The organism is Oceanibaculum pacificum, assembly GCF_001618175.1.
In the GTDB taxonomy this organism is placed as follows: domain Bacteria; phylum Pseudomonadota; class Alphaproteobacteria; order Oceanibaculales; family Oceanibaculaceae; genus Oceanibaculum; species Oceanibaculum pacificum.
Genome location: NZ_LPXN01000013.1, coordinates 1 through 54,560, shown reverse-complemented (window position 1 = coordinate 54,560; position 54,560 = coordinate 1). Strand labels below are relative to the sequence as shown.

The following is a 54,560-nucleotide window of genomic DNA, read 5'->3' as shown; positions in this document are numbered from 1 at the left end:
CGAAGCGGCGTCTCGAAGGGTATGGCGGGCTTAAGGAGAGCTACTCCACCGTGAAGCTGTAGCGCAGCTCCCGCTTGCCGGCGCCCAGCCCGTTCTTGCGCTCGACCGAGGCGACGCCGGTATATTCGCCCTTTTGCCACTCCAGGGTGCGCTTCTTGCCGATATAGAGGAACTGGCGGACCTTGGCGGCATCCATCGGCTGGTCCTTGGTCGCCATGACCTTGCCGTCCGGGCCGGTCAGCGTCATGTGCAGGATGTCGCCGGGGGCGAGGCCGTTGAACTCCGCCCACAGCACCACCGCCTCGGCGGCGCCGGGCAGGGTATCGCTTTCGAAAGCGCCTTTCTGCACGTCCGCGTATTTCGGCGGCCGCGCGGCCGCGCCGATATGATAGGGCGCGGGGCCATAGGCCAGCGCCTTGCGGGCCATCGTGTCCCAGACCGGCTTCTTGCCGATGCCGCAATCCGGGCCGCCCTGATCGCCGCGGAACGGATCGACCGTCTTGCCGTCCTTGCGGACAATGAATTCGAGATGCGGGAAGTCGGTCGAGCCGGACAGGCCGACCTCGCCCAGCTTTGCCCCCGCCTCGATCTGCTGCCCGGAGCGCACGGCGAGGGAGCCCTTGCGCATATGGCAATATTGCGTCTGCCAGCCATCGCCATGCTCGATCAGCACGCCATTGCCGCATTCGCGGTCCTTCACCGCTTCCTTGCCGATCTCAGAGACCAGTGCGTCCTGCATGCCATCGCGCACGCCCTTCACCGTGCCGGGCGCGGCCGCGAAGACCGGCACGCCGCGCTCAATCTCGGCCAGGCTGGCGAGGCCGATATCGGTGCCGTCATGGCCGTCATAGGCGAGCTTGCCGCAGGCGTAATCCTGGCGGTTCGGTCCGGGGTCGACATCGGGATATTGAAAAGCCCAGCAATCCTTGCCGGGCGTGCAGCCGATCGGCAGCCGGGCGGTGAAGTCCTGCGCCCAGGCCGGTGCGGCCAAGGCGAATAGGCTGGCGGCCAGTCCGGCCGCGAGGGATGTGCGCATCGTCATGACCCTGCTGATGTCGGGCGCTTAGGCAGGGGCGTCAACCTTATTTGCATCGGGAAGGACGGAGGGACATATTGGTTATGTCAATCTTTGCCATAGGGTTGCGATGAGCACCAATGTAAGCCTGACGCCCAAATTGGAGATGTTCGCGCGGGAATGCCTGGAAAGCGGGCGCTACACCAGCGTCAGCGAGGTTGTCCGGCATGCCTTGCGGCTGATGCAGGATGCGGAGCGCCGACGCGAGGGCTTCGAGGCCATGCTGGTCGAGGCGCGCACCGAGGCGGATGCCCAGGGCGTGCACCAGATCGATGACGTTCTCTCGGAACTGGATGAGATTATCGGGAAGGCGCTCTGATGCCCTCTGCGGTTTTGTCGCCGGGGACGCGCCGCGATCTGCTGGAGGCCGTCTTCTGGATTGCCAGGGAGAATAGGGCCGCCGCGCTGGGACTGCGCGACAGCATTAAGGGCGCGGCTCTGCGGATCGGCAGGCATCCCCATCTCGGCATCGAACGGTCGGCCCTGGCCGGCCTGCCGATCCGGTTCCTGGTCCTGACCGGCTATCCCTACGTGCTGGTCTATGATGCCGACCGGCAACCGGCCCTGATCCTGCGCATCCTGCATGGTGCGCGGGACCTGCCGGAAATCTTCGCGCGCTGACTACTCCGCCAATATCCGCAGCAGATATTCGCCATAGCCGCTCTTGGCCAGCGGCTTGGCGAGCGCTTCGAGTTGGCCGGCGTCGATGAAGCCGAGGCGATAGGCGATCTCCTCCGGGCAGGCGATCTTCAGGCTCTGGCGGGCCTCCACCGTGCGCACGAACTCGCCGGCCTGGATGAGGGAATCGTGGGTGCCTGTGTCGAGCCAGGCGAAGCCCCGGCCCATCTGCTCGACATTCAGGTCGCCGCGCTCCAGATAGGCGCGGTTCACATCGGTGATTTCCAGCTCGCCACGGGCCGACGGCTTGATCGACTTGGCGATCTGGACCACGTCATTATCGTAGAAATACAGGCCGGTCACCGCCCAGCGCGAGCGCGGCTGCTTCGGCTTTTCCTCTATGCTGAGCGCCTTGTTGTCGCGGTCGAACTCGACCACGCCATAGCGCTCCGGATCGCTGACCAGATAGGCGAAGACGGTGGCGCCGGTTTGGCGCGAGGCCGCCCGTTGCAGCCGCTCGGTCAGCCCGTCGCCGTAGAAGATGTTGTCGCCCAGCACCAGGGCGCAGGAATCGCCGCCGATAAATTCCTCGCCCAGGATGAAGGCCTGCGCCAGCCCGTCGGGCGAGGGCTGCACGACATAGGAAATCGCCAGCCCCCATTGCGCGCCGTCGCCCAGCAGGGCGCGGAAGATCGGCTGGTCCTGCGGCGTGGTGATGATCAGAATGTCGCGGATGCCCGCCAGCATCAGCACCGACAGCGGGTAATAGATCATCGGCTTGTCATAGACCGGCAGCAGCTGCTTGGAGACGACCTGGGTCAGCGGATATAGCCGCGTGCCGGACCCGCCGGCCAGAATAATGCCCTTCATGACGTACTCGTATCCTCCGCTGACGTAATATTCTTATGCCTGTCCATGGCGTAATGCAGGATGCGGATGATAGCCACTTCATCCTCCGATGCGCGGTAGAAGATAACATGCCGGCCCGCCGCCAGCGTCCGGCAGCCCGGCCGGATTTCTTCGCGCGCCGCACCAAGATCAGGCGCCCTGCGCAGCGCCGAGAGCCGGTCGCGCAACAGTTTCAGATAGCGCTGTTTGGCCAGTGTTCCCCAGCGCTTCTCAGTATAACGGGCAATCGCCTCCAGATCGCGCTCGGCTGCCTGCGAAAGGCGGAGAATTCTCATAGCTTGGCGAAAAACGCCTCCAGCGAATCATCGTCCGGCAAGACGGCATATCGGCCGGCGGCGAGATCCGTGTCGCCCTCGCCCAGCGCCTCATGCAGGCGGGCCAGTTTCAGCCGGCGCAGCGAATCATGCTCCTGCATCAGGCGCAACGCCTCGCGGACAACCTCGCTGGCATTGTTGTACAGGCCGCTCTCGACCTTCTCGCGCACCAGCTCTTCCAGCTTCGGCGTCAGGGATACATGCATGGCATCCTCCTGGTTCCTGAGGGAAGAATGGCGTGGACCTCAGGCTTTGTCAAAGATTGGTCACCTATAGCGCGATCACGGTGCGGATTTCGGCATAGTCGGCGTGTAGGCCGGCGTCGTCGCGGTCGATCAGGCCGGCGGCGGATAGAGATTCCACATCCTCATGGACGCGCTTGTAGTCACGCTTCAGGCTACGGGCGAGGGCGGCGACGCTGGCGGCGGGATGCCGGTGCAGGTGGCGCAGCAACTCCATGCGCTTGGTGGTCATCACCTTCGAAAGCGCATCCCAGGAAACGAAGGTCAGATTATCTTGGGCGGCAATCTTGCCTTCCTCCGCTGCGTGCCAGGCATCGGCAACGCGCTTGGCCATCGCATCGAAATTGCCGCCGACGTGAATATTCATTTTACGGCTCATATCGCCTCTCCTCTCAAGGCTTCGACATCGGCGCGGAAATCGGCAAGCAGCTTCTCGATGCTTTCGAAGCGATACGCTTCTTCCCGTGCCTCATAATGCCGATGATCGCCCTTGCCGCGCTCATTGTCGTAGCCGATCAGGCGTTTGCCGGGGCGACCATAGAATAGCGAGTATTTCAGCGCATGGTCGGACGGCGGCAGCGATGTGGGGAGCCGCCATATCCTGATCTCAAGAATGGCGCCATCCTCGAAGATCATGCGTTCTCGTATCACCAGCTCGGCAGACATATGGCATAATATGCCATATGTAATCTATGGCGCAATGCGCCATAGATTACTGCGCCCGAATCTCCGCCAGCACGTCTGCCAGGGCCGCGCGCCAGTCGCGGCGGGGTGGGGCGAAGGCGGCCATTGTGCTGCTGCAGTCCAGCGCGGAATTGAGCGGGCGGCGGGCCGGGGTGGGGTAGGCGCTGGTCGGGATCGGCTCGACGGCCGGGCGCTTGCCGAGATGCGTTTCGGACAGCTCGAAGATCGCCTCGGCCAGGCCGTGCCAGCTGGTGAGGCCGGCGGCGCTGTAATGGTAGGTGCCATAGTCGGTGGAGCCGACCAGCAGTTTTTCCGCGATGGCCAGGAGGGCGGCGGCGATGTCGCCCGCTGCCGTCGGCGCGCCGTGCTGGTCGGCGACCACGCGCAGGCTGTCGCGCTCCGCGCCCAGGCGCAGCATGGTCTTCACGAAATTCCTGCCATGCGCGGCATAGACCCAGCTGGTGCGCAGGATGATGTGCTGCGGCAGGGCGGCGCGCACCAGCCGCTCGCCTTCTTCCTTGCTGGCGCCATACACGCCCAGCGGAGCGACCGGATCGTCGGGCCGGTAGGCGCCTTTCCTACTGCCATCGAAGACATAATCGGTGGAGATATGGATCAGCGGGATGCCGCGCGCCGCACAGGCCCCGGCGAGCAGGCCGGGGGCAATGGCGTTGATGCGGTAGGCGGCCTCGCGCTCCTCCTCCGCCTTGTCGACGGCGGTATAGGCGGCGGCGTTCACCAGGATATCCGCACCCTCGACCAGCCGGGCGATGGCGGCGGGGTCGGCGATATCAGCCTCGGCGCGGGTGAAGCCCACTATCTCCCAGCCGGGCGGTGGCGTCAGGCGCGCCAGCTCCGTGCCGACCTGGCCGCCGGCCCCGGTGACGACGAGGCGCGGCATCAGCCGGCCCCCAAACGCTGGCCCTGATAGGAGCCGTCGAGGATCGGCCGCCACCAGGCTTCGTTGGCGATGTACCAGTCGACCGTCTTGGCCAGACCGCTCTCGAAATTCTCCTCTGCCTTCCAGCCGAGATCGCGCTCAATCTTGCTGGCGTCGATGGCGTAGCGCTTGTCGTGCCCCGGCCGGTCGGCGACGAAGCTCTTCAGCCCGGCATGCGGGCGGTGCGGCGAGGCGGGCAGGCGCTCGTCCAGCAGGGCGCAGAGCGCATCCACCACCTGCAGGTTGGTGCGCTCGTTGCGGCCGCCGATATTGTAGCTCTCGCCCACGGCGCCCTTCTCCAGCACCAGCCGCAGGGCGCGGGCATGGTCCTCGACATAGAGCCAGTCGCGGATATTGTCGCCCTTGCCATAGATCGGCAGCTTCTCCCCGCGCATGCCCTTCAGGATCATCAGGGGAATGAGCTTTTCCGGAAAATGATACGGCCCGTAATTATTCGAGCAATTGCTCATCACGATGGGCAGGCCATAGGTCTCGTGCCAGGCCCGGACCAGATGATCGGCCGAGGCCTTGCTGGCGGAATAGGGTGAGTTGGGCTGGTAGCGCGAGGTCTCGGTGAACAGCCCGTCCGCGCCAAGGCTGCCGAACACTTCGTCGGTCGAGACATGGTGGAAGCGGAAGGCCTGCTTGTCCGCATCCTCCAGCGCCCGCCAGTAGGACAGCGTCACGTCGAGCAGCGTGTAGGTGCCGACGATATTGGTTTCGATGAAGGCGGCCGGCCCGTCGATCGAGCGGTCGACATGGGATTCGGCGGCCAGATGCATGATCGCCGCCGGCCGGTGTTCGCGGAAGATCGCCTCCATTGCCGCGCGGTCGCAGATATCGGCCTGCACGAAGCGGTAATTCGGGGCGTTCGAGACCGGCGCGACCGAGGCGAGATTGGCGGCGTAGGTCAGCTTGTCGAGATTGACCACATTCCATTTGCCCTCGGCCACCGCCTGGCGCACCACGGCGGAGCCGATGAAGCCGGCCCCGCCGGTGACGATAAGGGTCGGCAGCTGGCTCATGGAATCAGACCTCGAAGTAAGCGGGAATGTCGGCCAGGCGCGGCAGCTTTTCGTCCTTGGCGGAGAGGACCGGCTCGCGCCCGTCCAGCGGCCAAACGACGGCGATCTCGGGATCGTTCCACAGCACGCCGCGATCATGCTCCGGCGCGTAGGGGGCGTCGACCTTGTATTGCACCTCGGTATCCGGCTCCAGCGTGACGAAGCCATGCGCGAAGCCCCTGGGAATGAACATCTGGTTCCATTCCTGGGCGCTCAGCACGGCGCCGACCCAGCGGCCATAGCTGGGCGAGCCGCGGCGGATATCGACGGCGACGTCGAACACCGCGCCCCGGCTGACGCGCACCAGCTTGGCCTGGGCGAAGGGCGGGATCTGGAAATGCAGGCCCCGCAACGTGCCGGGCGCAGCCGAGAGCGAGTGATTGTCCTGCAGGAAATCCGCGCCGATGCCGGCCTGCTCGAACGCCGCCCGATTCCAGGTTTCGGAAAAGAAACCGCGATGATCGCCGAAGCGCTTCATGCGGATCAGCTTCACCTCGGGAATGTCGAGCGGTGTGACGTCCATGCGCGCCTGTCCTGGCTGTGTGCGGGAAATCCGTGGGCGCTCTTAACATGCCGGCTTCATCGTTCGCAAGGCGGGGCCATGCGCACGCAGCCCGTTTATATGTTATTAACTGACTATTGATTATTGTCAGAAAATCACGCAACATAAAACTCAGACGGCAAGCGGCGACCCTGGGCGGCAAAGCCTCGCTCCTGCGGTGTTAGGCCCCCTCTCCCCGCATTTGTTGCCCCGTCGGCAGCCGGACCCCCACCTCCGACTGTCGCCCGCCGCTTCCGTCGCCCCATCCCTGCGGCCGCCCGGCAACGAGGCGGTCGGCGTCACGCCCGGACCGGCAGCCCGTTCCGGGCGTGACGTTATCGAGGGCGCGCTAGGGCCGCTTGGCGACGAGGTCGATCTCCACGCGGGCGTCGCGGGCCAGGCCGATCACGCCGATGCAGGTGCGGGCCGGGCGGGCGTCGGCCGGGAAATAACGGGCATAGACGGCGTTCATCGCCGCGTAGTCTTCCTTGAAATGCGTCAGAAACACGCGGGCCTGCACCACATGCTCGAAGCCGAGGCCAAGGCCTTGCAGCACGAAACGCAGATTCTCCATCGTCTTCACCGTTTCCGCCTCGATGCCCTCGGGCAGCGGCTCGGCGGAATCGACGCCGCTGGCGAGCTGCCCGGTTATGAACACCCAGCCCTCCGCCTCGACGGCATGGCTGTAGGGGGCGACCGGAACCGGCGCGCCGGCCAGCATATGAAAGATCGGACTGCTCATCAGGCGGCTCTCCAGTTGAGGAAAGCCGCAGCGTAGGGGAGGGTGGGGCGGAATGCCAAGGGACTGGGGTGAAGTTTCCCCTCACCCAGCACAAACAAAAAGCGCCGGCCCTGGGGGGCCGGCGCTCGAAGTCGTCGCTGGGGACCGATCAGGCGGCCTGGTCGGTCAGCGTCTCGGCATAGTCGGTGACGGTCTGCTTCAGGCGGTCCAGTACGTCGGCGATCTGCTCGCTGCCCTGGGCGGTGATCAGCATGCCGTCGGTCACGACCGGCTCGTCGCTCCACACCGCGCCCTTGGTGTCGGCGGCGGTCTTGGCGTCTTCCGAGCCGGTGACGGTGCGGCCGGCCAGCTCGTCGGCGGTGGCCAGCAGGCTGATGGCGTCGCCGAAGGCGGCCACGGGCTGGTTGCCCTTCAGGAAAGCCTTCACGATGCGCTTGGCATGCGGGTCGTCCAGCAGCTTGGAGACCGAACGCGCGCCGCCGGGAATCAGCAGCGCGTCGAAATCGACCGCCAGGGTCTGGGTCAGGTCGGCGTCGATCGGGAAGAAATGGCCCCAGCTATTCTCGTGCCAACCGTTGACCAAGCCGTTCTCGCGGGAGATCACCTTGGTCTGCGCGCCGGCGGCGATCAGGGTCTTCTGCGCATCGGTCATCTGCACTTCCTCGAAGCCGCTGGCGACGAGGATGGCGATTTTGCGTCCGGCGAGAATGGTATCGGTCATGTTGGACTCCTTCTGGTTGTTGCCCAACGCATCGGCCGTCGCTGACAAATCGGCCCGCCCGGATCATGACGTTCACGATCTGGCGGGACCCTGCTGACGGTCTGAACTCGCGCGTGCCGACGAAAATACAGTCGGCCCGAAAACGGGGCCGATGACGGCTGCGAGGTTGCGCGGGGATTAAACTCGGACTGTTACATAAAGTGAAACACGTCCGGTTTCAAGTTCGGTGCGACTAAATCCGTGCGGCGATCTGTCGCGTGGCCGGCGAATGCGACATACTAGGTATTGGGGTGCCAGCTCAGGAAAGCCCGTATATCACCTGTCCGGCCAGCGGCAAGGTGGCCTTCAGCACGCAGCCGCTATCGGATTCGACGATATAGAGCGTCTTGCCGTCCGGGCCGAAGGCGGCGTTGGTGGTCAACAGCCCCTCGCAGCTGCGGATGCGGTACATCGGCTCGCCCAGCCGGTTGAACACCCACACGCTGCCCATGCCGACATGGCAGACCAGAATCTCGTCCTCGCTGCCCATCGCCATGCCGTCCGGTCCGGTGCCGCCGGAAAGCTGGATGAACATGCCGACCTTGGAGGTGCCGCCGGTGGCGTGCAGCGGCAGCCGCCAGACCGCGTTGGCGCGGGTGACGCCGACGAAAAGCTGGGTGCCCGCCTTGTTCAGCGTGATGCCGTTGGGACTGGGCACGGTGTCGATCAGCAGATCCAGCCTGCCATTCACTGCCAGCCGGTAGACCCGGCCGGACGGATCCTGCAGGCCGGTCTGGCCCTGGTCGGTGAAATACAGATCGCCATTCTCGGCGAAGACCAGATCGTTGCAGCCCTTCAGCCCCTCGCTGTGCACATGGCCGACGATGGTGTCCATCATGCCGCTGCGCGGGTCGAGCCGCAGGATGCCGTTCTTGTAGTCGGCGATCCAGATGGAGCCGTCGCGATGCAGTTTCAGCCCGTTCGGCTGGCCGTCATATTCCGCGACCACGCTCCAGGCCCCCTTGGGCGTCACCTTGAAGATGCGGCCGAACGGCACGTCGACCAGATACAGATTGCCGTCGCGGTCGAAGGAGGGGCCTTCCAGGAAGCTGTCCACCTGCACGCCGCCCTTGTTGAAATCGGCCCAGTGGGTATGGCGCGGCTGGCGGAAATTATCCGGCAGGCGGAAGGCGATCTCGGTCTGCAGATCCTGCGGCGGCGGGTAAAGGCTCATGGCTGTGCTCCTGGTTTCGCCCCGATCATAAACGCTGGAGGGCGGTATTGCGCAACCTCGGCGCGCGCGCGTCTGGCGAATGGTTGGGGCGACACCATCTATGATCGACGATGAGCATTCATTCCGACGATAGCCCTGCCGCTGAACCCATCGTCAGCCCGAACCTGCCGCTCGCCTTCGACCGGGAGGGCGCGCACGCCATCGTGGATGCCGCCATCGCGCGCTATTGCGAGCAAAGGCGGGCGCGCGTGCCGGCCTTCGTGGATCGCAATTTCGGCCTGGGCGGGGCTTGGCGGCTGCATCGCCGGGCCTTCGGGTGGGATGTGCTGCGCGCGCCGGCCAACCTGGCGATGGGCCTGCCGGCCGCCGGCGTGAAGCTGGCCGCCACCGGCGCCAGGCGCTTCGGCCGCCAGCGCACCGCCGACTGGCTGGACAAGCGCCGGCTGTTCCTGGAAACCGACGTGGCGCGCGAGATTTCCTGGCTGCTCTACACCGACCTGCTGGAGCTGCCTTACGCCCAGACCGGGCGATTGAGCGAGAAGGACGCGCTGGCCGAGGCGATCCTGTCCGATCCGCGGGTGGTCTCCGCCTTTCGCGACCCGCTGATCGCGCTGGCGGGACGGTCCCAGGATCCCGCCTTCCGCGAGCGGCTGGAGCGCGCGATGGCGACCTATACCGGCAGCCGGGCGGCGGCGGCCGACATCACCACGGCGATGATCGCGGCGGGTGTCGGCGCTGCCGGCATGCAGAGCTTCACCCCCGGCGTGCTGTCGCTTGGTCCCGCCCTGGCCGGCGCGCTGGCGCAGAAGGCGGCCGTCGCCGGTTTCCCGATGGGGGCGGCGATGGGCGGGCTGTGGTACGGGCTGTTTCCGGCCGCCGCCTCGCCGCTGCTGCTGGCCGGCGTCACCGGCGGGCTGATCGGCATCGGCGCGGTGATCGCCGCCTTCGCCGGCCTGGTGATGGATCCGGTGCAGCGTCGATTGGGATTGCATCAGCGCCGCCTGCGCCGTTTTATCGACCATCTCGAAGTCACGTTGCGGGGCGATAACGACCGAGCCTACGAAGTGCGCGACCTCTATGTCGCGCGGCTGCTCGACCTGGTCGATCTGATCCGCGCCGCCCACCGCATGACCGGATAAATATAACCCGGAAGGGGAGGATAGATTGGCCGTCAGGGAATTGCCCGCCGACAGCGTGGGCCTGCCGCGCTTCGCGCCGAGCGGGGATGCGCACGCCACCGCCTTCGACTTCACCAGCCATCGCCGGGCGCGCGAGGCGCTGGGCTTCGCGCTGGGCATCGACGATCTGGGGTTCAACGTCTTCGTGCTGGGCGAGGATCGCAGCGGCCGGATGACGGCCACGCTGCAATATCTGGAGCAGGCGATGGCCGCCCGCCCGGCCCCGAACGACTGGGTGATCCTGAATAATTTCCGCCACCCGCACGAGCCGCTGTCGTTCCGCTTGCCGGCCGGCCAGGGCAAGGCGTTCCGCAGCCGGATGGGCGAGCTGATCCGGCAGATCGTGACGGCGTTGCAGAGCGCTTTTTCCGGCGAGGATTACCAGCGCCAAATCCAGCAGGGCGGCGAGCATATCCAGGGCGAGGTGAATGCCCGCCTGGCCGCCTTGCGCGAAAAGGCCCGCGCCGCCGGCCTCGACATCGTGCAGACCGAGCAGGGCATCACGGTGACCGCCCTGGCCTCGGAAGACACCAAGGAAGGGCAGGAATCGCCGCCGCTGCCCGAGGAGAAGCAGACCGCCGCCCGCGCCCTGCTGGAGGAACTGGGGCAGGTCAATCGCTGGGCCGGCGAACGCCAGCAGGAGATGGCGCGGCAGGTGCGCGATCTGAACCGCCGCCTCGCCGATGGCGCGCTGACCGGGCCGGTCGACGCGGTGATGGCCGAGTTCGGCATGATCGAGGGGCTGCGCCGCTGGCTGATCGAGATGCGCCAGGACATGCAGGATAATCTGGAGGCGTTCCGGGCACCTAAGGAAGGCGAGCGCCGGCCGGCCCTGATGTATGCCGAGCGCCGCTATGCGGTGAATCTGTTCGTCGACCATGCCGAGGCCGGCCATCCCGCCGTGGTGCTGGAGGCGAACCCGACCTACGAGAATCTGTTCGGCCGCATCGAATATCGCCAGGCCCCGGGCAGCATGGAGACCGATTTCACGCTGGTCCGCCCCGGGTCCCTGCACCGGGCCAATGGCGGCGGCGTGCTGGTGCTGCGCGCCGAGGCGCTGGCCGCCGATCCGAATGCCTGGAATTTCCTGAAGGGCGCGCTGCGCGACCGCTGCATCCGCATCGAGGAGCGCTACCGCGCCAATGCCGTGCCGGTTTCCGGCGCGCCGCATCCCCGGCCGATCCCGCTCGACCTGAAGGTCGTCATCGTCGGCGCGCCGCACTGGTACTACACCTTCTTCACCGCCGATCCGGCCTTCCAGGCCTATTTCAAAGTGAAGGCCGACATCGACGCCGACATGCCGGCGGTGCCGGAGAATATCGCCTGCTATAGCGCCCTGATCCGCGACATGGCGTCCAGCAACCATGTGTCGCTGGACGAGGCGGCCATCGCCCGGCTGCTGGGCGAGGCGTCGCGCCTGGCGGCCAACCGGGAGAAGCTGACGGCGCAGTTCGAGCGGATCGAGGATATCGTCACCGAGGCGGCGCACCTGCCCGGCGCCGCGCCGCAGGGCGGGCAGCCGCCGCTGCTGGGGCTGGCCGCCATCGAGGCCGCCATCGCCAACCGCCGGCACCGCAATGCCCGCGTCGAGGACAGGATGCAGGAATCCATCGCCCGCGGCACGCTGATGATCGACACCCAGGGCGCGGTGATCGGGCAGGTCAACGCGCTGGTGGTGCGCGATCTGGGCGACTATGCCTTCGGCGCGCCCAGCCGGGTGACCGCCAGCGCCTCGGTCGGGCGCAAGGGGGTGACGAATATCGAGCGCGACGTGGCACTGGGCGGGCCGATCCAGCAGAAAGGCGTGATGGTGCTGCAAGGCTTCCTGGCCGGCCATTTCGCGCAGAAGCACCCGCTGTCCTTCAATTGTTCGATCACCTTCGAGCAGAGCTATGGCGGGGTGGAGGGCGACAGCGCCTCGCTGGCCGAGCTGGTGGCGATCCTGTCCGACCTGTCCGAGTTGCCGGTGCGCCAGGACCGCGCCATCACCGGCTCGGTCAACCAGCATGGCCAGGCCCAGGCGATCGGCGGGGCGCATCACAAGATCGAAGGCTTCTTCCGCACCTGCCTGGAGCGCGGGCCGCTCACCGGCACCCAGGGCGTGGTGATCCCGCAGGCCAACGAGCCCAATCTGGTGCTCGATTCCGCCGTGGCGGACGCCGTCGCCGAGGGCAGGTTCCACATCTGGAGCGTCGGCCATATCGACGCGGTGCTGCCCTTGTTCCTCGACCGCCCGGCCGAGGAGGTCTACGCCCTGGCCCACGCCAAGCTGGAGACCTTCGACCGTCTGCTGCGCCAGCGCGAGGAACAGGCCGGGGATTGAGGGGGCTACCCCCTTACCCCAGCGCCTTGCGCATCATGGCGGCGACGGCGGCATTGTCCTCGCCCTCCAGGGCGGCGAGGGCGTCGGCGGCGCCGGCGATGTCGGCGGGCTTCTTGTTCTGCGACAGCTTCCATTTGCCCTGCAGCGACTGGATTTCCATTTCCAGCCCGACGATGCCCTTGCGCATGCCGCGATAGAAATCCTCCGGCAGCTTGTCGCTGGTCCAGGGCTGCTTCGGTCGCAGCTTCTCCTCGAACTGGGCCGACAGGTCGTCCAGCACGCCGATCACCGCCGCATCCTCCAGGATGCGCGGCTGGCCGGTGGCGTGGACGGCGGCGTAGTTCCAGGTTGGCACCTGCTGCTCGCTCTCGTACCAGTCGGGCGAGATATAGGCGTTCTGGCCGCCGAACACGATCAGCGCCGAGGCATTGCCGTCGCATGCCTTCCACACCGGATTGGCCTTGGCGACATGACAGCGCAACGTGCCGTGCGGCCCGCGCTCGCGATCCAGGATAACGGGCAGATGCGTCGCCTCCAGCCCGGACTCAAGCTGCATGATCATCAGCGCGAAGGGGCGGGCCTCGATCAGGCCGAACAGGGCGTCGCGATCCTCGACGGCGAAATGCCGGGGCACATACATGGGCCTAATCCCGAAAAAGTTACGGCTTGATCCAGCCGCCGCCCTCGTGACCGAAGGCGAAGCGGCCGGGGTGCAGGATCTCCGCCAGGATCTCCAGCGTCTCCACGATACGCGGACCGGGCCGGTTGAAGAACTGATGACCGTCGGTCACATAGACACGCCCGTCCCGCACGGCGCGCATATCCGGCCAGCCGGGCTGCTCAGTCAGGGTTGGCAGCTCCTTCAGGGTGCGCTCGATATCGAAGCCGCAGGCGGAGACCACGATCACGTCCGGATCGGCCGTGGCCAGCGCCTCGAAGGTCAGCCAGGGCGAATGCTTGCCGGCCTGGCCGAACAGGCTGACGCCGCCGGCGCGGGCGATCAGCTCCGGCACCCAATTGCCCGCCGCCATCAGCGGGTCGAGCCATTCGACGCAGGCGACGGTCGGCTTCGGCTCGATCAGCCGGCACTGGCTTTCGATGCCCTCGATGGCCAGGGTCAGGCGCTCGATCAGCCGATTGCCCTGGCGCACCGCCCCCAGCGCCTTGGCGACGCGGCGGATATCGGTCCAGATATCGGCCAGCTTGCTGGGCCGGCAGCTCACCAGATCGACCGGCGCGCCAGTCAGCGCGCACACCGCCTGCTCCACGTCGGACAGGCTGACGGCGCAGACCGCGCAGAGATCCTGGGTGACGATCACATCCGGGCGCAGCCTGGCCAGCAAGGCGGTGTCGACATCGTAGACCGACAGCGCGTTCTGTTCCGCCGCCTTCACCTGGCGGTCGATCTCCGCGCTGGAGGCGTCGACGTCGATGCGCGGGCGGCTGACGATGGGCAGGCCGGCGATATCGGCGGGGAAATCGCATTCATGGCTGCGGCCGACCAGCCGGTCGGCGCAGCCCAGGGCGGCGACGATCTCGGTCGCGCTGGGCAGCAGGCTGACGATGCGTTGGCTGTGCGGCTCGGTCATGGCGTCACAATAGCAGATCGACCAGCGCCAGCACCCCGAAGCTGAGGATCAGCCCGCCGGAAATGCGGTTCATCCATTTCAGATGCACCAGGCCCAGCTTGCCGCGCAGCAGGCCCGCCCCCATCGCGATGCCGAGCCACCAGATGCACGACCCCAGAAAGACGCCGAGGACGACCAGCAGCGGATCGACCAGCGAGCCCGAATCGTCGATGAACACGCCCAGCGCCACGAAGATGCCGGCGAAGGCCAGGATGGTGATGGGGTTGATCAGCGTCAGGAAGAAGGTGCTGAAGAAATCGCTGAGCAGCCCTTGCGCGCGCAAGGGCGGGGATTCGGTCGGCGGGGCCGCGTTCGGCCGCAGGAAGGTGCGCGCGCCGATGCCGATAAGGAACAGGCCGCCGATGAACTGCATCTCCGTCTTGTGGGCCAGCAATATGTCGGACAGGGCCGCCAGCCCGAAAGCGGCGATGCAGCCATAGAGCGCATCGGCCACCGCCGCCCCCAGGCCGGAGACGATGCCGTGGGTGCGTCGCTCCATCACCGTGCGGTGCACGCAGAGCACGCCCACCGGTCCCACCGGCGCCGCGATGGCGAGGCCCGCCAGCAGCGCCTTCAGGAACAGGATTTCATGCATGGCTCGAAAAGCATGGCGACGGTCGGTGAGTCTGGCGCAAGGGGCGGAGTTTCCTGTGATTGTTCTTTGCAGGCATCAATACACGATGAGGATGCGGGTGACCATCGCCCAGCCGTCTTTCCGGGCGGGCGGCCTCGCGAGAGCGTGATCGGCGTGAGCTCTTCGTTTTGCCGCGCCGACCGCCTATCTTATCGTCGAACCCTTCGATGGAGGCGGACATGCCGGACGACGGCGACATCTTCGGACAGATCAAGCAGAAGCTGGTCGACACCAAGCAGAAATGGGCGCGCGAGGGCCGGCTGCTGACCGGCGAGCAGGCGGAGCCGGTGAAGCGCAAGCTGCCGCCGGGCCAGCGCGAGGTGAAGAACTGGCCGGTGCTCGATCTCGGCGTCCAGCCGGTGGTGGTGCCCAAGGAATGGCAGCTCACCGTCGGCGGGCTGGTCGATAATCCGATCACCTGGGACTGGCGCACGCTGATGGATCAGCCGGTGTTCCACGATGTCTCCGACATGCATTGCGTCACCGCCTGGTCGCGCTACGAGAATCGCTGGGAGGGCGTGTCGGCCAAGCATCTGCTGTCGGTCGTGCAGCCGAAGCCGGAAGCCAAATTCGTCATTCTGAAGAGCTATGACGGCTACACCACGAACGTGCCGCTGGCAGCCTTCGACGATGACGATGTGCTGCTGGCCACCCAGTGGGAAGGCAAGCCGCTGACCCGCTCGCATGGCGGCCCGGTGCGGCTGATCCTGCCCAAGCTGTATCTCTGGAAGAGCGCGAAATGGCTGCGCAACATCTGGTTCACCGACAAGGATACGCCGGGCTTCTGGGAAGTGCGCGGCTATCACAATGTCGGCGATCCGTGGAAGGAACAGCGTTATGGCTGATAACGGCATCCTCAGCTTCGCCGGCATGCTGGTCGCCGCCGCCATCGCGGCGGTGACGCCGACCCCCACCGGCGCGGGCACGGCGAAGGGATTCGACTTCGCCTTCACCTCCATCGATGGCGACCCGCTGCCGCTGGCGCAATATCGCGGCCGGCCGGTGCTGGTGGTGAACACCGCCTCGCGCTGCGGTTTCACGAAGCAATATGACGGGCTGCAGGCGCTGTGGGAGAAATATCGCGACCGGGGGCTGGTCGTGCTGGGCGTGCCGTCGAACGATTTCGGCGGGCAGGAGCCGGGCAGCACCGAGCAGATCAAGGAATTCTGCGAGGTGAATTTCGCCATCGACTTCCCGATGACCGATAAATACGCGGTCACCGGGGAGGATGCGCACCCCTTCTACAAATGGGTCGTGGAGGAGCTTGGCGCCGGCAAGGCCCCGCGCTGGAACTTCTACAAATATCTGATCGCCCCGGACGGCACCCTGGCCGCATCCTGGCCCAGCACCACCAAGCCGGAATCGACGGATATCGCCGGTGCGGTCGAGGCGGCGCTGAAGGCCGGATCATAAGGGCAGGGTCATAAGGGCAGATCGGCGGCCCGGTCGACAAGCCGCACCGGCACCGCCGTCTGGCGGCCGCGCACCTCCAGCGCCTCGCCCGGATAGGCGGTCAGGTCGATGCCCGCCAGCCCGGCCACCCGGTCGGACAGCACCAGTTCCACATCGCGCTGCTTGGCCACGCTCTCCAGCCGGCTGGCGGTGTTCACCGCGTCGCCGATGGCGGTGGCCGACAGCGCCGCGCCATAGCCCATCATGCCCAGGATCACCGGCCCGCTATGCAGGCCGATGGCGATGCGCAGCGGCTCCGCCAGGTCATGGTCCAGCACCTGATTCAGATGCGCCAGCCGTCCGCCCATGCTGGCGGCGGCGGTCAGCGCCTGGCGGCAGGCGCGGGCGGGGTCGCCCTCGCCCTCGAACAGCGCCATCACCCCGTCGCCGATGAATTTGTCGATCCGTCCGCCCGCCTCCGTCACCGCCATGCCCATCTCGGCGAAATAGCGATTCAGCAGGAAGACGGTATCGAAGGGCAGCCGGTTCTCCGACAATTTGGTGAAGCCGCGCAGATCGGCGAACAGGATCGCCACCTCCTGCTCGCGCCCGCTGCGGGCATGCCCGCCGGCCAGCGCCTCGCGGACATCCACGTCGGGCGGCAGCAGCGGCGTGAAGGCGACATCGCCATGCGGGCGCGCCTGGCAGGCCAGCCGCACCCCGCCGGGGGCGGCCACGCGATGCAGCACGCGCTGTTCGGCCGCCTCCGCCGCCGGCAGATTGTCGAGGCCCGAATCGATCCGCACCCGGCAGGTCGAGCAGCGGCCGCGACCGCCGCAGACCGAGGCATGCGGCCGTCCGGCTAACCGGCTGGCCGCCAGCAGCGTCATGCCCGGCGACAGCCGCAGCCTTGTGCCGTCGGCAAAGCGCACCAGCGGCGCGCCGCCGGCCTCGCGGATCAGCCGCCGCGCGCCGCGCGCGGCCAGCGCCAGGATCACCAGGCCCAGAAAGATCGCCTCGCCAAGACGCGCCATCCGCTCCAGCCGGGCCAGCCCCTCGGCGTCCGGATAGGCGATCTGCTCCCGATAGCCGGCAAGCCAGTCCGGATCGGCGGCCAGCGCCAGCACCTGCAGCCCGCCTTGCAGGAAGCCCAGCAGGGCCAGCAGCGGCACGATGACGGCCAGCGTGTAGAGCGGCGTCACCGCCGCCGGATACCAGGATTTCAGGCGCAGCCAGTAATGCATGCCGATCATCGCATGCGTCCAGGCGACCAGCAGCAGCCCGGTCTGGGCCAGCGCGCCCCAGGGCCGGTCGCGCCATAATGTCAGCAGGAGATGGGCGTAAGTATCGTCCACCCCGGTGGCCAGGAAGGCGAGGTGGGTGTCGACCACATGGCCGACCAGCAGGAACGGGATGGTCAGGCCCAGCAGCAGCTGCGCCAGCTCCCAGCGCGGCACGCGCAGCAGCGGCCGGCGGCGATAGAGCGACCAGAGGCCGAGCGCCAGATGGATCAGCAGCGCCGCATACAGCGTGACCATCGCCAGCGGCTGACGCCAGACCGCCATGAAATACAGCCGCCCCTGCTCCATCGCCGCCAGCGAGATCAGCCCGGCGGCATGGTTGAGAAAATGGCTGATGATGAAGCCCAGCAGGATCAGCCCTGTGGTCAGCCGCAACCGGCGGACCAGGAGCCCCGCATCGAGGAGGGGGGCGAGGGGGGACGGGGCATGGCTCGTCGTTGTCATGAAAGCCATTTTCCCCCGAAGGCGCGGGTTTCGACGGTTTGTGACGGTTTGTCGCATAACCGAGGGTGAGAGTTAATCTTACCCGCCGCCTTTTTGCCATATCCTCTTGCAAAATCCGCGAACCTAAATACATCTGCCAACCGTAAAACGGCAGTGCCGTCGGCTAATCGTCGGCAAACGAAGAACGTTTGAACAAGGGGAGTTCGGTCCGTGACCGAGATGATCAGAATCCGCGACCTCGCCAAGCGATTCGGGTCGATCCACGCCGTTGACGGCATATCCTTCGCCGTCGCCAAGGGCGAAGTACTTGGTTTCCTGGGGCCGAACGGCGCCGGCAAATCCACCACCATGAAGATGATCACCGGCTTTTTGCAGCCCAGCGCGGGCAGCGCAGAGGTGTGCGGCTTCGATGTCGAGCGCCAGCCGCTGGAGGTGAAGCGCCGCATCGGCTATCTGCCCGAGGGCGCGCCGGCCTATGGCGACATGACGCCGCTGAGCTTCCTGGAATTCTGCGCCGATGTGCGCCGGCTCTCCGGCGCCGACCGCCGCGCCAAGATCGAGGCGGCGGTGGAGAAGACGACGCTGCAAGGCGTGCTCTACCAGCCGGTCGATACGCTCTCGAAGGGCTTCAAGCGCCGCGTCGGCCTGGCGCAGGCGCTGTTGCACGATCCGGAGGTGCTGATCCTGGACGAGCCGACCGACGGCCTCGACCCGAACCAGAAGCACGAGGTGCGCAGCCTGATCCACGGCATGGCGCGGGACAAGGCGATCATCATCTCCACCCATATCCTGGAGGAGGTGGACGCGCTGTGCAGCCGCGCGGTGGTCATAGCCTCTGGCCGCATCGTCGCCGACGGCACGCCGGGCCAGCTTGAGGCGCGCTCGCGCCTGCATAATGCGGTGACGGTGCGGCTGAAGAACCCGGCCGACGCCGCCGCCCTGCGCGCGGCGCTGGCCGGCCAGCCCGGCATCGCCGGCATCGAGGAGAACGGGGCGGAGGCGACCGTGCTGCCGGCCGGCGGCCAGCCGATCCTCGCCATCGTGGACGGCGCGCTGCGCGACAAGGCCATCGCCGTCGAGGAGATCAAGGTGGAGCGCGGGCGGCTGGACGAGGTGTTCCGCAGCGTCACCGCGAAACCCAAATCCAACGACACCGGGAAACGGGGCTGATCATGGGCATCTGGGCCATCTTCAAGCGCGAGCTGGCGAGCTATTTCCTGACGCCGCTCGCCTATATCTTCATCGTCATCTTCCTGGTGCTGACGGCCACCTTCACCTTCTTCGTCGGCGGCTTCTTCGACCGCGGCCAGGCCGACCTGCAGACCTTCTTCAGCTTCCATCCCTGGCTCTATCTGTTCCTCACACCGGCCATCGCCATGCGGCTCTGGGCGGAGGAACGCAAGAGCGGCACGCTGGAATTGCTGCTGACCCTGCCGGTCTCGGTGGCGTCCACGGTGCTGGGCAAGTTCCTGGCCGCCTGGGTGTTCGCCGGCATCGCGCTGGCGCTGACCTTCCCGATCTGGATCACGGTCAATTATCTCGGCAGCCCGGATAATGGCGTCATCCTGGCCAGCTATATCGGCAGCTTCCTGATGGCCGGGGCCTATCTGGCGCTGGGCTCGGCACTGTCGGCCACCACGCAGAACCAGGTCATCGCCTTCGTGCTGACGGCGGCGGTGGGGGTGCTGTTCGTCTCCTTCGGCTCCTCCATGGTGCAGTCCTTCTTCACCGGCTGGGCCCCGGCGGGCCTGCTGGAGGCGCTGCGCGGCTTCAGCTTCCTCACGCATTTCCAGGACATCACGCGCGGCGTCATCGACCTGCGCGATTTCGTGTTCTTCGTCACGGTGATCGCCGCCTTCCTGTGGGCCACCGTTCTGCTCGTCGACCTGAAGAAGGGGCGCTGAGCCATGGCCAACGCATCGACCAAGCGTATCCGTCCGGTCCAGGCCTGGATCGCCCTCGCCCTGATCGCGCTGCTGTTCGTCGCGGTCAATCTGATCGTCGGCAACGGCGTCAGCTCGGCCCGGCTCGACCTCACCGAGGACCGGCTCTACACGCTGGCGCCGGCGACCCGCGCAACGCTGAAGGAGATCGAGGAGCCGATCACCCTGCGCCTGTTCTATTCCGAGCGGCTGGGCCGCGAGGCCCCGGCCTACGCCACCTACAGCCAGCGGGTGCGCAATCTGCTGCAGGAATACGCCAACCTGTCGAACGGCAAGATCAAGCTGGAGATCTTCGATCCGGAGCCGTTCTCCCGCATTGAGGACCGGGCGGTCAGCTACGGCTTGCAGGGCGTGCCGCTCGACCAGTCCGGCGAGATGGTCTATTTCGGCCTGGTCGGCACCAACCTGACCGACGACGAGCAGACCATTGCCTTCTTCCAGCCGGAGCGCGAGCGCTTCCTGGAATATGATCTGACGCGCATCGTGCAGAATCTGGCGAAGCCGGAACGCAAGCTGATCGGCATGATCTCCGGCCTGCCGCTGGAAGGCCGCTTCGGGCCGGGCGGCCAGGCCAGTCCGCCCTGGACCATCCTGCAGCAGATGCGGCAGATTTTCAGCGTCCGCACCATGGGCAACGATGTGGCGCGCATCGACAGCGACGTCGATACGCTGTTCGTCGTGCATCCGCGCGCGCTGCCGGACACGGCGCTCTACGCCATCGACCAGTTCATGATGCGCGGCGGCCGGGCGCTGTTCTTCGTCGATCCGTTCTCCGAGGCGGACGCCGCGATCCCCGATCCGCGCGGCATGCCGAAGATCGACACCTCCTCCTCGCTGGCCAAGCTGTTCGACGCCTGGGGCGTTTCCGTCACCACCGACCAGATGGTCGGCGACCGAGTGGCGGCGCGGCGGGTGAATGTCGGCGGCGGCGGCCAGGTGATGCCGGTCGATTACGTGCTGTGGCTGAACCTCCAGGCGCGCAACCTGAACCATGACGATCCGGTCACCGGCGATTTGCAGCAGCTTTCCTTCGCCACCGCCGGCGCCGTGTCGCTGAAGGACGGCGCCAGCCTGGCGATGACGCCGCTGGTCAGTTCCAGCCCGCTGGCGCAGATGATCCCGGTCGCGCGCATCCGCCCGCGGCCCGATCCGATGCGCCTGCTGCGCGACTACAAGCCGGGTGACCAGCAGCGCGTGCTGGCGGCCCGCTTCACCGGCCCGTTGACCAGCGCCTTCCCCGAGGGCGCGCCGAAGCCGGCGGAAGGCCAGCGGCCGACGGGCGAGGAGCCGGCCGCCCCGCTGGCCAGGTCGGAGAAGGACGCCGCCTTCGTGGTGGTTGCCGACACCGATTTGCTGGATGACCGTTTCTGGGTGCAGGTGCAGGATTTCTTCGGCCAGCAGGTCGCCACGCCGTTCGCCGGCAATGGCGATTTCGTGATGAATGCGCTGGAGAGCCTGTCGGGCGATTCCCGCCTGCTCGATCTGCGCGGGCGCGGCATCGTCGCCCGGCCCTTCACCACGATCGACGATATCCGCCGCGAGGCCGACCAGCGCTACCGCGCGCAGGAACAGACGCTGAAGGACAATCTGCAGGAATCGCTGGCCAAGCTGGAGGAGCTGCGCTCCAAGGACGCGCCGGGCGGCGGCGCGATCCTGACGGCGGAGCAGCGCAGCCAGATCGCCGCCATCCAGCAGACCATCCTGGATACCCGCCAGCAACTGCGCGAGGTGCAGCGCTCGCTGCGCCAGGATATCGACCGGCTGGAATCGCGGCTGCTGTTCCTGAATATCGGCCTGGTACCGCTGCTGGTGGCGGCGCTGGCCATCCTGATCGGCCTCTATCGCATGGCGCGGCGGCGTCGCAAGACCGCAGCGGCGCAAGGAGCCTGAGCCATGACCCTTCGCGGATTCTACATCCTGATCCTGGCGACGATTCTGGCGGTGGGCGGGGCTGTCGGCGTGCTCTATCAGCGCAACGCCGCCGCCATTGGCGTGATCGACAGCGAGCCGGTTTTCCCCGGCCTGACCGACAGGCTGAACGACGTGGCCAAGGTCACGATCAGCGCCGAGGGCGAGACCAGCACCCTGGTGAAGCAGGGCGAGGGCTGGGTGGTCGCCGAATCGCACGATTATCCGGCCAAGGGCGAGGCGGTGCGCGCCCTGCTGCTGGCGCTGGCCGATCTGCGCACCATGGAGGCGAAGACCAGCCGGCCCGAAATGTTCGCCCGCCTGGGAGTGGACAGCGAGGTGGACGCGCCGGGGGCTGAGAAATCCACCGCCACGCTGATCTCCCTCGAAGCCGCCGGCGGCGGCAAGATCGCCGAGATACTGGTCGGCAAGAAGCGGTACGGGCGTGGCGGCCAGGCCGACGCGCATTATGTCCGCCTGCCCGACGCCAACCAGGTCTGGCTGGCGGAAAGCCGGCTGGATCCGCGCGCCGAGCCGATCGACTGGGTCGACCGGCTGATCGCCGATATCGACAGGGGCGCCGTGCGCCAGGTGACCATCGCTAGCGCCGAGGGCGCGCCGCTGGTCATCGGCAAGGACAGCGCGGAGGCGACCGACTTCGTCATCCGGGACATGCCGGATGGGGCCGAGATCGAGAACCAGTTCCAGCTCAACGCCACCGCCGGCACCATGGACCAGCTGGTGTTCGATGCCGTGCGGCCGGCCGAAGGCCTCGACTTCGGCGGCGCGGGCACGCGCTACGAGACGTTCGACGGCCTGGTGGTCGAGGTCGATTTCGCCGATGCCGACGGCAAGCCCTGGACGCGCTACCGCGCCAGCACGCTGCCCGATGCGTCCGAGGCGGCGAAGAGTGCGGCGGCGGCGATCAACCAGCGCACCCAGGGCTGGGCCTATGCGCTGACCGACTTCAAGATCGAGCAGTTGCGCCGCCGGCTCGATCAGCTACTGAAGCAGAAGAAGGACGCCTCGTAGAACAGCGCCCGATGATTTAACCCTGGAGGGCGTCGGGCAATGCTGGCACTCTGCCGGAGTGAATAAGAGGGTTGAGCAAAGGGGTTGCCGGGCGATGCCGCCGCATTCGACCGTCGTTATTCCGCTGATTGCGTTCTATGTCGGGGTGCTGGCCCTCGCCATCTGGAATCTGTTCATCCACATGCTGGCCAGCCCGGTCGGCTATGAGGCGTTTTTTAGCGCGCCAGATGTGCCGCGTCTGTTGCTGTTCGGCAGCTATCTCCGGCCGTTCGATTTGGAGGGCATGGCGATCCGCGACGCGGTGATCGCCACCACCGGCTTCGTCATCGCCGTCACGGCGCTGTTCGTCGTGGTCATCGTCATGATGATCCAGATCGCCGAGCGCCGCCGCCGGCTGATCATCATGGGCAGCCTGAATGTGCTGCGCATCCCCAAGCCGCTGATCGTGCCGCTGCCCGACGATGCGGGCGACCCGCGCATCTACCGGCTGGAGATCGACATCGAGGTGCCGCAGCGCGCCAATAACGGGTTGATCCACGATCTGATCCCCGATCTGAAGCCGGCGCTGGAAGCGGAATTGCAAGCCCTGGCGGAAGGAAGGCTGGTGCAACTCAGCCGCATGGCGATGGAGGATTATCTGACCGTCGCGGCGCACCATATATCGGATGGAATGATCAACCGCGTCCGGGTGCGGCGCGCAACCTTCGAGCAGGCCGCGGCCCCGCGTCCGGCCTTGTTGGACCAGGGCGAGGGCGAGGAGAGCGAGTTTTCCGACGCGCTCGACATTCCGGCGCCGGGCGACGGCGCGAGCGAACCGGCAGCCGCCGGAAATCCTCCTACCGGGGACGGGGAAAAGCAGGCCGCCTGAGCCTCCACCCGTCCATCGCAGACGGGTGAATGACATGTTGAAGACCATCCTCATCCTGCTTGCCTTCGCCCTGGCGCTGGCCGGCGCGATCTATGCCAGCGCCACGGTCTGGACCATGACCGGCGACGCCGACATGGGCGGCCACGGCATCGCCGCGCTGGTGCTGGGCGTGGTTTTCACCTTCCTGCTGGGCGCGGGGCTGATGGGGCTGGTGTTCTACAGCAGCCGCAAGGGCTACGACAGGCAGGCGACGCCGGAAAGCGATGCGCCGCTATCGCGCCTTGGGCTGCGCCAGGAAACGCAGGACGGCGTAGCCGGCGACCGCCGACAGGAATGAGCCGGTCAGCACGCCGATCCGCACATCGGCCAGATGCTCCGGGGTGGAGAAAGCCAGCGTGCCGATGAACAGGCTCATGGTGAAGCCGACGCCGGTCAGCAGCGCCACGCCGTAGAATTGCACCCAGCCGATGTCGGACGGCAGCCGGCTGATCCCCAGCTTCACCGCGCCATAGGCGAAGCCGAACACGCCGATCTGCTTGCCGACGAACAGGCCGGCGGCAATGCCCAGCGGCACCGGGGCAAGCATATCCGCAAGCGACAGGCCGGCCAGCGAGACCCCGGCATTGGCGAAGGCGAAGACCGGCATGATGCCGAACGTGACCCACGGATGCAGGCTGTGCTCCAGCTGTTCCAGCGGGGAGATATCCTGCCGGCCCTTCTGGCTGGCGCGCAGCGGAATGGCGAACGCGATGGCCACGCCGGCCAGCGTGGCGTGCACGCCGGATTTCAGCACGCAGACCCACAGGAACAGGCCGACCAGCAGATAGGGCGTCAGCCGCGTGACGCCGAGCCGGTTGAACAGCGCCAGCACCAGGATCGCCGCCGCCGCCAGGCCGAGCGACACCACCGAGAGATCCGAGGTGTAGAACAGCGCGATGATGATGATGGCGCCCAGATCGTCGATGATCGCCAACGCCAGCAGGAAGACCTTCAGCGAGGTTGGCGCGCGGGCGCCGACGAGCGCCAGGATGCCCAGCGCGAAGGCGATGTCGGTCGCCGCCGGGATCGCCCAGCCATTCAGCGTCGCCGGGTCGCCGGCATTGAAGGCGACATAGACCAGGGCCGGCGCCAGCATGCCGCCGGCCGCGCCGATCACCGGCAGCGAGGCTTCCGCCCAGCTCGACAAATTGCCATCCAGTATCTCGCGCTTGATCTCCAGCCCGACCAGCAGGAAGAAGATCGCCATCAGCCCGTCATTGATCCACAGCAGCAGCGGCTTGGCGATGACCAGCGCGCCGATGCGCACCTCCACCGGCGTGTCGAGCAGCATATTGTAGAGCCAGCCGAGCGGGGAATTGACCAGGATCAGCGCCAGCACGGCGGCGATCAGAAGAATGATGCCGCCTGCCGCCTCGGTCTTCAGGAAATCGCGGAGCGCCGTCGCCGCCATCTGTCGTCCTTAACTGAATGTCCCGGCGCGGAGGGCGCCCGCTAGCAATAAGGAGTCTATCGGGCGGGAAGACAATCGAAAAGCGTCAGACCTGGCGCAGGCGGCGCGCCTCATGCGCTTTCAGGAAATTGCCGACCGCATGGTCGATGGCGGCTTGAATCGCCGCTTCGTCCGGCAGTTCCTCGACCTGGAACAGCGCGCGGAGCTGGAAATGGCCGCGCAGCGCCCCCAGGAACTGTTCGGCCGACAATTCCGCGTCGGTGACCGTCAGCGTGCCCTTGTCCGCCTGCTCGGCCAGATAGCGGGCCAGCCGGTTCACCGCGCCCTGCGGTCCGATGGCGAAGATCATGCGCCCCAGCTCGGGAAAGCGCGGCGCTTCCGACACCAGCAGGCGATGCAGCGCGACCGAGGAGGGGCGCATCAATATCGCCATGAAGCGCGTCGCCAGCGCCGTCAGAACCTGGCGCGGCTGGCCGCCTTGCTGTGCGCTGGCGGCGATGGTGGACAGCAAATCCTCGCCGATTTCCTCGACAATGGCGTGGAAAAGCCCATCCTTGCTTTGAAAATGATTATATACTGTCTGCTTGGCGACGCCGGCTTCGGTGGCCACGATATCCATCGTGGCATTCTCATAGCCGAGACGCAGGAATACATTCGTCCCTGCTTCCACAATGGTTTGCCGCTTGCGGGCACTGCAGGACGTTTCGATGGGCGCCACCTTTGTTTGTGGCATTCTTGACTCCTCCCGGTGTGCCAGCATATTCCTAGACTGGACTGTCTAGTCTAACCCTAGAGTAGAAAGTATAGCAGGGCAATGGGAAGAGGCTGGAAGCTATTTCTGGGATTGGCGGCTGTCGGCGCCATCGGCGTCGGCGCTGTTATTTATCTGGAAGGGACCAACCGTCCGGCCGTTGCCCAATCGGCGCCGCAGCCGCAGGCCAGCGCGGCGCCGCCGGTCGAGGTCGCGAAGGTCACCATCGATACGGTGCGGCGCGAGATCAACGCGGTCGGCAGCCTGCTGCCCAATGAATCCGTCATCCTGCAGCCCGAAATCTCCGGACGTATCTCGCGCATCCTGTTCGAGGATGTGCAGAAGGTCGAGCGCGGCGCGGCGCTGGTGGAGCTGGATAAGGAAATCCTGCAGGCCGAGCTGGCGCAGGCCGAAGCCAATTTGGCGCTGGCCCGGGCGAATTTCGACCGCGCCGATACGCTGCTGAAGCAGGGCACGGGCACGGCGCGCACGCGCGACGAGGCGCTGGCCCGGCTGCGGTCCGACCAGGCCGGGCAGGAGCTGGCGAAGGCGCGGCTCGACAAGACGACGATCCGCGCCCCGTTCGCCGGGGTGCTGGGGCTGCGCAATCTCAGCGTCGGGCGCTATGTGACGCCGGCCGACACCATCGTAGCCCTGCAGCAGATCGACCCGCTGAAAGCGGAATTCCGAGTGCCGGAAGTCTATCTGACCTCGGTCAATGTCGGCCAGAAGATCGAGATGACGGCCGATGCGCTGGCCGGGCGCGATTTCGTCGGTGAAATCTACGCCATCGACCCGCAGATCGATATCGACGGCCGCTCGCTGCGCATCCGCGCGCTGGTGCCGAACAAGGACGGCGCGCTGTCGCCGGGCCTGTTCATCCGCCTGACCATCATCGCCAGCGTGCGCGAGAATGCCGTACTGGTCCCGGAATCGGCGATCACGCCGATTGGCCAGGAACGCTATGTATACAAGCTCCAGGACGACAAGGCCGTGCTCACCAAGGTCAATCTCGGCAGCCGCCGTCCCGGCATGGTCGAGGTGCTGAAAGGCCTTTCGCCGGAAGATGTGGTGATCATCGCCGGCCAGACGCGCCTGCGTGACGGGATCAAGGTGGAAGTCGTCGCAACCGTGCCTGGAACCTGACGGGGAGCAGAGGCTCGTGAATCTCTCGGAACTCTGCGTCCGCCGCCCGGTCTTCGCGACGGTGATGAGCCTGCTGATCGTGCTGGTCGGCCTGGTCTCCTACGACCGGTTGCCGGTCCGCGAATATCCCAATATCGACGAGCCCGTCGTCTCGGTGCAGACCGACTATCTGGGCGCCAGCGCCGAGATCATCGAGTCGCAGGTGACCCAGGTGCTGGAAACTTCCATCGCCGGCATCGAGGGCATCGAGACAATCATCTCGCAGAGCCGGCAGGAGCGCTCCAGCATCACGGTGCGCTTCCGCCTGTCGACCGATCCGGACGTGGCCGCCAGCGACGTGCGCGACCGGGTCAGCCGCGTGCGCGGCCGCCTGCCGGAAGAGATTGACGAGCCCGTCATCTCCAAGGTGGAGGCGGACGCCTCGCCGATTCTGTTCATCGGCTTCTCCGCGCCCGGCCGGTCGCAGATGGAGCTGTCCGACTATGCCGACCGCTTCTTCGTGGACCGGTTGCAGACGCTGCCGGGCCTGGCGGAGGTGCGCATCTACGGCGAACGGCGCTTCTCCATGCGCATCTGGATCGACCGGGCCAAGCTGGCCGCCTACAATCTGACGGTCCAGGATGTCGAGGCGGCGCTGGCGCAGCAGAATGTCGAGATTCCCTCGGGCCGCATCGAGAGCCTGAATCGCGAATTCACCGTTCTCTCGCGCACCAATTTGCTGACGCCGTCGCAGTTTGAGAACATCGTGCTGAAGGAGGCCAACGGCTTCCAGGTGAAGTTGCGCGATGTCGGCCGCGCCGAGCTGGGGCCGGAGGATACCCGCCGCCGCTCGCGCTATAACGGCTCCGATTCGGTCACCATGGGCGTGGTGAAGCAGGCGACGGCGAACCCGCTGGAAGTCTCGCGCGCCGTGCAGGCCGAATTGCCGAACATCCTGGCCGATCTGCCGAGCGACATGAAGGCGGAGCTGGCCTACGACACCTCGGTGTTCATCGAACGCTCGATCGACAATGTGTTCACCACCATCGCCGAAGCCATCGTGCTGGTGATCCTGGTGATCTTCTTCTTCCTGCGCAGCTTCCGCGCCACGGTGATCCCGCTGGTCACCATTCCGGTGTCGCTGATCGGCGCGTTCATCCTGATGTATATGATGGGGTTCAGCGTCAACACGCTGACCCTGCTGGCCATGGTGCTGGCCATCGGCCTGGTGGTCGACGACGCCATCGTGGTGCTGGAGAATGTTCACCGCCATCTGGAGGAGGGCAAGACCCCGTTCCAGGCGGCGATCATCGGCACCAAGGAGATCGCCTTCGCAGTCATCGCGATGACGCTGACCCTGGCCGCTGTGTACGCCCCGGTCGCCTTCTCCGAAGGACGGACCGGCCGGCTGTTCATCGAATTCGCGCTGGCGCTGGCGGGCGCGGTCATGGTGTCGGGCTTCGTGGCGCTGACGCTGACGCCGATGATGTGTTCCAAGCTGCTCAAGGGCCATGAATCGCACGGCCGCCTCTATAATCTGCTGGAATCCGCGTTCAACGGCATGGCCAACGGCTACCGGCGCCTTCTGCTGGGCTCGCTGAAGGTCCGTTTCCTGGTGGTGCTGATCGGCATTGGCGTCGGCGGGTGCAGCTATCTGCTGTTCACCAATCTGAAGTCGGAGCTGTCGCCGATCGAGGATCGCAGCACCATCAACGTGTTTTCCAGCGCGCCCGAGGGATCCACCCTCGATTTCACCGACCGGTACGCCACGCAGATCCAGGATATCCTGCTGGCGGTGCCGGAAGTGGGGGGCGTGATCATCACGACGGGCTGGCCGGATGTCACGCAGGCCTCCTCCTTCATCCGCCTGGAAAACTGGGAGGATCGCGAGCGCAGCCAGCAGAGCATCGTCGAGGAGCTGCAAAAGAAACTGTCGAAGATCGCCGGCGTGCGCGCCTTCGCGATCAACCGTCCGGCCTTCGGCCAGAGCCCGCGCGAGCGGCCGGTGCAGTTCGTGCTGCAGACCACCGCCAGCTATCAGGAGCTGGAAGGCTATCTCGGCCTGATGATGGAGGAGGCGCGGAAATATCCCGGCTTCGTCAATCTCGACGATGATCTGAAGCTGAACAAGCCGCAGCTCGACATCAATGTCGACCGCGAGAAGGCGGCCGACATGGGCATCCCGATTTCGGTCATCGGCCGCACGCTGGAGACGCTGCTGGGCGGCCGGCAGGTCACCCGCTTCAACATGAATGGCGAGCAGTATGACGTGCTGGTGCAGGTGGAGGATGCCGACCGCCGCACCCCGGGCGACCTGAACGGCATCTATATCCGCACGCCGAGCGGGCAGATGGTGCAGTTCTCCAACCTCGCCAGCGTGCGCGAGGTGGTGGCCCCGCGCGAGCTGAACCGCTTCAACCAGCTGCGCTCCGCCACCATCACGGCGAATATCGCGCCGGGCTATGCCCTGGGCGAGGCGCTGGAATTCCTGAACGAGGCCGCGGCGCGTGTGCTGCCGGCCAATGTGCAGACCGACCTGAACGGCCAGTCGCGCGAATATCAGCAATCCGGCCAGGCGCTCTATGTCATCTTCCTGCTGGCGCTGGCCTTCATCTATCTGGTGCTGGCGGCGCAGTTCGAAAGCTTCATCGATCCCTTCATCATCGTGCTGACGGTGCCGCTCTCGATGACCGGGGCGCTCGCCGCGCTCTATTTCACCGGCAATACGGTGAACATCTACAGCCAGATCGGCCTGATCACGCTGGTCGGGCTGATCACCAAGCACGGCATCCTGATCGTGGAATTCTCCAACCAATTGCAGGAGCGCGGCATGGGCCTGCGCGAAGCGGTGGTAGAGGCCGCGGTGCTGCGCCTGCGGCCGATCCTGATGACCACCGGCGCGATGGTGCTGGGCGCGGTGCCGCTGGCCGTCGCCTCGGGCGCTGGCGCCGAAAGCCGGCAGGCTATTGGCTGGGTGATCGTCGGCGGCATGACGCTGGGCACGCTGCTGACCCTGTTCGTGGTGCCGACCGCCTATACGCTGCTGGCCCGTCCGCACAAGAAGCAGGAAGAGCTGGAGCCGGTGGCACCACATCCAAGTCCCGCGGAATAGCGACCCCTTTCTCCCTCCCTCTGCCAGCGGGCCGGATCGTTTCTCGATCCGGCCCGCTTCGCATGAGGCAAAAGGAAAGGGACGAACGAATTGAAGGGGCGATCACGAAGTTTTGAACGGTTCCACGATTTTGTTGCCGCACATAGCGTCCAATATCCGGTTGGTGTAATGAGGCGAATTACAGCCGCAGATAGTCGCTGAATTGTAACAATTCCAACCGTTTCTCTAATGGAAGCGGCTGGCGATTCGGCATGCTGCGGCGGTCGTCTCTCCTGTTTTCCCGATCCAGGAGATATCCATGACCGCAATCACATCACCCCCTGCCACGCCGCAATCGCCCGCCCTGCGCCGGCATCTGGCCCTGGCGCTGGCCGCCGGACTGTTCGGCGCGCTGCCGCTCATCGCCGCGCCGGTCGCGGCGCAGACCAACCGATCGGTTAATCTCGACGTTCCCTTCGTCCCGACGCCGGACGATGTGGTCGAGCGGATGCTGGATATGGCGCAGGTCGGCAATCAGGATTACGTCATCGATCTCGGCTCCGGCGACGGCCGTATCGCCATCGCTGCGGTGAAGGATCGCGGCGCCAAGGGGGCGATGGGCGTGGATATCGATCCCGCGCGCATCGCCGAGGCCACCAACAACGCCAAGATGGCCGGCGTTTCCGATGCTGTGGAATTCCGCCAGCAGAATTTGTTCGAGACCGATCTGAGCCAAGCCTCGGTCATCACCATGTATCTGCTGCAGCGGATCAACCTGAAACTGCGCCCGACGCTGCTGGAGCTGCGGCCGGGCACGCGCATCGTCTCCCACGCCTTCTCGATGGATGATTGGAAGCCTGACGCCGAGGCCAATGTCGATGGCCGCAACGTTTATTTCTGGATCGTGCCGGCCAAGGTCGATGGCAACTGGAAGGTGCAGAATCCGGGGGGCGACTTCACCGTCGATCTGACCCAGGAATTCCAGAAGATCGCCGGCACGGCGACGGTGGACGGCAAGTCGGTGCCGCTCAGCGATCCCAAGCTGCAGGGCGACCGGATCGAGTTCGGCGTCGAGACCGCGCCGGGCAAGATTCTGCGCTATGTCGGCCGGGTGACCGGCGGTTCCATCGAGCCGCTGCCGGAATCGCAGCGCGCCGGCGATTGGCGCGCGACCCGCGGCTGATCGCCCGGCTTCCCCTCTGACTCCCCGCGCGGCTGGCCTGTTGCCGCCGCGCGGGGGGCTGTCCCGTTAGCGCCCCTCTGGGGCCTTGGCCGCAAGGAACCCGCATGCCCAACCCCGCTACCGGCCGCGCCAGCGAACCGGCCGCCACCCTGTCCGTCCTGGAGGGGGTGGCGATCATCGTTGCCGTCGTCATCGGCATCGGTATCTTCAAGACACCCTCCCTGGTCGCCGCCAATGTCGATAGCGAGGTCGCCTTCATCGGCGTCTGGGTCGCGGGCGGGCTGATCACCCTGGTCGGCGCGCTGACCTATGCCGAGCTGGGCTCCGCCTATCCCAGCGCCGGCGGCGAGTATCATTTCCTCAGCCGCGCCTTCGGCCGCTCCGCCGGGCTGTTCTTCGCCTGGGCGCGCGGCGCGGTGATTCAGACCGGCGCCATCGCGGCGCTGGCCTTCGTCTATGGCGATTACGCGCAGACGCTGCTGCCGCTGGGCGATCACGGCGCGGCGGTGCATGCGGTTCTGGGCGTGCTGGCGTTCACCGGCGTGAACATATTGGGCACCCAGCCCTCGAAGCGTACCCAGACGCTGTTCTTCCTGTTTCTGCTGCTGGCGCTGGCGGCCATCGTGGTGGTCGGCTTCAATGCCGATCCGGCCCCCGCCCCCGCTGTCGCCGCGCCTGAATCCGCCGATGGGGCCGCCGCCATCGGCATGGCGATGGTGCTGGTGCTGCTGACCTATGGCGGCTGGAACGAGGCGGCCTATCTGTCCGGCGAAATCCGCGACGTGAAGCGCACCATGGTGCGGGTGCTGATGATCGGCGTGCTGCTGATCATGCTGGCCTATGGGCTGGTCAACATGGCCTATCTCTACAGCATGGGGCTGGACGGGCTGCGCGCCAGCGACGCGGTGGCCGCCGATCTGATGCGCCTGGCCATCGGCGAGACCGGCGCCATCGTGCTCAGCCTGATCGTCTGCATCGCCGCGCTCAGCTCCCTCAATGGCACCATCCTGACCGGCGGGCGGGCCTATTACGCCATCGGCCGCGATGTGCCGCAGCTGCGCTTCCTGGGGGCGTGGGACGGGCGCGGCAAGACGCCGACCAACGGGCTGCTGACGCAGGCCGGCATCGCCCTGGCGCTGATCCTATTCGGCGCGGTGACACGGGACGGGTTCCAGGCGATGGTCGATTACACCGCGCCGGTCTTCTGGTTCTTCATGCTGCTGGTCAGCCTGGCGCTGTTCGTGCTGCGCCGGAAAGACCCGGATCGCGAGCGCCCCTTCAAGGTGCCGTTCTACCCGGTGCTGCCGGCGATCTTCAGCCTGACCTGTCTGGGGCTGCTTTATTCCAGCCTGGTCTATACCGGGGCCGGGGCGCTGATCGGCGTGGCCATGCTGCTGGCCGGCGTGCCGCTGCTGCTGCTGGAGCGGCAGTCCCGGGGCAGGCGGAAATTCAGCGAGGCGGATTGAGCAGCACGTCGAGGAACGCCGCGCCGTAGCGTTCCAGCTTCGCCTGGCCGACGCCGGGCAGGCGGAGCATCTGCTCCGCCGTTTCCGGCCGGTCGGTCGCCATGGCGCGCAGCGTGACGTCCTGGAACACCACATAGGGCGGCACGCCCTGCTCCTTCGCCAGCCGGCTGCGCTCGGCCCGCAGCGCCTCGAACAGGGAGGCTGCCTCGGGCGGCAGGTCGGCGGCGGCGCTGCGCGCCAGATCGCGCCGCACCTCGGCGGCCTTGCGCGGGCGGTCCTTGCGCAGGATCACCGGCCGTTCGTGGCGGAACACCGCGCGGGCATCCTCGCCCAGCGTCAACGCGCCGTGATTGGCGTGGTCGACCACGATTAGCCCGGCGGCGGTGAGCTGGCGGATCACCGATTGCCAGCCCCGCATGTCGATCTCCTTGCCGGCGGCGAAGACCGGCTGCTTGTCATGGCCGAAGCGGGTGACCTTCTCCGTCACCTTGCCGGTCAGAACGTCGATCACATGGCCGGCCCCGAAGCGCTGGCCGGTGCGGTAGACCGCCGCCATCGCCTTGATCGCCGCTTCCGAGCCGTCCCAGGTTTCGACCGGCGACAGGCAGGTGTCGCAATTGCCGCACTGGCCGGGGTGCGCCTCGCCGAAATGCGCCAGGATCGCCTTGCGCCGGCATTCGGCGGTTTCGCAGACGCCCAGCAGCGCGTTCAGCTTGCCGCGCTCCAGGCGCTTCACCTCCTCCGGCGCGGCCCCCTCGTCGATCATCCGCCGGCGCTGCACCACATCGGCCATGCCGTAGCTCATCCAAGCGTCGGACGGCAGCCCGTCGCGGCCGGCGCGCCCGGTCTCCTGGTAATAGGCCTCGATCGAGGCGGGCAGGTCGAGATGCGCGACATAGCGCACATCCGGCTTGTCGATGCCCATGCCGAAGGCGACGGTAGCCACCAGGCACAGCCCGTCCTCCTTCAGGAAGGCATCCTGGTTGGCGCTGCGGATGCCGGCATCCAGCCCGGCATGATAGGGCAGGGCGCGGATGCCCTGCTGGCTCAGCCATTGCGCGATGTCCTCCACCTTGGCGCGCGACAGGCAATAGACGATGCCGCTATTGCCCTTGTGCTTCTCCAGGAAGGACAGAAGCTGCCGGCGCGGGCTCTCGCGCTCGACGATGGCGTAGGCGATGTTCGGCCGGTCGAAGCTGGTGACGAAGACCCGCGCCTGGCCCAGCCGCAGCCGCTCGATCAGGTCGGCCCGCGTGGCCGGATCGGCGGTGGCGGTCAGCGCTATGCGCGGCACGCCGGGATACAGTTCCGCCAGCATGGCGAGGTCGCGATATTCCGGGCGGAAATCGTGACCCCACTGGCTGACGCAATGCGCCTCGTCGATGGCGAACAGGGCGATGCGCGCCTCGGCGATCATCTGCTGGAAGCCGGATGTGACCAGCCGTTCCGGCGCCACATACAGCAAGTCGAGAGCGCCGCGCCGCAGGTCGCGCCGCACCTCGGCCGCCTCTTCCGCCGACAGCGAGGAGTTCAGCGCCGCCGCCCGAACGCCGGCCTGGCGCAGCGCCTCCACCTGGTCGCGCATAAGGGCGATCAGCGGCGACACCACGATGCCCACCCCCGCCCGGCACAGCGCCGGCACCTGATAGCACAGCGACTTGCCCGCCCCGGTGGGAAACAGCACCACTGCGTCGCCGCCGCCGGTGACATGGCGCACGACATCTTCCTGCAGCCCCTTGAAGCCGGCATGGCCGAACACATCGCGCAGAATCGCCGCCGGATCGGTCGCGGCAGCGGCGGTCGGTTCGCTCAAGCTCATGGCATTCTCCCGGTGTGGCGGCAACCATAGACGGTCGCCGGACCGGGTGCAGCTATTTGGTAGGCAAGAAAGGGAGAAATGGTGCGCCCGAAGAGATTCGAACTCCTAGCCTTCTGATCCGTAGTCAGATGCTCTATCCAATTGAGCTACGGGCGCTTTGTCGCGGGGAATGGCGGTTTCGAACGGCCGTCCGCGATGAGGCGCGCACACTACTCAAAGGTTTTGGCAAAGGCAATAGGCATCGCAAAACTTTTCGCGCCGGCAATCCGGCGGTGCCGCGCCCCGGCTTCCGGGTCGGCGTTAACCATTTTCGGCCCGGCTTTTTTGCCGGCCATAACCGGCATTCAGCCCCTGCTTGCCGCCGAATTGCCTAAATCAGCTTGTGACCCCGACACGCTTTGGTTAGTATCGACGCAAAATGAAGCGGTTAGCTGGTTTTGCTGATGAAATTCGATTAATTCGATTTCGAAGCTAAAGGCGGGGGCAAGAAATCGTCTGTGGCTGATCGTGATCTGGGGCACCTGAAACTAACAAAGTGGCAGTCTGGAATGACGAAGTCCCGAAACTGGGCCGGTCTTTTGGGGGCAGCGCTGCTACTCTCCGGATGTTCGTTTGCGTCGGACTCGCTCTGGCCAACATTGACCGGGGAAGAACCAGCAAGCGGCCAGAAGAGCGAGCAGATCGCAATCGAGCCTTCCGCGTCGGAGCGGGCGGCCACGCCGCCGATGCTTGGCAGCACCAATTTCCAGGTCCAGCCGCCGACGCCGGGGCAGCCCACGGGCACCTTTGTCGGCCAGAAAGTGCAGGAGCTGCGCGAGGATCTGCGCCGCCTGCAGGGCTCGATCGCGCAGCATAACGACACGCTGCAGCAGATTCGCAACGTCACCGTGCAGAATGCCGCCGGCTATCACGGCACGGTCGCGGCGATCAATGCGCGCCTGCAGGTCGGCACCACGCCGGGCAACCCGATCCTGGTGAACCAGTGGGACCAGGCGCAGCGGCAGCTGGAGACGCTGAACACCGACATCGCCAAGATGAACGAGCTGGCGAACCGCGTCGCCGCCGACAGCAACCTGGCGGCCTACATGCTGCAATCGACCCGCGCGGCCTACGGCCTGTCCGGCGCGGTCGAGGAGGATCATCGCCAGCTCAACATCCTGGAGGACGACGTCAATCGCACCGTGGTGCTGATCGACCGCCTGCTGAACGAGATGAGCGACGATGTGCGCCGCCAGACCCTCTATGTCGGCAATGAGCGCAACAATCTGCAGACCCTGGCGCTGGCGATCAAGAACGGCCAGCTCTACGGCTCCAGTCTCGCCAACCGCGCATTCATGCCGACCACCATCGCCGGCAGCCCGCCGCAGAATCTGGGCGTGGCCTCCCGCATGGCCGGCCCGGCCGCCGGCGCGCGACCGCTGGTCGTGATCCGCTTCGACCAGCCGAACGTCTCCTACGAGGAGGCGCTGTACAACGCCGTTTCGACGGCGCTGGAGCGCCGGCCGGACGCCAGCTTCGACCTGGTGGCGGTCAGCACCTCGCAGGGCAATGCGGCGCAGACCTCGCTGAACTCCACCAATGCGCGGCGCAATGCGGAAAAGGTGCTGCGCACCCTGACCGAAATGGGCCTGCCGTCGCAGCGCGTGAATCTCTCCTCGGCCAGCAGCGGCAACGCGGCGGGCAACGAGGTGCATCTTTACATCCGCTGATCGGCGACGATATCGGGATGGGAACCGGCGTCCCGCGGGACGCCGGTTTTCTTTTGCGCAGCCCCTCGCCAATCAGGGAAGTGCCCGTATGTTAGTCTTGTCGACTATACGGGAGATGGACCGATGACACGCTGGCTGGCGGCCCTCATGCTGCTGTTTCTCTGCCTCGCCCCGCCTGTCCAGGCGCAGGGCGTGACGGCGGCCGACGAAGCGGAAATCCGGGGCGTGATCGAGCGTCAGCTCCAGGCCTTCCGGCGCGACGACGGCCAGACGGCGTTCGCCCAGGCATCGCCCCTGATCCAGCGGCTGTTCGGCGATCCGGCGACCTTCTTGGGCATGGTGCAGACCGGCTATCCGCCGGTTTATCGCGCCGCCCAAGTGGAATTCCAGGCGCTGGAGTGGCGCAACGGCGTGCTGATCCAGCAGGTCCGCCTGGTCGGGCCGGACGGGTTGCCCGCCATCGCGCTGTACGAGATGGAGCGCCAGGCCGACGGCGCCTGGCGCATCAATGGCTGCGCCTTGGTGCGGGCGCCCGATTTGACCACCTGATAGCCCGACATTGCGTGCCGCCGCCGGCTTGGCTAAGACTGCCGCAGCACAGCCGGAGGATCGATCTTGTCGCACGCATCGCCCGAAAAAGCCTTCCTGGTCTCCTGGGAGGAGCTGCACCGCAATTCCAAGGCGCTGGCCTGGCGGCTGATGGATATGGGCGCGTGGAAGGGCGTCGTCGCCATTGCCCGTGGCGGGCTGGTGCCAGCCGCCATCGTGGCGCGCGAGCTGGAAATCCGCCTGGTCGACACGGTCTGCATCGCCAGCTATGACGACCACAAGGCGCTTGGCCAGCAGGGCCGGTTGACCGTGCTGAAGGGCGTGCCGGGCGATGGCGAGGGGCTGCTGGTGGTCGACGATCTGGTCGATAGCGGCGTCACCGCCAAGGCGGTGCGCGAAATGCTGCCCAAGGCGCATATCGCCACCGTCTACGCCAAGCCGCGCGGCCGGCCGATGGTCGACACCTTCATCACCGAGGTCAGCCAGGACACCTGGATCTACTTCCCCTGGGACCTCGAAGCCCAGCCGGTCCAGCCGCTGGTGCTGGCCCGCAAGCCGCGCTGACGTCACGCGCTGCCGTCACACCTGGGGGGTACGCCGGGGGGGGACGCCCAAGGGGGAGCACGCCAGGGCAGGACATGACCAAGTGCGCATGCCTTCCCCCCGGCGGCGGCGGGCGCTACTCTGCGCTACCGGATCGGAGAGAGCCATGCGCCGCTTGCTGCTGATATCGCTGCTGTTCCTGACCGCCGCCCTTGCCCCGCCGGCGCATGCGGCGCGGGCGCAGACCTACATGGCGGCGACGGCCAACCCGATGGCGACCGAGGCGGCCTTGAGAATCCTGCGCGCCGGCGGCTCGGCGGTGGATGCCGCCATCGCCGCGCAGATGGTGCTGACCCTGGTGGAACCTCAGGCTTCCGGCATTGGCGGCGGGGCCTTCCTGGTGCATTACGACGCCAAGGACCGGGCCGTCGTCACCTATGACGGCCGCGAGACCGCGCCGGCCGCCGCGACGCCCGACCGCTTCCTGGGGCCGGACGGCAAGCCGCTTTCCTTCATGGACGCCGTTGTCGGCGGCAAGTCGGTCGGCGTGCCGGGCACGGTGCGTCTGCTGGCGCTGGCGCATCGCGAGCAGGGCAGGCTGCTCTGGGCCGATCTGTTCGCCGACGCGATCCGCCTGGCCGAGCAGGGCTTCCCGGTGCCGCCGCGCCTGGCCGCCGCCCTGGCGCGCGAGAAGCACCTGACGCAGGCGGCGGCCCGCGTCTATTTCCACAAGTCCGACGGCACGCCCTGGGCCGAGGGCGAAACCCTGAAGAATCCCGCCCTGGCCGACACGCTGCGCCGCATCGCCGAGGGCGGGGCGGAGGCGTTCTATACCGGCGCCATCGCCGAGGATATCGTGCAGGCGGTCGCCACCGCCCCGCGCAATCCTGGCGACATGACGATGGCCGACCTTGCCGGCTACGAGGCGAAGCAGCGCCCGGCGGTGTGCGGACCCTACCGGAACTGGAAAATCTGCGGCATGGGGCCGCCCAGCAGCGGCGGGCTGACCGTGCTGATGGCGCTGACCATGCTGGAGCGCTTCGACCTCGCGGCCGAGGCCCCGCTGTCGGTCGATGCGGCGCATTGGATGCTGGAGGCCCAGCGCCTGGCCTATGCCGACCGCAACCTCTTCATCGCCGACAGCGATTTCATCGATGTGCCGATGGATGGGCTGACGGATCGCGGCTACCTCGCCGGCCGGGCGGCGCTGATCGATCCCGCCCGCACCGAGGGCGAGGCGGTCCCGGCTGGCGACGTGCCGCGCAAGCGGACGCAGAATTTCGGCCCGGACAATGCGCTGCAACTGCCCTCGACCAGCCATCTCTCCATCGTCGACGCGGCGGGCAATGCGGTGTCGATGACCACCACCATCGAGGCCGTCTTCGGCTCCCGCCTGATGGTGCGCGGCTTCCTGCTGAACAATGAGCTGACGGATTTCTCCTTCCGGCCGGCGGTCGACGGCAGGCCGGTCGCCAACCGGGTGGAAGGCGGCAAGCGGTCGCGCAGCTCCATGTCGCCCACCCTGGTGTTCGACGGCGACGATGAATTGCGGCTGGTGGTCGGCTCGCCGGGCGGCAGCCAGATCATCAACTATGTTCTCAAGACCATTGTCGGCGTGCTGGATTGGGGGCTCGACCCGCAGGCGGCCATCGCCCTGCCGAACATCTCCAACCGCAATGGCGACAGCGAGATCGAGCGCCGCATGGATGCCGACGCGCTGGCCGTGGCGCTGGCCGGGCGCGGCCACCGCATCGAGCGCGGCAGCCTGGTCAGCGGCCTGCACGCCATCCAGATATTGCCCGACGGCACGTTGCTGGGCGGGGCCGATCCACGCCGCGACGGCGTGGCCGCCGGCGACTGATTCCGCAACCTGTAGAGAGATCATGCATCCCACCGTCACCCTTGCCGCCGGCCGCGACAACCGTCTGCGCGGCGGCCATCCCTGGGTCTATGGCAACGAGGCGCAGATGAGCCCGGCGCTGAAGGATCTGCCGCCGGGCAGCCTGGTCACGCTGGCCGATGCGCGTGGCGGCAAGATCGGCACCGCCTTCTTCAACCCGAAGCCGCTGATCGTCGCCCGCTTCCTCGATGCGCGGCCGAACCTCGCCATCGATGCCGGCTTCCTGCGCGAGCGGCTGGCCGCGGCGCTGGCGCTGCGCGAGCGGTTGTTCGCGCAGCCCTATTACCGGCTGGTGCATGCCGAGGCGGACCGGCTGCCCGGCCTGGTGATCGACCGGTTCGGCGATGCGCTGACCGTGCAGCTCAACAGCGCCGGCATGGACCGGCTGGAAGCGCCGTTGCTGGAGGCGCTGAGCGATCTGCTGAAGCCGTCGCGCATCGTGCTGCGCAACGACAGCCATGCCCGCATCACCGAGGGGCTGAAGACCGGCATCCGCGCCGCGCTCGGCGGGGAAGGACCGATCGAGCTGATGGAGAACGGCGCGCGTTTCCGCTGCGATCCGCTGGGCGGGCAGAAGACCGGCTGGTTCTACGATCAGCGCGACAACCGCGCCTTCGTGGCGGCGCTGGCCAAGGGCAAGCGGCTGATCGACGTTTATGCCTATATCGGCGGCTTCGGCATCGAGGCGGCGGTGGCGGGGGCGGCCGAGGTCACGCTGGTCGACCGCTCCAGGCCGGCGATGGAGCTGGCGGCGGAGACGGCGGCGCTGAACGGCGTGGCCGGTAAGGTAAGCACCATCGTCGGCGATGCCTTCGAGGTGCTGGAGCAGCGCGCGGGCGAGCGGTTCGACGTGGTGGTGTGCGACCCGCCGGCTTTCGTGAAGTCGAAGAAGGATCTGGCGACCGGCCTGCGCGCCTATCAGAAGATGGCGCGGCTGGCGGCCTCGCTGGTGGCGCCGGGCGGCATATTGTTCGTGGCGTCCTGCTCGCACAACGCGCCGGAGGAGGAATTCGCCAAGCAGATCGGCATCGGCCTCGCCAAGGCCGGCCGCGGCGGGCGCATCCTGCGGCAGGCGGGGGCGGGGCCGGACCATCCGGTGCATCCCTTCCTGCGCGAGAGCGCCTATCTTAAATCCATGACCCTGCAACTCGACTGAGATTCGCCATGCTGGGACCGGAGATCGAAAGGCTGATCCAGCTATTGTCCCGCCTGCCGGGGCTGGGGCCGCGCTCCGCCCGGCGCGCGGCCTTGCAGCTACTCAAGCGCAAGGAGGCGCTGATGCTGCCGCTGGCCGACGCGCTGGCGACGGCGGCGGCCACGGTGCGCACCTGCTCGGTCTGCGGCAGCTTCGATACGCAAGACCCCTGCGGCGTGTGCGCCGACGAGCGGCGCGATCCCACGATCCTGTGCGTGGTGGAGGAGGTGGCGGATGTCTGGGCGCTGGAACGCGCCAGCGCCTTCAAGGGCCGCTACCATGTGCTGGGCGGCACGCTGTCGGCGCTGGACGGGGTGGGGCCGGAAGACCTCAACATCCCCTCCCTGGTGCGGCGCGCCAGCGACCCGGCGGTGACCGAGGTGATCTTGGCGATGGACGCCACGGTCGATGGCCAGACCACGGCGCATTACATCACCGACCGGTTGGCCGGGGCGAATGTCGCGATCTCCCGTCTGGCGCATGGCGTGCCGGTGGGCGGCGAGCTGGATTATCTGGACGACGGCACCCTGACCACCGCCTTGAAGGCGCGCCGGCCCGTTTAGCGCCGGTCTAGCTGTCGGCGGCCAGCGCCTCCAGCGCCGCGATATCCTCCGCCTCGATCACCTTGCGGGCGGTGTCGTAGGAGAAGCCGCCGCGCGCCAGCGTCGACAGGTCGCGGTCGCGATTGTCGGCCCGCGCCGCCGCCGGCCGGTAAGGGCCGAGGCGCCGCCGCCGCGCCAGGGCGATGGCAGCGGTCAGCTCCGGGTCGCCCTCGATGCGCTCGGCCAGGTCGCCCAATGCGGCGTCGATGGTTTCCTCCTCCACACCCTTCTGCATGAGGTTCATGCGGATCTTCCGGGTGGAGCTGCCGCGCCGGTGCAGGCTGGCGGCGCGCGCCTCGGCATAGGCCTGGTCGTCCAGCAGCCCGGCGCGCAGGTAGCGGGCGACCAGATCGTCGACCCAGCCGGCGGCGGCGCCGCGCTCGACCTCCGGATGGTGCGGCAGCGCGCGGTCGATCTTGCGCAGCAGCACCCGGCGCAGATTGTCCGAGGAGGTGGCGAAGCGCTCCAGATAATGCAGCGCCGCGCGCTCCAGCCGCTCCGGGCTGGGCTTGCGCGGTATCTTGCGGGTCGGCTGCTTGCTGTATTCCATGGCCGCCATGCTGCCACCCCATGGCTGCCTCGGCCAGCCCATGACTTGTCGAACCGGGCCGGGAGACCTATGAGTCTGTCGCCAATCGGACTACCGAAACCGTCAAGGTGCGTTATGAGCCAGCTTTCCCCCACCAACCCGCCCGCCCGCAGCCTCGCGCCGCGGCCCATCGGCCGGGTGAACTGGATCGGGCTGTGGACGCTGTATCTGCGCGAGGTGCGGCGCTTCTGCAAGGTGTTCACCCAGACCGTCGCCTCGCCGATGGTGACCTCCCTGCTGTTCCTGCTGGTTTTCACCCTGGCGCTGGGCCGGGGCGACGCCACCATCGTCGGCGTGAGCTATCCGGAATTCCTCGCCCCCGGCCTGATCATGATGGCGATCGCGCAGAATGCCTTCGCCAATACCAGCTCGTCGCTGGTGGTCGCCAAGGTGCAGGGCAACATCATCGATATCCTGATGCCGCCGCTGGGGCCGGGCGAATTGACCGTGGGCATAGCACTCGGCGGCATCACGCGCGGGCTGATGGTCGGCGTCTTCGCCCTGGCGGCGATGTGGCCCTTCGTGCCGATCCAGATCCATCATCCGGAATTCGTGCTGTTCCATGCCGTTGCGGCGTCGCTGCTGCTCTCCCTGCTGGGCATGATCGGCGGCATCTGGGCGGACAAGTTCGACCATATCGCGGCGGTGACCAACTTCATCATCATGCCGCTGACCTTTCTGTCCGGCACCTTCTACTCGACCGAGCGGCTGCCGGGCATCTGGTACGATCTGGCGCACATCAACCCGTTCTTCTTCATGATCGACGGCTTCCGCTACGGCTTCATCGACCATGCCGACGCCCCGCCGCTGGTTGGCGTCGCCGTGCTGACCGGCTGCAATCTGGCGCTGTTCCTGCTCTGCCACCGGATGCTGAAAAGCGGCTATAAGCTGAAGGCGTAAGGGGAGACCGGCCCCCAGCTTTCCCTAATAAAGCAACGCAACTGTAATTGACACGGGCCCGGCAGGCGCGGATACTCGCGCCCTTTCGCGAAATTCGGTCGCGTTGCAACCCTTTTTACCGATGGGAAGGGATACCCAGATGCTTCCTGCCGTCATGCCAACATACAACCGGCTTGACCTTAGCTTTACGCATGGCAAGGGGGCATATCTGTATGCGACGGACGGCCGACGATATCTCGACTTCGCCTCCGGCATCGCCGTCAACTCGCTGGGCCATTGCCATCCGCACCTGGTGAAGGCGCTGAAGGACCAGGCCGAGAAGCTGTGGCACACCTCCAACTTGTACCGCGTGCCGGAGCAGGAGAAGCTCGCCAAGCGGCTGGTCGATTCCACCTTCGCCGACACCGTGTTCTTCGGCAATTCCGGCGCCGAGGCGATGGAATGCGCGATCAAGGTTGCGCGCAAGTACCAGTCGGCCAAGGGCCATCCGGAGAAGGCGCGCATCATCGCCGTCGAGGGCGCGTTCCACGGCCGCACGCTGACCACCCTGGCGGCGGCGGGCAACAAGAAGTACCTGGACGGCTTCGGCCCGGTGGCGGGCGGCTTCGACCATGTGCCGTTCGGCAATATGAACGAGCTGCGCAACGCGATCACGCCGGAGACCGGGGCTATCATCGTCGAGCCGGTGCAGGGCGAAGGCGGCATCCGCCCGGCCTCGCTGGATTACCTGCGCCAGCTGCGCGCCGTGGCCGACGAGTACGACCTGCTGCTGGTGTTCGACGAGGTGCAGTGCGGCGTCGGCCGGACCGGCAAGCTGTTCGCCCATGAATGGGCCGGCGTCACGCCGGACGTGATGGCCGTGGCCAAGGGCATCGGCGGCGGCTTCCCGATGGGCGCCTGCCTCGCCAACGAAAAGGCGGCGGCCGCGATGACCTATGGCACGCATGGCTCCACCTTCGGCGGCAACCCGCTGGCGATGGCGGTCGGCAATGCGGTGATGGACGTGGTGAGCGATCCGGCCTTCCTGGCCCAGGTCGACAAGGTGGCGCGCGACTACTGGGTCAAGCTGGAGAAGCTGGTGGCGCGCAACCCCGCCGTCTTCGAGCAGGTGCGCGGCGCCGGCCTGATGCTGGGCCTGAAATGTGTGCTGCCGAATGGCGACGTGCAGACCGCCTTCCGCAATGAGGGGCTGCTGATTGTCGGCGCGGCCGAGAATGTGGTGCGCATCCTGCCGCCGCTGAACATCAGTGCTACGGAAGTGGACGAATCCATCCAGATGATGGAGACGGCCGCCCAGAAGCTGGTGAGCTGAGGGGAATGCCGATGAATCAGATGGTGAAGCAACCCAAGCATTTCCTCGACCTGGACCAGATCGACACCGACACGCTGCGCCACATCCTGGACAGCGGGCGGTCGATCAAGGACAAGCTGAAGGCAGGCGATGCGGGCGACAAGCCGCTGGCCGGCAAGACGCTGGCGATGATCTTCGAGAAGCCGTCGACCCGCACCCGCGTGTCCTTCGAGGTCGGCATGAAGCAGCTGGGCGGCGAGACCGTGCTGCTGAACACCGCCGACATCCAGTCCTCGCGCGGCGAGACGATGGCCGATACGGCGCGCGTGCTGTCGCGCTATGTCGACGCGATCATGATCCGCACCTTCAGCCCGGCGATCCTGCAGGAGATGGCGGACAACGCCACCGTGCCGGTAATCAACGGGCTGACCGACCGCAGCCATCCCTGCCAGATCATGGCCGATGTGCTGACCTTCGAGGAGCATCGCGGGCCGATCAAGGGCAAGGTGGTGGCCTGGAGCGGCGACGGCAACAATGTCGCCGCCTCCTGGATTCACGCCGCCGCGCGCTTCCAGTTCGAGCTGCGCATCGCCTGCCCGGAGATGCTGACCCCGGATGAGGGGCTGGTGGCCTGGGCCCGTGCGCAGGGTGCGAAGATCGTCATCACCCACGATGCCGAGGCGGCGGTGGACGGGGCCGATTGCGTCGTCACCGATACCTGGGTGTCGATGGGCGACGGCGATACCGGCAGCCGCCACAACATGCTGCAGCCGTTCCAGGTGAATGAGCGGCTGATGGCGAAGGCGAAGCCGGAAGCGATCTTCATGCATTGCCTGCCCGCCCATCGCGGCGAAGAAGTCTCGGCCGGGGTTATCGATGGTCCGCAGTCGGTTGTGTGGGACGAGGCCGAGAATCGGCTGCACAGCCAGAAGGGCGTTCTGGTCTGGTGCCTGAGCTGAAATCGATTCGTCTCGAAGGGGCGGGGTTCGCCGCCGACAATCTGGTCCTGCCGTTTCAGATCGAGGCGCTGGGCCTGCGCGGCCGTGCCGTGCGGCTGGGGGCGGAGGTCGATGCGATCCTCAATCGCCACGATTATCCCGCCCCGGTCGCCCGCATGCTGGGCGAGGCGCTGGCGCTGACCGCCCTGCTGGCGGCGGCGTTGAAGTATGACGGCATCTTCACCCTGCAGATCCAGAGCGACGGGCCGATCAGCCTGCTGGTCGCCGACGTCACCTCGGACGGGCATATGCGCGGCTATGCCCAGTTCGACCAGGGCCGGTTCGAGGCGGCGGTGAAGCAGGGGGCGGTCGAACGCTCGGTCCCGCGCCTGCTGGGGGCGGGTCACTTGGCTTTCACGGTGGACCAGGGCAGCGTGATGGAGCGCTACCAGGGCATCGTGGAGCTGACCGGGGCCACGCTGGCGGATTGCGTGCATACTTATTTCCGCGATTCCGAGCAGATCGAGACCTGCCTTAAGACCGCCTGCGACCGGATCGACCTGCCCAGCGGCGGGCCGGATGCCCCTCAGGGCTGGCGCGCCGGCGGGCTGATGCTGCAACGCATCCCCGACGAGGGCGGCATCGCGCAGACCGACATGCCAACCGAGGAGGAGGCCGAGGATGGCTGGCGGCGCGCCGTCATCCTGACCGGCAGCGCCGCCGATGCCGAAGTGCTGGACCCGACCTTGCCGGCGGAAAATCTGCTCTATCGCCTGTATCACGAGGATGGCGTGCGGGTGTTCGAGCGGCGCGAGCTGATCGACCGCTGCCGCTGCTCGCGTGAGCGGGTCGATTCCGTGCTGCGCGGCCAGCCGCGGGCCGAGCTGGACGATATGAAGGAACCGGACGGCCGGGTGGTCGTTACCTGTCAATTCTGCAATCGCAGCTATGGCTATGACGATTCCGACCTGGATGCGTTGCAGTCGGCGGAGGATTGACGGGCCATCTTGCCAGCCCGCCGGCCGCGTCGCATGGTGATGCATCGTCCGATATTTGAGGGAACCAGAAGAATATGCGCCGGCTTCTCGCCTCCCCCTTCGTCTTTGCCCTGCTGCTGCTGACGGCGGCCTGCTCCACGCCGGACCCCGCGCCGCGCTATGCCGAGATCACCTTCGTCGGCAAGCCGCAATTGCGGCTCGATGTCGGCGCCATCGAGGTGGTGAACGAATATCAGGAGCCGCTGTCGCGCCCCCATGTCGAGCATCTGTCGCCGGCCAATCCGGGCCGCACGGCCGAACGCTGGGCGCGCGACCGGGTCAGCGTCGGCGGCTCGCAGTTCCAGCGCGCCGTGCTGCGCATCCGCGAGGCCAGCATCGTCGAGGACAGGCTGCGCACCAGCACCGGCCTGGGCGGCTTCGTGAAGAACGAGCAGTCGGAGCGCTATACCGCGGTGATGGATGTGGCCTTGCAGATTCTCGACAATCGCGGCCAGCGCATCGGCGAGGCGGTCGCCCGCGTCGAGCGCAGCCGCACCGTGCCGGAGGACATCACGCTGAACGAGCGCGAGCGGGCCTGGTACGAGCTGACCGAATCAATCCTGCGCGACATGGATACGGTGCTGACCAACAACGTGCAGCAATATCTCCGCCGCTTCCTGCTGTAGCCGGCCGCCGCGATGCGCCTGCTGGTCGTCAACCCCAACACCACCGCCTCGATGACGGAGAAGATCGGGGCGGCGGCGCGGGCCGTGGCCGGGGCGAGCACCGAGGTGCTGGCTGTTAGCCCGGCGGACGGGCCGGTCTCCATCGAAGGCTATGTCGACGAGGCGTTCTCCGTGCCTGGCCTGCTGGCGGAAATCCGCAAGCACCCGGCCGACGCCTATATCGTCGCCTGTTTCGACGATACCGGGCTGGATGCGGCGCGCTGCGTCACCGACGCGCCGGTTATCGGCATCGGCGAGGCGGCTTTCCATCTGGCGAGCCTGCTGGCCGGCAAGTTCAGCGTCGTCACCACCCTGTCGCGCTCGATACCGGCCATCGAGCATAATCTGCTGAAATACGGGCTGGACCGGCGCTGCGCCAGGGTGCGCGCCGCCGAGGTGCCGGTGCTCGACCTGGAAGACCCGGAGTCGGATGCCGCCGGCCGCATCGCCGCCGAGATCGAGCGCGCCAAGGCGGAGGATCGCTGCGAGGCCATCGTGCTGGGCTGCGCCGGCATGGCCGACCTGGCCGCCGCCCTGTCGGCCCGGCACGGCCTGCCGGTGGTCGATGGCGTGGCGGCGGCGGTGAAGCTGGCCGAAAGCCTGGTGGCGCTGGGCTTGAAGACCTCCAAGCTGGGCGGCTATGCCGCGCCGCGCGCCAAGCGCTATGACGGCCGCTTCCGGGACGATGCGCCGTGACGCTGATCGCCGCGCCGCTGACCGAGGCCGCTTTCGCGCCCTTCGGCCGGGTCGTCGAAGCCCCCGCCAAGGCCGGCCGCGCCTATTTCGGCCCGCTGATCGAAAATTCCCGGCCCTCCGCATCGCTGGATTTCTCGCTGACCCACACCGCCGCCTCCGCCCTGCCGTTCGAGGCCCGGGTGATGGAGCGCCACCCGCTGACCGCCCAGGCCTTCCTGGCGCTGGACGTCTCGCGCTTCCTGGTCATTGTCGCCCCCGGTAGCGCCTCTGCTGGGGGCGAGGAGGGCCCGGACATGACGCGGGCTCGCGCCTTCATCGGCCGCCAGGGCCAGGCGCTGGTCTATGCGCCGGCCGTCTGGCACCACGGCATGATCGCCCTGGACCACCCCGGCCGCTTCTCCATCCTCATGTGGTGCGCCCCCGACGGCCGCGACGATGAATTCGTCACGCTGGAAACGCCGGTGACGGTGGGGGCGTGACCCGCCCTATCCTTCGAGACGCCGGCTTCCGCCGGCTCCTCAGTACGAGGTCATTCAGGACGTTCCGCCGATGCCGCTTTCTCCCTCATGCTGAGGAGGCCGCGTGAGCGGCCGTCTCGAAGCATAGGGCGGCGTACTCCTCGGCGGCGTACTCCCGGCCTCAGCCCTCATACGGGTGCGTCGCCATCCAGTGGCGGGCGATGTCGATGCGGCGGGGCAGCCAGACGGCGTCGTGCGACTGCACGTAATCCAGGAAGCGCGCCAGGGCGGCGGCGCGGCCGGGGCGGCCGACCAGGCGCAGATGCAGGCCGACGCTCATCATCTTCGGCGATCCGGCCTCGCCCTCGCGGTACAGCATGTCGAAGGCGTCCTTCAGATAGGTGAAGAACTGATCGCCGGTGGCGAAGCCGTGGATCTGGCCGAACTTCATGTCGTTATTGTCGAGCGTGTAGGGGATGACCAGCTGCGGCTTGCCGCCCTCCACGGCCCAGTGCGGCAGGTCGTCGTCATAGGCGTCGGAGCTGTAGAGGAAGCCGCCTTCCTCCGCCACCAGCCGGCGGGTGTTGGAGGAGAGCCGCCCGGTATACCAGCCCAGGGGCCGCGCGCCGGTCGCCTCGCGGATGGCGGCGATGGCCAGGCGCATATGCTGGCGTTCCAGCTCTTCCGGCAGGCCGCTGTAATCGATCCAGCGCCAGCCATGGCTGGCGACCTCGTGCCCGGCTTCGTGCATCGCGCGGGCAGCCTCGGGGTAGCGCGCCACGGCCATGCCGACGGCCCAGGAGGTAAACGGGATGCCGCGCTCGGCGAACAGCCGCATCACCCGCCAGAAGCCGGCGCGCATGCCGTAATCATAGATCGATTCCACCTGCTCGTCGCGCAGCCCCGCGCGTGGCGTGCCGCCCGGCACCTCATGCAGGAACACTTCCGAGGTCGCATCGCCATGCAGGATGCTGCGCTCGCCGCCTTCCTCGAAATTCACCACGAAGCTGACGGCGATCTTCGCCCCGCCGGGCCAGCGCGGGTCGGGCGGCGTCGGGCCATGCCCGCGCAGGTCGCGGGGGTAGGGCGCGCTGCCCAGCGCGTCGGCGATCAGCTTCCGGTCCTCGGTCATCGGCGCACCCTTCGTTTGATTCGCGCACAGTTTGGCCGCGCACAGCTTGGCCGGGTGGCGGGGCGCTGTCCAGCCGCGCCGGAACTTTTGCCGCCAGCCGGCGGTTGAACAGAGGCACGCGTTACAGGAGAAGACCGATGCCAGCAAAATCCAAGGCACAGCAGAAGGCCGCCGGCGCGGCCCTGGCGGCCAAGCGCGGCGACGTCAAGAAGAGCGAGCTGAAGGGCGCCTCCAAATCGATGGTCGATTCGATGACCGAGACGGAGCTGGAGGAGATGGCCAGCACCAAGCGCAAGGGCAAGCCCGACTACGTGTCCAACTCGTGAGGGTCTCCGCCGCCGCTCCGGCCGACACCGCCGCTTGATCGGGGCGAGGCATCATGCAGGACAGCGCCTTTTTCGAGCTGAGCGCATATCACCTGGCCTATGCGGCCATCGGTGGCGGCATCATTCTGGCCTATTGGCTGCCCCGCTTCTTTTCCGGCCGCGAACCGGCGGCATCAGCATTGCTGATCCTGGCGGGGCTGGTGTCGCTGCCGCTGATTCCCGGTTTCGCCGAAGGGCTGAACCCGAAGGAAGATCCGGCCCTGTGGGAGACGATCAGCGAGCTGGCGGTGATCGTCTCGCTGTTCGGCACCGGCCTCAGGATCGACAATCTATCGGATTATGCGCGCTGGCGGCCGACGATACGGTTGCTCGCCGTGGTGATGCCGCTGACCATTCTGGCGGTGGCCTTGCTGGGCTGGCAGATAGCGGGCATGACCTTCGCCGGCGCGGTGCTGCTGGGCGCGGTATTGTCGCCGACCGATCCGGTACTGGCCGGCGATGTGCAGGTCGGCCCGCCGACCGAGGGGGGCGAGCATCCGGTGCGCTTCGCGCTGACCACCGAGGCCGGGCTGAATGACGGTCTGGCCTTCCCCTTCGTCTATCTCGGCCTGATTCTGGCGGCGGAAGGGTTTGCCCCGGCGGGCGACCTGCTCGACTGGTTCCTGCGCGACGTGATGTATCGTATCGCCGTGGGCGCGTTGGCCGGCGCGGCGCTGGGCTGGTTGCTGGGGCGGGTGCTGTTCGTCCTGCCGCGCGGCAATATCCTGGCCGATACCGGCGCAGGCGTGGTCGCGCTGGCCGGCGTGCTGTTCTGCTACGGTGCTACGGAGTTGATCGAGGGCTATGGCTTTATCGGCGTTTTCGTCGCCGGGCTGGTGCTGCGCCGCACCGAGGCCGAGCACCAGTTCCATGGCCAGTTGCACAATTTCAACGAAGCCATCGAGCATGCCTTGACCGCGCTGCTGCTGGTCATGATCGGGGCGGCCTTCCCGGTCCTGTGGGGCTATCTCGATTGGCCGGCCATCCTGATCGGTATGGTGCTGGTCTTCGGGATTCGCCCGGCGACCGGCTACGTTGCGCTGCTCGGCTGCGGGCTGTGCCAGCGCGAGCGACTGGCGGTGGCGTTCTATGGCGTGCGCGGCATCGGCTCGGTCTATTACCTCGCCTATGCCGCAGGGCATATCGAGTTTCGCGACGAAGGGGCGCTGTGGGCGACGGTCGCCTTCACCATCCTGCTCTCGACGCTGGTGCATGGCTTGAGCGCCGGGGTGATCGTCGACTGGGTGACCCGCGCGCGCCGCGCCCCGCCGGCAGGGTAGCTCAGCGCCCGAACCAGCGCCGCAACAGGCCCTTCAGGCGCGCGCCAAGCCCCGGCGCGACGGGAATGGGCAGCGGGATTTCGCCCTGCTGCGCCATGCGCTCCTTGTCCTGCGCGCCGGACTCCGGTCCTTGGGTATCGGTTGGGCGGGTATCGGTCGGGCGGGGAGAGGCCATGAGTTCATTCCATGATGGAGTTATTAGGGAGCGCCCTACACGCCAGCGCCCCGTCACGGGGGCGCTGGCGGTAGCCCTGGCGGCGGCGTTCCATCGGCAGCGACCAGTTCAGCTCGGCCGCCAGCCTTTCCCGGGCGCGGCTGATGCGGCTCTTGATGGTGCCGATCTCGCAGCCGCAGATATTGGCCGCCTGCTGGTAGCTCACGCCCAGCGCGCCGACCAGCAGCAACGCTTCGCGCTGATTGTCGGGCAAGGCCTCGACGGCAAGGCGCAACTCGGCGTGCAGCACCTGCCATTCCTGCTTCGGCAGGCTCGTCGGCAGCAGGGAGGCGCAATCGGCCGCCCCCGGACTCTCGCGCTTCGCGCGGGTTGCATGCGTGTAGAAGCTGTTGCGCATGATGGTGAACAGCCAGGATTTCAGATTGGTGCCGGGCGTGAAGCGATGGCCGTTGGCCAGCGCCTTGACCAGGGTTTCCTGCACCAGATCGTCGCTGTCGGCCGCATTGCGGGTCAGCATGCGCGCGAAAGCGCGCAAGGCCGGCACCAGGGGTTGAATATCCCGCCGGACCACCGTGTCGCCCAGGCTGTCTGTGCGGGCATGCGGCGGGTCGGCGGATTGGTCGTCTGGCATGAAGGAATCTCCTGACGCGGGTTTATAGTAAATGCTGGGTATAATATTTCCATGTATGGCTCTGTATTATGTAAATGAGGGTTAATGAGAGTGATTTAAAGGGGTATAAATATTCACGTTATTTTGAATTTTATTATAAAATATACCTGATTAATTGGTTTATTCAAATAAGGCAGGCGGGCTTGCGCCCCGCTGTGGAACCAACCGTCCGCCGGCGGCTTAGGAAGGCAGTTTTACGCTTTCACAGGAGGCCGGATGGCCAGCCCGTCACCCAGCGGCATCGAAGATGAAACCGGGCAGGATGTCCGGCGTGAAATTCTGGCCGGATTGGCGCAGCCGCAGAAAGCGATTCCCGGCAAATATCTATGGGACGAGCGCGGCTCGCAGCTCTTCGAGCGGATTTGCGGCAGCGACGCCTACTATCTGAACCGCACCGAGCGCGCATTGCTGGAGCGGCACGCCGACACCGTCGCCGGCATCGTCGGCGAGCGCGCCAGCCTGATCGAGTTCGGCAGCGGCTCCAGCGCCAAGACCGGCCGGGTGCTGCGCGCCCTGCGGCCGCTGCGCTATGTGCCGCTGGATATCTCCGCCGCCTTTCTGGCCCAGTCGGCGGCCCGGCTGGCGGCGGAATTTCCGGCGGTCGCGGTCACCCCCGTCATCGCCGATTATACCCGGCCGATCCGCCTGGCCCCGGCCTTGCTGCGCCCGCCGGTGCTGGGGCTGTTCCTGGGCTCCACCATCGGCAATTTCGCGCCGCCGGGGGTGATTGGCTTCCTGCAGCGGGCGGGCGAGACACTGGGGCGGTCGCGCCTTCTGCTCGGCGTCGACGCGACGATGGCGGAGGCGGCGCTGACCGTCGCCTATCGCGACGGGGACGGGCTGATGGCGGCGCTGCACACCAACATCCTGCTCCGGCTCAATCGCGAGCTGGACGGCGATATCGACCTGGCGAATTTTCGCCACGACATCCGCATCCGGCGGAATCCGGCGCGGGTGGAGGCGCATATCGTGGCGCAGAGCCCGGCCCGCTACCGGCTGGCGGGGCAAACGATCAGCTTCGCCGCCGGAGAGAGCATCCACACCGACACTTCCTACAAGATGCCGCCGGCCGATTTCGCCGCGCTTGCGGCCGCCGCCGGCTGGGCGGTGGAGACGCGCTGGCAGGATGCCACGGTGCCCGACTACAGCCTGTTCCTGCTGCGCCACCCTTGAGGCTGCGCGGGAGAGGGGAACAAAGCGCCGGACCTCTGGTTGTCCGGAACAAGCGGCCCCAGCGTCGCCTCGGGCGATGCAACGGGGTCTTGCATCCAAGGTAGCCCAAGGAGGTAGCGATGACACAGCATGATGAAGGCGATCGCCCCGGGCGGCAAAAGCGCGAGAAGCAGGTGCGCGAAGGCGACCCCCGCCAGTTGAAGCGCGAGGATGAGCATCGCTGGTCGAATGCCGGCGACGAGGCCCGGGGCGACTGGGAACAGTTCGCCCAAGGCGAGCGCGGCCGCGCCGGCAAGAATTTCGGCGCTGACGAGCCGGAGCCGCAGGATGCGCCCTGGGTCGATGAGGACGGCCCTGCCGGCTACGCCGGCGGCGAGCGCTATGAGAGCAGCGACCACCGTGCCCCCCACCACCGTGCCCCCCACCAGCGCGCGCGCCAGGACGACTCCCACGGTGGCCCCGATGACCGGGGCGGCCCTCGCGACCGGCCGCATTATGACTGGTATCCGCTGGAGGAGCCGCGCTGGGGCGGCGGGCGCGGCTATGGCGCCGGCTTCGGCTATGGCGCGGGCTACCGTCCCGGCGCCGGTTTCCCCGATGCACGGGAAGGGGCGCAGCGCCAGGCGGAACAGCCGGGGCCGCATCGCGGGCGCGGTCCCAGCGGCTATAAGCGCTCCGACGCGCGCATCAGCGAGGATGTGCATGACCGGCTGACCGAGGATCCGTTCGTCGACGCCTCGCAGGTCGAGATCAATGTGGCGGGTGGCGAGGTGACGCTGGACGGCCAGGTCGGTACACGGGCCGCCAAGCGCCGGGCCGAGGATATCGTCGAGGCGGTGAGCGGCGTCACGCACTGCCAGAACAATCTGCGCGTCGGCGTTTCGCGCTGATATTGGCCGCCCGGTTTCGCCGTCTGGGTTGCCCGCGCCGCAATGGTGGCCGGGCGGGCCCTGTGGCATGATTCGCCGATAAACCGGCGGAGGAACGAATGTCGCAGCGGCAGAAAATCGAGGGTGCTTGCGCCTGGACGGGCGCGGAAATGCGGGAGTCGAAGCGCTGGATCGTCGAGCTGTCGGCCGACGATCTGGCGGCGCTGGACGCCGCCGTCGCCCATGTCGACCGGCTGGACAGGCCGTGGCACGACATCCGGCGCGAGGATTTCCCGCTCGACGGGCTGGCCGACCGACTGGCCGCCGCCCGCGAGGAGCTGGAGGAAGGCAGCGGCATGGTGAAGCTGCGCACCATCCCGGTCGGGCGTTACAGCGAGGCGCAGTTGAAGCGGCTCTATTACGGGCTCGGCACGCATCTGGGCCACCTGCTGTTCCAGAATGCGCGCGGCGAGCTGATGCGCGAAATCCGCGACGAAGGGGCCGGCATCGGCGAGCGCTACGGCGCGGTGAAGACCGAGGGCGGCGGCACCTTCCTGTCCTCCTACGCCCGCACCCTGTCGAACGGCGCGCTGCGCTTCCATACCGACCGCTGCGACGTGGTCGGGCTGCTGTGCGTGCGCCAGGCTGGCAGCGGCGGGGTCAGCAAGCTGGCCTCCTCGGCGGCGATCCATAATGCGATCCTGGAGCGTCGGCCGGATCTGCTGGAGGTGCTGTTCCAGCCTTATTTCCGCAGCCGCTTCGGCGAGGAGAAGGGGGCCGAGCAGGTCGCCTATCCGCTGCCGATCTTCGGCCTGCGCGACGGTAAATTCACCAGCCATTATTCGCTGACCTACATCGAGGCGGCGGAGTTGATCGCCGGCGTGCCGAAGCTGAGCGAGGCCCAGCGCGAGGCTTTGGCGATGTTGCAGCAGGTGGCGGAGGAGCTGTCCTTCGAGATGGTGCTGGAGCCGGGGGATATTCAGCTGCTGAACAACCATGTCGTCTATCACGGCCGCACCCCGTTCACCGACGACGCCGCCAGCGGGCGCAGCCGGCTGCTCTACCGGCTCTGGCTCTCCATGCCGAACAGCCGCCCGCTGCCGGAGGACCACGCCATCCTCTGGCGCGACACCGCCCCCGGTGCGCCGCGCGGCGGCATCGGGCAGGAATGGCTGGTGGCGTAGCGCGGTTCATTCGGCTGCCATGTCCTTCGAGACGCCGCTTC

Annotated in this window: 58 protein-coding genes and 1 tRNA gene; 34 read left to right on the top strand and 25 right to left on the bottom strand. The window is 67.0% G+C overall.

Annotated features, from left to right (window positions below; translation table 11 throughout):
• Positions 1-40: 40 nt before the first annotated feature.
• Entirely contained in the window at positions 41-1,036 is a 996-nt protein-coding gene (locus tag AUP43_RS01965) for a M23 family metallopeptidase (RefSeq protein WP_198154792.1), read from the bottom strand.
• A gap of 109 nt (positions 1,037-1,145) precedes the next feature.
• On the opposite strand from AUP43_RS01965, the gene AUP43_RS01960 reads away from it, so the two are divergent.
• Positions 1,146-1,394, top strand: a complete 249-nt coding sequence (locus AUP43_RS01960) for a type II toxin-antitoxin system ParD family antitoxin (RefSeq protein WP_067551876.1) — start codon at positions 1,146-1,148, stop codon at positions 1,392-1,394.
• Positions 1,394-1,696 carry a type II toxin-antitoxin system RelE/ParE family toxin gene (locus tag AUP43_RS01955; RefSeq protein WP_067551872.1) on the top strand — a complete coding sequence of 101 codons (303 nt, stop codon included), beginning with the start codon at positions 1,394-1,396 and terminating at the stop codon, positions 1,694-1,696. Before AUP43_RS01960 ends, AUP43_RS01955 begins: the two co-directional genes overlap by 1 nt.
• Here AUP43_RS01955 and rfbA read toward each other — a convergent pair whose 3' ends face one another.
• From rfbA to AUP43_RS01900, 11 genes are all read right to left on the bottom strand, one after another.
• Complete coding sequence (gene rfbA, locus AUP43_RS01950; protein ID WP_067551869.1) at positions 1,697-2,563, bottom strand: glucose-1-phosphate thymidylyltransferase RfbA; 867 nt, start codon at positions 2,561-2,563, stop codon at positions 1,697-1,699.
• Positions 2,560-2,877 (bottom strand): type II toxin-antitoxin system RelE/ParE family toxin, encoded by a 318-nt coding sequence (locus tag AUP43_RS01945; protein WP_067551866.1) that lies wholly within the window; start codon positions 2,875-2,877, stop codon positions 2,560-2,562. The genes rfbA and AUP43_RS01945 overlap by 4 nt, the downstream gene beginning before the upstream one ends.
• Positions 2,874-3,122, bottom strand: a complete 249-nt coding sequence (locus AUP43_RS01940; protein WP_067551862.1) for a type II toxin-antitoxin system ParD family antitoxin — start codon at positions 3,120-3,122, stop codon at positions 2,874-2,876. Before AUP43_RS01940 ends, AUP43_RS01945 begins: the two co-directional genes overlap by 4 nt.
• A 64-nt stretch (positions 3,123-3,186) precedes the next feature.
• Positions 3,187-3,537, bottom strand: a complete 351-nt coding sequence (locus AUP43_RS01935; protein ID WP_067551859.1) for an HVO_A0114 family putative DNA-binding protein — start codon at positions 3,535-3,537, stop codon at positions 3,187-3,189.
• On the bottom strand, positions 3,534-3,824 hold the full coding sequence (locus tag AUP43_RS01930) for a toxin-antitoxin system TumE family protein (protein ID WP_067551856.1): 291 nt from the start codon (positions 3,822-3,824) through the stop codon (positions 3,534-3,536). The genes AUP43_RS01935 and AUP43_RS01930 overlap by 4 nt, the downstream gene beginning before the upstream one ends.
• A gap of 46 nt (positions 3,825-3,870) precedes the next feature.
• Positions 3,871-4,743, bottom strand: a complete 873-nt coding sequence (gene rfbD, locus AUP43_RS01925; RefSeq protein ID WP_067551852.1) for a dTDP-4-dehydrorhamnose reductase — start codon at positions 4,741-4,743, stop codon at positions 3,871-3,873.
• The gene (gene rfbB, locus AUP43_RS01920; RefSeq protein WP_067551848.1) at positions 4,743-5,807 is read right to left on the bottom strand and encodes a dTDP-glucose 4,6-dehydratase; all 1,065 of its coding nucleotides are present in this window, start codon (positions 5,805-5,807) and stop codon (positions 4,743-4,745) included. The genes rfbD and rfbB overlap by 1 nt, the downstream gene beginning before the upstream one ends.
• Before the next feature lie 4 nt (positions 5,808-5,811).
• On the bottom strand, positions 5,812-6,369 hold the full coding sequence (gene rfbC, locus AUP43_RS01915; RefSeq protein ID WP_067551844.1) for a dTDP-4-dehydrorhamnose 3,5-epimerase: 558 nt from the start codon (positions 6,367-6,369) through the stop codon (positions 5,812-5,814).
• A 367-nt stretch (positions 6,370-6,736) separates the two neighbouring features.
• Complete coding sequence (locus AUP43_RS01910) at positions 6,737-7,129, bottom strand: RidA family protein (protein WP_198154791.1); 393 nt, start codon at positions 7,127-7,129, stop codon at positions 6,737-6,739.
• 148 nt (positions 7,130-7,277) lie between these two features.
• A complete protein-coding gene (locus AUP43_RS01905; protein ID WP_067551911.1) occupies positions 7,278-7,850 on the bottom strand; it encodes a DJ-1/PfpI family protein in 573 nt (190 codons plus the stop codon).
• Between the two features lie 298 nt (positions 7,851-8,148).
• Positions 8,149-9,063 carry an SMP-30/gluconolactonase/LRE family protein gene (locus AUP43_RS01900; protein WP_067551841.1) on the bottom strand — a complete coding sequence of 305 codons (915 nt, stop codon included), beginning with the start codon at positions 9,061-9,063 and terminating at the stop codon, positions 8,149-8,151.
• 110 nt (positions 9,064-9,173) lie between these two features.
• Between AUP43_RS01900 and AUP43_RS01895 the strand changes: the two genes are divergently transcribed.
• Complete coding sequence (locus tag AUP43_RS01895) at positions 9,174-10,202, top strand: DUF6635 family protein (RefSeq protein WP_084462443.1); 1,029 nt, start codon at positions 9,174-9,176, stop codon at positions 10,200-10,202.
• Positions 10,203-10,227: 25 nt separating this feature from the next.
• A complete protein-coding gene (locus tag AUP43_RS01890; protein ID WP_067551838.1) occupies positions 10,228-12,564 on the top strand; it encodes an ATP-binding protein in 2,337 nt (778 codons plus the stop codon).
• Positions 12,565-12,577: 13 nt separating this feature from the next.
• On the opposite strand, the gene AUP43_RS01885 is transcribed toward AUP43_RS01890, so the two are convergent.
• Genes AUP43_RS01885 through AUP43_RS01875 form a run of 3 tightly spaced genes read right to left on the bottom strand, consistent with a single transcriptional unit; the run spans position 12,578 to position 14,787 of the window.
• A complete protein-coding gene (locus AUP43_RS01885) occupies positions 12,578-13,204 on the bottom strand; it encodes an FMN-binding negative transcriptional regulator (RefSeq protein WP_067551833.1) in 627 nt (208 codons plus the stop codon).
• A 19-nt stretch (positions 13,205-13,223) separates the two neighbouring features.
• Complete coding sequence (locus AUP43_RS01880; RefSeq protein WP_067551831.1) at positions 13,224-14,153, bottom strand: cobalamin-binding protein; 930 nt, start codon at positions 14,151-14,153, stop codon at positions 13,224-13,226.
• A gap of 4 nt (positions 14,154-14,157) precedes the next feature.
• On the bottom strand, positions 14,158-14,787 hold the full coding sequence (locus tag AUP43_RS01875) for a LysE family translocator (RefSeq protein WP_067551830.1): 630 nt from the start codon (positions 14,785-14,787) through the stop codon (positions 14,158-14,160).
• 218 nt (positions 14,788-15,005) lie between these two features.
• Between AUP43_RS01875 and AUP43_RS01870 the strand changes: the two genes are divergently transcribed.
• Both AUP43_RS01870 and AUP43_RS01865 read left to right on the top strand, forming a co-directional pair.
• Positions 15,006-15,671 carry a sulfite oxidase-like oxidoreductase gene (locus tag AUP43_RS01870; RefSeq protein WP_067551903.1) on the top strand — a complete coding sequence of 222 codons (666 nt, stop codon included), beginning with the start codon at positions 15,006-15,008 and terminating at the stop codon, positions 15,669-15,671.
• Complete coding sequence (locus tag AUP43_RS01865; RefSeq protein WP_084462439.1) at positions 15,664-16,239, top strand: glutathione peroxidase; 576 nt, start codon at positions 15,664-15,666, stop codon at positions 16,237-16,239. Before AUP43_RS01870 ends, AUP43_RS01865 begins: the two co-directional genes overlap by 8 nt.
• Positions 16,240-16,247: 8 nt before the next feature.
• Here AUP43_RS01865 and AUP43_RS01860 read toward each other — a convergent pair whose 3' ends face one another.
• Positions 16,248-17,963 carry an adenylate/guanylate cyclase domain-containing protein gene (locus AUP43_RS01860; RefSeq protein ID WP_198154790.1) on the bottom strand — a complete coding sequence of 572 codons (1,716 nt, stop codon included), beginning with the start codon at positions 17,961-17,963 and terminating at the stop codon, positions 16,248-16,250.
• A gap of 219 nt (positions 17,964-18,182) precedes the next feature.
• Between AUP43_RS01860 and AUP43_RS01855 the strand changes: the two genes are divergently transcribed.
• The 6 genes from AUP43_RS01855 (at position 18,183) to AUP43_RS01830 (ending at position 24,051) form a co-directional block, all read left to right on the top strand.
• A complete protein-coding gene (locus AUP43_RS01855) occupies positions 18,183-19,133 on the top strand; it encodes an ABC transporter ATP-binding protein (protein ID WP_067551900.1) in 951 nt (316 codons plus the stop codon).
• Positions 19,134-19,135: 2 nt separating this feature from the next.
• Positions 19,136-19,867 (top strand): ABC transporter permease, encoded by a 732-nt coding sequence (locus tag AUP43_RS01850; RefSeq protein WP_067551825.1) that lies wholly within the window; start codon positions 19,136-19,138, stop codon positions 19,865-19,867.
• A gap of 3 nt (positions 19,868-19,870) precedes the next feature.
• Entirely contained in the window at positions 19,871-21,796 is a 1,926-nt protein-coding gene (locus AUP43_RS01845) for a GldG family protein (protein WP_067551822.1), read from the top strand.
• A gap of 3 nt (positions 21,797-21,799) precedes the next feature.
• Entirely contained in the window at positions 21,800-22,846 is a 1,047-nt protein-coding gene (locus tag AUP43_RS01840; protein WP_067551819.1) for a DUF4340 domain-containing protein, read from the top strand.
• Between the two features lie 94 nt (positions 22,847-22,940).
• Positions 22,941-23,714 carry a hypothetical protein gene (locus tag AUP43_RS01835; RefSeq protein WP_067551816.1) on the top strand — a complete coding sequence of 258 codons (774 nt, stop codon included), beginning with the start codon at positions 22,941-22,943 and terminating at the stop codon, positions 23,712-23,714.
• Positions 23,715-23,748: 34 nt separating this feature from the next.
• Positions 23,749-24,051, top strand: a complete 303-nt coding sequence (locus tag AUP43_RS01830) for a hypothetical protein (RefSeq protein ID WP_198154788.1) — start codon at positions 23,749-23,751, stop codon at positions 24,049-24,051.
• Here AUP43_RS01830 and nhaA read toward each other — a convergent pair.
• The gene (gene nhaA / locus AUP43_RS01825; protein ID WP_067551813.1) at positions 23,986-25,164 is read right to left on the bottom strand and encodes a Na+/H+ antiporter NhaA; all 1,179 of its coding nucleotides are present in this window, start codon (positions 25,162-25,164) and stop codon (positions 23,986-23,988) included. The two genes, AUP43_RS01830 and nhaA, sit on opposite strands and share 66 nt — an antisense overlap.
• Positions 25,165-25,249: 85 nt before the next feature.
• A complete protein-coding gene (locus AUP43_RS01820) occupies positions 25,250-25,897 on the bottom strand; it encodes a TetR/AcrR family transcriptional regulator (RefSeq protein ID WP_067551810.1) in 648 nt (215 codons plus the stop codon).
• 111 nt (positions 25,898-26,008) lie between these two features.
• Between AUP43_RS01820 and AUP43_RS01815 the strand changes: the two genes are divergently transcribed.
• From AUP43_RS01815 to AUP43_RS01800, 4 genes are all read left to right on the top strand, one after another.
• Positions 26,009-27,061, top strand: a complete 1,053-nt coding sequence (locus AUP43_RS01815) for an efflux RND transporter periplasmic adaptor subunit (RefSeq protein WP_067551807.1) — start codon at positions 26,009-26,011, stop codon at positions 27,059-27,061.
• Between the two features lie 16 nt (positions 27,062-27,077).
• Positions 27,078-30,152, top strand: coding sequence for an efflux RND transporter permease subunit (locus AUP43_RS01810; RefSeq protein ID WP_067551804.1), 3,075 nt, complete (start codon positions 27,078-27,080; stop codon positions 30,150-30,152).
• 298 nt (positions 30,153-30,450) lie between these two features.
• A complete protein-coding gene (locus AUP43_RS01805; protein WP_157089188.1) occupies positions 30,451-31,314 on the top strand; it encodes an SAM-dependent methyltransferase in 864 nt (287 codons plus the stop codon).
• A gap of 104 nt (positions 31,315-31,418) precedes the next feature.
• The gene (locus tag AUP43_RS01800) at positions 31,419-32,780 is read left to right on the top strand and encodes an APC family permease (RefSeq protein ID WP_067551801.1); all 1,362 of its coding nucleotides are present in this window, start codon (positions 31,419-31,421) and stop codon (positions 32,778-32,780) included.
• On the opposite strand, the gene recQ is transcribed toward AUP43_RS01800, so the two are convergent.
• From recQ to AUP43_RS19520, 3 genes are all read right to left on the bottom strand, one after another.
• Positions 32,764-34,599 (bottom strand): DNA helicase RecQ, encoded by a 1,836-nt coding sequence (recQ, locus tag AUP43_RS01795; protein WP_067551798.1) that lies wholly within the window; start codon positions 34,597-34,599, stop codon positions 32,764-32,766. The two genes, AUP43_RS01800 and recQ, sit on opposite strands and share 17 nt — an antisense overlap.
• A 79-nt stretch (positions 34,600-34,678) precedes the next feature.
• Positions 34,679-34,755, bottom strand: a tRNA-Arg gene (locus AUP43_RS01790).
• Positions 34,756-34,808: 53 nt separating this feature from the next.
• A complete protein-coding gene (locus AUP43_RS19520; protein WP_269746845.1) occupies positions 34,809-34,943 on the bottom strand; it encodes a hypothetical protein in 135 nt (44 codons plus the stop codon).
• A 381-nt stretch (positions 34,944-35,324) separates the two neighbouring features.
• On the opposite strand from AUP43_RS19520, the gene AUP43_RS01785 reads away from it, so the two are divergent.
• From AUP43_RS01785 to recR, 6 genes are all read left to right on the top strand, one after another.
• The gene (locus AUP43_RS01785) at positions 35,325-36,308 is read left to right on the top strand and encodes a hypothetical protein (protein WP_232314852.1); all 984 of its coding nucleotides are present in this window, start codon (positions 35,325-35,327) and stop codon (positions 36,306-36,308) included.
• Between the two features lie 123 nt (positions 36,309-36,431).
• A complete protein-coding gene (locus AUP43_RS01780) occupies positions 36,432-36,857 on the top strand; it encodes a DUF4864 domain-containing protein (RefSeq protein ID WP_198154787.1) in 426 nt (141 codons plus the stop codon).
• A 66-nt stretch (positions 36,858-36,923) separates the two neighbouring features.
• Positions 36,924-37,421: a xanthine phosphoribosyltransferase gene (gpt, locus tag AUP43_RS01775; protein ID WP_067551793.1), complete on the top strand. Its 498-nt coding sequence runs from the start codon at positions 36,924-36,926 to the stop codon at positions 37,419-37,421.
• A 145-nt stretch (positions 37,422-37,566) separates the two neighbouring features.
• The gene (ggt, locus tag AUP43_RS01770; protein WP_067551790.1) at positions 37,567-39,261 is read left to right on the top strand and encodes a gamma-glutamyltransferase; all 1,695 of its coding nucleotides are present in this window, start codon (positions 37,567-37,569) and stop codon (positions 39,259-39,261) included.
• A 22-nt stretch (positions 39,262-39,283) separates the two neighbouring features.
• Positions 39,284-40,456, top strand: a complete 1,173-nt coding sequence (locus AUP43_RS01765) for a class I SAM-dependent rRNA methyltransferase (RefSeq protein ID WP_067551788.1) — start codon at positions 39,284-39,286, stop codon at positions 40,454-40,456.
• Between the two features lie 8 nt (positions 40,457-40,464).
• Positions 40,465-41,058, top strand: coding sequence for a recombination mediator RecR (gene recR, locus AUP43_RS01760; RefSeq protein WP_067551785.1), 594 nt, complete (start codon positions 40,465-40,467; stop codon positions 41,056-41,058).
• Between the two features lie 7 nt (positions 41,059-41,065).
• Here recR and AUP43_RS01755 read toward each other — a convergent pair whose 3' ends face one another.
• Positions 41,066-41,656: a regulatory protein RecX gene (locus AUP43_RS01755; RefSeq protein ID WP_232314851.1), complete on the bottom strand. Its 591-nt coding sequence runs from the start codon at positions 41,654-41,656 to the stop codon at positions 41,066-41,068.
• A gap of 105 nt (positions 41,657-41,761) precedes the next feature.
• Here AUP43_RS01755 and AUP43_RS01750 point away from each other — a divergent pair, with 105 nt between their 5' ends.
• From AUP43_RS01750 to AUP43_RS01720, 7 genes are all read left to right on the top strand, one after another.
• On the top strand, positions 41,762-42,586 hold the full coding sequence (locus AUP43_RS01750; RefSeq protein WP_067551782.1) for an ABC transporter permease: 825 nt from the start codon (positions 41,762-41,764) through the stop codon (positions 42,584-42,586).
• A gap of 139 nt (positions 42,587-42,725) precedes the next feature.
• A complete protein-coding gene (locus tag AUP43_RS01745; protein ID WP_067551779.1) occupies positions 42,726-43,898 on the top strand; it encodes an aspartate aminotransferase family protein in 1,173 nt (390 codons plus the stop codon).
• Between the two features lie 11 nt (positions 43,899-43,909).
• Positions 43,910-44,836, top strand: coding sequence for an ornithine carbamoyltransferase (gene argF, locus AUP43_RS01740; RefSeq protein ID WP_407668453.1), 927 nt, complete (start codon positions 43,910-43,912; stop codon positions 44,834-44,836).
• Complete coding sequence (locus AUP43_RS01735; protein ID WP_232314850.1) at positions 44,824-45,813, top strand: Hsp33 family molecular chaperone; 990 nt, start codon at positions 44,824-44,826, stop codon at positions 45,811-45,813. Before argF ends, AUP43_RS01735 begins: the two co-directional genes overlap by 13 nt.
• Positions 45,814-45,887: 74 nt before the next feature.
• Positions 45,888-46,478, top strand: coding sequence for a hypothetical protein (locus AUP43_RS01730; protein ID WP_067551776.1), 591 nt, complete (start codon positions 45,888-45,890; stop codon positions 46,476-46,478).
• Positions 46,479-46,490: 12 nt separating this feature from the next.
• A complete protein-coding gene (locus AUP43_RS01725; RefSeq protein ID WP_067551773.1) occupies positions 46,491-47,213 on the top strand; it encodes an aspartate/glutamate racemase family protein in 723 nt (240 codons plus the stop codon).
• Entirely contained in the window at positions 47,210-47,692 is a 483-nt protein-coding gene (locus AUP43_RS01720) for an ureidoglycolate lyase (protein ID WP_067551771.1), read from the top strand. Before AUP43_RS01725 ends, AUP43_RS01720 begins: the two co-directional genes overlap by 4 nt.
• Before the next feature lie 160 nt (positions 47,693-47,852).
• On the opposite strand, the gene puuE is transcribed toward AUP43_RS01720, so the two are convergent.
• Positions 47,853-48,803 carry an allantoinase PuuE gene (puuE, locus tag AUP43_RS01715; RefSeq protein ID WP_067551768.1) on the bottom strand — a complete coding sequence of 317 codons (951 nt, stop codon included), beginning with the start codon at positions 48,801-48,803 and terminating at the stop codon, positions 47,853-47,855.
• Positions 48,804-48,940: 137 nt separating this feature from the next.
• Here puuE and AUP43_RS01710 point away from each other — a divergent pair, with 137 nt between their 5' ends.
• Together AUP43_RS01710 and AUP43_RS01705 are read left to right on the top strand one after the other, a co-directional pair.
• Complete coding sequence (locus tag AUP43_RS01710) at positions 48,941-49,129, top strand: DUF3008 family protein (RefSeq protein ID WP_067551765.1); 189 nt, start codon at positions 48,941-48,943, stop codon at positions 49,127-49,129.
• A 53-nt stretch (positions 49,130-49,182) separates the two neighbouring features.
• On the top strand, positions 49,183-50,448 hold the full coding sequence (locus tag AUP43_RS01705; protein WP_067551762.1) for a cation:proton antiporter: 1,266 nt from the start codon (positions 49,183-49,185) through the stop codon (positions 50,446-50,448).
• Between the two features lies 1 nt (position 50,449).
• Here the strand turns inward: AUP43_RS01705 and AUP43_RS18860 are convergent, their stop codons facing one another.
• Positions 50,450-50,623: a hypothetical protein gene (locus AUP43_RS18860; RefSeq protein WP_157089187.1), complete on the bottom strand. Its 174-nt coding sequence runs from the start codon at positions 50,621-50,623 to the stop codon at positions 50,450-50,452.
• 4 nt (positions 50,624-50,627) lie between these two features.
• Positions 50,628-51,254, bottom strand: a complete 627-nt coding sequence (locus AUP43_RS01700; RefSeq protein WP_084462431.1) for a sigma-70 family RNA polymerase sigma factor — start codon at positions 51,252-51,254, stop codon at positions 50,628-50,630.
• 255 nt (positions 51,255-51,509) lie between these two features.
• Here AUP43_RS01700 and egtD point away from each other — a divergent pair, with 255 nt between their 5' ends.
• The 3 genes from egtD to AUP43_RS01685 all read left to right on the top strand — a co-directional run bounded on the left by egtD (position 51,510) and on the right by AUP43_RS01685 (position 54,519).
• Positions 51,510-52,466 (top strand): L-histidine N(alpha)-methyltransferase, encoded by a 957-nt coding sequence (gene egtD, locus AUP43_RS01695; protein ID WP_067551759.1) that lies wholly within the window; start codon positions 51,510-51,512, stop codon positions 52,464-52,466.
• Between the two features lie 119 nt (positions 52,467-52,585).
• Complete coding sequence (locus tag AUP43_RS18855) at positions 52,586-53,356, top strand: BON domain-containing protein (protein ID WP_067551756.1); 771 nt, start codon at positions 52,586-52,588, stop codon at positions 53,354-53,356.
• Between the two features lie 98 nt (positions 53,357-53,454).
• Positions 53,455-54,519: a TauD/TfdA family dioxygenase gene (locus AUP43_RS01685; protein WP_232314849.1), complete on the top strand. Its 1,065-nt coding sequence runs from the start codon at positions 53,455-53,457 to the stop codon at positions 54,517-54,519.
• The last annotated feature ends 41 nt before the right edge of the window (positions 54,520-54,560 follow it).

Coding starts and splice junctions, on each gene's coding strand:
- AUP43_RS01965 (WP_198154792.1), bottom strand. CDS start 1,036: ATGCGCACATCCCTCGCGGCCGGACTGGCCGCCAGCCTATTCGCCTTG.
- AUP43_RS01960 (WP_067551876.1), top strand. CDS start 1,146: ATGAGCACCAATGTAAGCCTGACGCCCAAATTGGAGATGTTCGCGCGG.
- AUP43_RS01955 (WP_067551872.1), top strand. CDS start 1,394: ATGCCCTCTGCGGTTTTGTCGCCGGGGACGCGCCGCGATCTGCTGGAG.
- rfbA (WP_067551869.1), bottom strand. CDS start 2,563: ATGAAGGGCATTATTCTGGCCGGCGGGTCCGGCACGCGGCTATATCCG.
- AUP43_RS01945 (WP_067551866.1), bottom strand. CDS start 2,877: ATGAGAATTCTCCGCCTTTCGCAGGCAGCCGAGCGCGATCTGGAGGCG.
- AUP43_RS01940 (WP_067551862.1), bottom strand. CDS start 3,122: ATGCATGTATCCCTGACGCCGAAGCTGGAAGAGCTGGTGCGCGAGAAG.
- AUP43_RS01935 (WP_067551859.1), bottom strand. CDS start 3,537: ATGAGCCGTAAAATGAATATTCACGTCGGCGGCAATTTCGATGCGATG.
- AUP43_RS01930 (WP_067551856.1), bottom strand. CDS start 3,824: ATGTCTGCCGAGCTGGTGATACGAGAACGCATGATCTTCGAGGATGGC.
- rfbD (WP_067551852.1), bottom strand. CDS start 4,743: ATGCCGCGCCTCGTCGTCACCGGGGCCGGCGGCCAGGTCGGCACGGAG.
- rfbB (WP_067551848.1), bottom strand. CDS start 5,807: ATGAGCCAGCTGCCGACCCTTATCGTCACCGGCGGGGCCGGCTTCATC.
- rfbC (WP_067551844.1), bottom strand. CDS start 6,369: ATGGACGTCACACCGCTCGACATTCCCGAGGTGAAGCTGATCCGCATG.
- AUP43_RS01910 (WP_198154791.1), bottom strand. CDS start 7,129: ATGAGCAGTCCGATCTTTCATATGCTGGCCGGCGCGCCGGTTCCGGTC.
- AUP43_RS01905 (WP_067551911.1), bottom strand. CDS start 7,850: ATGACCGATACCATTCTCGCCGGACGCAAAATCGCCATCCTCGTCGCC.
- AUP43_RS01900 (WP_067551841.1), bottom strand. CDS start 9,063: ATGAGCCTTTACCCGCCGCCGCAGGATCTGCAGACCGAGATCGCCTTC.
- AUP43_RS01895 (WP_084462443.1), top strand. CDS start 9,174: ATGAGCATTCATTCCGACGATAGCCCTGCCGCTGAACCCATCGTCAGC.
- AUP43_RS01885 (WP_067551833.1), bottom strand. CDS start 13,204: ATGTATGTGCCCCGGCATTTCGCCGTCGAGGATCGCGACGCCCTGTTC.
- AUP43_RS01880 (WP_067551831.1), bottom strand. CDS start 14,153: ATGACCGAGCCGCACAGCCAACGCATCGTCAGCCTGCTGCCCAGCGCG.
- AUP43_RS01875 (WP_067551830.1), bottom strand. CDS start 14,787: ATGCATGAAATCCTGTTCCTGAAGGCGCTGCTGGCGGGCCTCGCCATC.
- AUP43_RS01870 (WP_067551903.1), top strand. CDS start 15,006: ATGCCGGACGACGGCGACATCTTCGGACAGATCAAGCAGAAGCTGGTC.
- AUP43_RS01865 (WP_084462439.1), top strand. CDS start 15,664: ATGGCTGATAACGGCATCCTCAGCTTCGCCGGCATGCTGGTCGCCGCC.
- AUP43_RS01860 (WP_198154790.1), bottom strand. CDS start 17,963: ATGACAACGACGAGCCATGCCCCGTCCCCCCTCGCCCCCCTCCTCGAT.
- AUP43_RS01855 (WP_067551900.1), top strand. CDS start 18,183: ATGATCAGAATCCGCGACCTCGCCAAGCGATTCGGGTCGATCCACGCC.
- AUP43_RS01850 (WP_067551825.1), top strand. CDS start 19,136: ATGGGCATCTGGGCCATCTTCAAGCGCGAGCTGGCGAGCTATTTCCTG.
- AUP43_RS01845 (WP_067551822.1), top strand. CDS start 19,871: ATGGCCAACGCATCGACCAAGCGTATCCGTCCGGTCCAGGCCTGGATC.
- AUP43_RS01840 (WP_067551819.1), top strand. CDS start 21,800: ATGACCCTTCGCGGATTCTACATCCTGATCCTGGCGACGATTCTGGCG.
- AUP43_RS01835 (WP_067551816.1), top strand. CDS start 22,941: ATGCCGCCGCATTCGACCGTCGTTATTCCGCTGATTGCGTTCTATGTC.
- AUP43_RS01830 (WP_198154788.1), top strand. CDS start 23,749: ATGTTGAAGACCATCCTCATCCTGCTTGCCTTCGCCCTGGCGCTGGCC.
- nhaA (WP_067551813.1), bottom strand. CDS start 25,164: ATGGCGGCGACGGCGCTCCGCGATTTCCTGAAGACCGAGGCGGCAGGC.
- AUP43_RS01820 (WP_067551810.1), bottom strand. CDS start 25,897: ATGCCACAAACAAAGGTGGCGCCCATCGAAACGTCCTGCAGTGCCCGC.
- AUP43_RS01805 (WP_157089188.1), top strand. CDS start 30,451: ATGACCGCAATCACATCACCCCCTGCCACGCCGCAATCGCCCGCCCTG.
- AUP43_RS01800 (WP_067551801.1), top strand. CDS start 31,419: ATGCCCAACCCCGCTACCGGCCGCGCCAGCGAACCGGCCGCCACCCTG.
- recQ (WP_067551798.1), bottom strand. CDS start 34,599: ATGAGCTTGAGCGAACCGACCGCCGCTGCCGCGACCGATCCGGCGGCG.
- AUP43_RS19520 (WP_269746845.1), bottom strand. CDS start 34,943: ATGCCGGTTATGGCCGGCAAAAAAGCCGGGCCGAAAATGGTTAACGCC.
- AUP43_RS01785 (WP_232314852.1), top strand. CDS start 35,325: ATGCTTGGCAGCACCAATTTCCAGGTCCAGCCGCCGACGCCGGGGCAG.
- AUP43_RS01780 (WP_198154787.1), top strand. CDS start 36,432: ATGACACGCTGGCTGGCGGCCCTCATGCTGCTGTTTCTCTGCCTCGCC.
- ggt (WP_067551790.1), top strand. CDS start 37,567: ATGCGCCGCTTGCTGCTGATATCGCTGCTGTTCCTGACCGCCGCCCTT.
- AUP43_RS01765 (WP_067551788.1), top strand. CDS start 39,284: ATGCATCCCACCGTCACCCTTGCCGCCGGCCGCGACAACCGTCTGCGC.
- recR (WP_067551785.1), top strand. CDS start 40,465: ATGCTGGGACCGGAGATCGAAAGGCTGATCCAGCTATTGTCCCGCCTG.
- AUP43_RS01755 (WP_232314851.1), bottom strand. CDS start 41,656: ATGGCGGCCATGGAATACAGCAAGCAGCCGACCCGCAAGATACCGCGC.
- AUP43_RS01750 (WP_067551782.1), top strand. CDS start 41,762: ATGAGCCAGCTTTCCCCCACCAACCCGCCCGCCCGCAGCCTCGCGCCG.
- AUP43_RS01745 (WP_067551779.1), top strand. CDS start 42,726: ATGCTTCCTGCCGTCATGCCAACATACAACCGGCTTGACCTTAGCTTT.
- argF (WP_407668453.1), top strand. CDS start 43,910: ATGAATCAGATGGTGAAGCAACCCAAGCATTTCCTCGACCTGGACCAG.
- AUP43_RS01730 (WP_067551776.1), top strand. CDS start 45,888: ATGCGCCGGCTTCTCGCCTCCCCCTTCGTCTTTGCCCTGCTGCTGCTG.
- AUP43_RS01725 (WP_067551773.1), top strand. CDS start 46,491: ATGCGCCTGCTGGTCGTCAACCCCAACACCACCGCCTCGATGACGGAG.
- puuE (WP_067551768.1), bottom strand. CDS start 48,803: ATGACCGAGGACCGGAAGCTGATCGCCGACGCGCTGGGCAGCGCGCCC.
- AUP43_RS01710 (WP_067551765.1), top strand. CDS start 48,941: ATGCCAGCAAAATCCAAGGCACAGCAGAAGGCCGCCGGCGCGGCCCTG.
- AUP43_RS01705 (WP_067551762.1), top strand. CDS start 49,183: ATGCAGGACAGCGCCTTTTTCGAGCTGAGCGCATATCACCTGGCCTAT.
- AUP43_RS18860 (WP_157089187.1), bottom strand. CDS start 50,623: ATGGCCTCTCCCCGCCCGACCGATACCCGCCCAACCGATACCCAAGGA.
- AUP43_RS01700 (WP_084462431.1), bottom strand. CDS start 51,254: ATGCCAGACGACCAATCCGCCGACCCGCCGCATGCCCGCACAGACAGC.
- egtD (WP_067551759.1), top strand. CDS start 51,510: ATGGCCAGCCCGTCACCCAGCGGCATCGAAGATGAAACCGGGCAGGAT.
- AUP43_RS18855 (WP_067551756.1), top strand. CDS start 52,586: ATGACACAGCATGATGAAGGCGATCGCCCCGGGCGGCAAAAGCGCGAG.
- AUP43_RS01685 (WP_232314849.1), top strand. CDS start 53,455: ATGTCGCAGCGGCAGAAAATCGAGGGTGCTTGCGCCTGGACGGGCGCG.